Below are 57,671 nucleotides of genomic sequence, written 5' to 3'. Positions count from 1 at the left end.
GACAGACGGATTTTTCAGACGGAAGTAACCTGCCTCAGGAGCCAGTGATTTCAGAAGAGGATATGCAGGAACAGGCTCTTGTAGATGATGTCCGGGCAAAAACAGAGGCCCTGAATCAGGTGATCATGAGCCGAAATCAGGCAGTGACAACTGCAGACCGGGCAAAGCAGGATGCAGCGCTTCCGGCGCCTCAGGACAGCACAGAGGAAAATCTTCAGACACAGCTTGACAATCAGAAGGAAGAACTGGAAAAGCTGAATGTTCTGATGCAGAGTAAAGGCGAGATCACATCTCCGGCAGACGGTGTGGTAAAAACAGTTACAGCTCAGACAGGAGGGCAGACGGCTCAGGATGCTGCGGCAGTTCTCTACGAACTTACAGGGGAATTAAGCATGACAGGAGTGATAAAAAAAGACGATCTGGAATATGTTTCAGCCGGTTCACCTGTTCATCTGGAGGGAAACAGTAAAACAGTTGTGGAAAATGCAGTGGTTCAGTCAGTTCAGGAGGATCCGGCAAATCCGGGAACCTGTATCCTTACGGTGAGCGTTCCGCAGAGCGGGCTGACTGTAGGGGAAAGCGTGGATTTTACCGTGCAGAAAGATGAAGGACCGTATGCCTGCTGTGTGCCGCTTTCTGCACTTTACGGGCAGAAAGGACAGGAATATGTACTTGTTCTTGATACCAGAGATTCTGCGCTGGGAGAGGTACAGGTAGCCAGAAAGGTTCCTGTTACGGTAATAGAAAAAAATGAGACAACCGCAGCTCTTCAGGAAGGGATTCTTTCCGGTTCTCAGAAAGTTATTACAGAAACAGACAGAGAGATTACGGACGGCAGCCGGGTAAGGCTGCAGGAATCATGAGTTCAGATAAGCGGACGTTTCCGGGAGTTTTCTGGAAACGTCTGCTTCCGGGAATGCTGGCGCTGCTTTTTTACGGATGGTCTGTACTGGCATTTGGCAGTATGATGGAAGAACCTTCTGTTTCTGTATTTCTGTCAGGAGATTATCCGGAAAAAAATCGCGCAGAGGAGATTCTGAAAACACTGGAACAGACAGAAGCGGAAACTTCCGCCTGCTTTTGCTGGGACGGCGGCATGACCACACTGACAGAACCGGATTATGGACGGAGCGCTGAGGTAATGGTAGCAGGAATTTTGGGCGATGGAAGTCTTTATGATAAAAGAATCCATGGATTCTGGGAAAAGGATAAAGAGGGCTGTGTAATTGACGGAGAAACCGCCTGGAAACTTTTTGGCACCAGAGAGGCAGAGGGACGTTGGCTTGTATATGGAGGAAAAAACTATCAGGTCCGTCAGGTGCTTCCCTGGAAGCAGAGAATGATCCTGATCCGTCCGGAGAAAGAAACGGCCATGTATACCAGAGTATTTCTGAAAAATGAGAGTCTGCAGGATTCAAAAACAGCAGAGCAGTTTCTGATGGCATATGGACTGAACGGTACAGTTGTGGATTCCGGCTTTCTTATCAGCGCAGCACGGATACTTCTGCTGATATTTCCGATAATCGTGTCTGCAATCCTTTTTATGAAAGCAAACAGGGAGAGAAAACAGTGCAGGGAGGAAAAAATTGGCTGCTGGCTGTGGACCGGAGCCTGTATTCTTATGGTGGCTGCAGTCGCAGTGCTGATCTGGAAAAATATTGAGATCCCTCAGGGCTGGATCCCATCCAGATGGTCGGATTTTAAATTCTGGTCCGGTAAATACAGAGAGCTGGAGGAACAGGTGAGACTTTTTCTCATGCTTCCAAAAACTGTATTGCAGGCGGAGAATATCTCAGGGTTTGTGAAGTGTGCAGGATGCTCGGTGGGAGCAGTGGTAATGGGAATCGTACAATTGAGATAAGAGCAGAAGAGATGATAGAAAGAAGCGTCAAGACAGTAAGTCCTGCGCTTCTTTTTTCTACCCATTTTTATTATTCTAACAGATCGCTTTTAAGATTTCGTATATGCATATAAACGGTATTTTTGGAAATATTCAGGCGGTTGGCAACTTTTATTACACTGTCTTTCAGGTTAAAAATACCTTTTTTGTAAAGGGCAGTAACAATTTCTTTGTTTTTGTTATTGGTGGAGATGGACGTATCATTTAAAATCTGGTCTTTGACATCTGCAAGAGCTGTTTCGATCAGCTCATCTACATTTTCGGTAAAGGTTTCTGTTATGTGCGGATAGCCCTGCAGGGAGTTGGGATCTTCCGGGATAAATTGCTGGATCACAGTGGAAAGAGGCATATTGGTATAAAAATTAATGCAGATCATTCCAATAATACGGTTTCCTTCACCGGGAATGGGGATTGTGGTGGACTTCAGGATCACACCGTCCTGTCTTCGGTTAAAATAGGAGATGGCAGAGTGATCTTTTGAATTTTCGATCCTTGAGAGCATACCAAGGGCAAGATCTGTAATGGGAGCTCCGATTTTTCTGCCGGAATGGTGACCGTTTACGATCTGCATAACAGAGTGTTCCAGAGATTCCAGATTGTGCAGAATGATTTCGTAGCCTTCTCCCAGATATTGTCCAAGTCCCTGGACAACAGGTATGTAGGATTGCAGGATCATTCGTTCGTTTTGAGTTAAAGTAATATATTCTTTTTTCATAGTAGTTCCTTTTATTTTTTTGTTAAATAAGGTGTTTGTGTTTTTATTTGTTATAAATGGGCAAACTCTGAATATTACACAATGGAATGTGCAAGATACAGGTCAAAAAAGTGATACTCGGTCTGTGTATACCACACAGAAACAAAGGCGAGTGGTTTTGGACAACTTTTTAGATTTACTTATAAGTAATTATAATCTTCTTTCGTGCAATATGCAATAAAAACTGAAATAAAATTCAGTAAAAATGACGTATAAAAAGAAACTTGATTTCATTGACTAAAAAATAATTTAGTGATATTATCAATTTAACCAAAAAAATAATCTGGGAGGAAGAGAAAATGTTAAAAGTGGTGAACACATCAAAGGCACCGGCAGCTATTGGACCATATTCACAGGGAATTATACTGAAAAATATTTTATTCAGTTCCGGACAGATTCCTGCAAGCCCTGAGACAGGTGAGATTGTAGGAACGGATATTACCGCTCAGGCAGAGCAGGTAATGGAGAATGTGAAAGCAATTCTGGACGAGGCAGGAACCTGCTTTGAAAACGTGGTAAAAACTACCTGCTTTTTAAGTGATATGGCAGATTTTGCAGAATTTAACAAAGTATACGAAAAATATTTTGTATCCAAACCTGCAAGATCCTGTGTTGCAGTAAAAACTTTGCCGAAAAATGTTCTCTGCGAAGTGGAAGTAATTGCAGAAATCTGATAAATCTGTTTTGCAGATTACAGAATGAGTTTATTTGGAGGAATACTTTATGAGAGGGAAAACAAAAAAAGTAAGAGAGAAAAAAGAAACTACATTGTTTCTGGCAGTAATTCCGATTCTGGCAATGATTTTACTGTTGGGAGTGGGATATGCGGTTATGGGGCTGAGCCCGGAGGTTCTGATGCTGGTATCAGCAGCAATTGCAGGCGTGATCGCAATTTATCTTGGTTATACCTGGGATGATATTATGGACTCTATTGTGTCCAAACTCAGTAAAACAATGCCGGCAATTTTCATTCTGATCATTGTCGGATTTATGATCGGTTCCTGGATGATCGGCGGAACCATTCCGATGATGGTATTTTATGGACTGAAGCTGATCAGCCCGAAATATCTGGTTGTTACTTCATTTCTGGTTACTGCGTTTGTTTCTGTGTGTACAGGAACATCCTGGGGTTCTGCGGGAACCATCGGTGTAGCTCTGATGGGTGTGGCTGCAGGTATGGGCGCTCCTCTGCCGATCGTGGCAGGTGCGATTGTATCCGGCGCATATTTCGGAGATAAAATGTCACCTCTGTCTGATACTACAAACCTTGCGCCTATTGCGGCAGGCGGAAAGCTTTACGATCACATTCAGCATATGTTCTGGACAACAGGCCCCGGATTTATCATATGCTGTATTGTATACACGATCGTAGGATTTACATTTGGCGGAGATCTTGCGGCAGCAGGAACACCGGAAAAAGTTACTATTATTTTTGACACACTTTCACAGATCTTTAAATTTAATCCGTTGATCATTCTTCCGCCGCTTATTGTACTTTATGGATCTGTTGCAAAGAAACCGACCATTCCGATCATGCTGGCGTCCAGTGCGGTTGCCATGTTTAACGCAGTTGTATTTCAGAATTTCAGTCTTCAGGACTGCTTTACAGCTGCTATCAGCGGATTTAATATGGATATGATCCATGTTGCAGGATTTGCTGCAGAGGGAGTGATCGAAGATATTCCGAAGCTGCTTCAGCGAGGTGGTATGGTTTCCATGCTGAATACCGTACTGATCGCATTTTGCGCGTATGGTTTTGCAGGTACACTGGCAGTGACCGGTTCTCTGAATATTGTACTGAATAAACTTATGACTATTGTGAAGTCTACAGGCGGATTGATTGTTTCTACAATTGTTTCCTGCATCACAGCAGTGTTTGTTACTTCCAACGGTCAGCTGTCTATCCTGATCCCGGGTGAGATGTTTAAAGATACTTACCTGAAAAAAGGTCTGGAACCCAGAAACCTTTCCAGAACGCTGGAAGATTCCGCAACTGTTATAGAACCTATTACTCCATGGACAGCAGCCGGAGTTTATATGGCTACAACTCTGGGAGTTTCCACTCTGGAATATCTGCCGTGGGCAATTATCTGTTATACAGGCGTTATCTTTGCCGTAATCTGGGGATTCACCGGAATCGGTATTAAAAAGATCACAAAAGACAGTGAATATTATGATGAATATGTGGCTTTAAATAAAGCTGACGGAATTGATGTAGAATAAAAACGTGTAACACACATGACCGAATAGGAAAAGGGGATGCCGGAGAAAGACGTTTGGACGCATATTCTGTGTGTTTTTTTACAAACAACAGAATAAGCAGATCGGAATGCAGGCGGCATCCCCTGTTTTATAAAAAGAGCCTGATAAAAAGAACATGGGCCCGGAAAGGAAACGAATATGAAAATTAATTTTGATGAATGGAATGAGAGAAGAAATACCAACTGCGGAAAATGGGATACTATGGACAAAAAATATCAGAAAGAAGGAATGCTGCATCTTGGTGTTGCAGATATGGATTTCCAATCTCCCAAACAGATTATCGATGCTTTTCAGAGTATTCTTGACAAAGGTATTTTTGGCTATACAGATTTAAGCGACAGATTCTATGAAAATATCCGGGAGTGGATGAAAAAGAAGCATCAGGCTGAGGTTTCCAGAGAGGAAATTGTATTTTGTCCGCGTATCAATGTTTCTTCCAGCATTTGTGTGGAAACATTTACAGAAGAAACGGACGAAGTGATCATCAATACCCCTGCCTACGGCCCTCTGTATCAGGCTATTATAAAGAATCACCGTAAAGTAGTAGAAAGTCCGCTGATACTGGAAAACGGCAGTTATAAAATCGACTTTGAGCATCTGGAATCTGTTGTGACAGATAAAACAAAAATGTTTATTCTTTGTAGTCCGCACAATCCGGTAGGAAGAGTATGGACCAGAGAAGAACTGGAAAAAGCTGGAGCATTTTGCAAAAAGCATGATCTTCTTTTGTTTGTAGATGAGATTCACGGTGATATTGTCGCAGAAGGAGTGACCTTTACAACCGCTCTTACCTTATCAGAAACAGTGAGAGAGCGGCTGATCGTTGCCACATCCCTTACAAAGACCTTTAATGTTCCGGGAGTGATCGTTTCTTACATGATTGTTCCGAATAAGAAGATCAGAAGCCGCATTGCTCAGACCATTGACCGTATCGGTATGCACAATCCCACTATTTTTGCAGTGGCAGCTGTAGAACACGGATATATGGAATGTGAAGAATGGTACGAACAGATGCTTGCATATGTAAACGAAAATGAAAAATTCACTCGTGAGTTTTTTGCAGAACATTTTCCGGGATTTGAGATTCTTGAAAGACAGGGAACGTATCTTCTCTGGATCAGCTATGAAAAACTGGGAATCACAGAGGAAGAGCTGGAAAAATGGTTTCTGGAAAAAGCCAATGTTTCCGTCTATATGGGAAGTGTTTTTGGAAATGAGGGCAGAGGCTTTATCCGTCTGAATATTGCAAGTCCAAGAGCAATGCTGAAAGAAGCTTACGAGAGAATGTCTGCAGCTTATTCAGAATTAAAGCAAAAGATTTGAAACAGATAAATAAAAGTTTTGCAGATTTGCCGTCTGGTTTCGCAGATTAAACTGTGAACCCGGACGGCTTTTCTGTTTTTTTACATAACCTTATACAAGAACAAATTTGAAAAAGAATATAAATTTTTACGGACTTGTATGTGGAAGGAGGTATGTCCGTCCGGATAATTTTTTGTATTTCTATATTGCAGGTTTACTTGTGTAAAATTCGGGCACAAAAGATGATCAGGCTTTGCATTTGCATGATACAGAGTTATTCAGCGAGAAATTTTGTACATTTTTTATTGCTTATTTATATAAAAAGATATTGACATATGTTCAAAACAGAGGTATTGTTAGGGTGTAAAAACAGTAAAACAATACTGTAAGAGCTGTGAAACTGGCTGGGATGCAGCAACAGTATATGAATGTGCAGGCGCCGGAGAAAGGGGGAAAAATGGCAAGACCGCAAAAGTGCAGATGTATCTGTTCGAAACCAAAGGTTACTGAATTTTCCGCAAAGGGGGCTTCAGAACAGAACTGTGTAAATCTTACGCTGGACGAATATGAAGTTATGAGGCTTCTGGACTTTGTAAACCTGAACCAGGAGCAGTGTGCCGTAAAAATGGATATTTCACGTCCGACAGTAACAAGGATTTATAACAGTGCAAGACAGAAAATCGCAGATGCTCTGGTAAACGGACGAAGTATCACCATCAGTGGAGGGGATGTCACTGTGTGCGAGGCAATGCGTCCGGAGTGTATAAATGAAAAGTATTGCTGCCACAGGCAGTAGGAAGAAGAGGCTGACATAAGAGAAAGAAAGATACAATACACAAACCCATTTTAAAAACAGGAGAGATTAAAATGAAAGTATTAATCGTAGGCGGTGTTGCTGCAGGAACAAAAACAGCAGCAAAATTAAAAAGAGAAGACAGAAATGCGGAAGTTGTTGTAATCACAAAAGATAAAGATATTTCTTATGCAGGATGTGGTCTGCCCTATTATGTGGGAGGGCTGATCGAAAGTCGTGACGAACTGATTGTAAACACTCCTCAGAAATATGCAGGACTGACCGGTGTGGAAGTAAAAACAGGCAAAGAGGCTGTCGGTTTGGATGCAGACAGGAAACAGCTTACCGTACGTGACACAGAGACAGGAACAGAAGAAGTCTGTTCTTATGACAAACTGGTTCTGGCAGTAGGAGCGTCTCCGGCAGTTCTTCCTGTTCCGGGAACAGACAAACAGGGTGTATTCAAAATGCGTACACCGGATGACGCCATTGAGATCCGTTCTTATGCAGAAGAGCATCAGGTAAAAAAAGCAGTGGTGATAGGAGCTGGTTTTATTGGTCTGGAGGCAGCGGAAAATCTAAAAGCAAAGGGAATCCAGGTAACGGTTATTGATTTTGCATCTCAGATCCTTCCTAACATCCTGGATGAGGAAATGGCAGCGTATGCAAAGAAGCATCTGCTGAAAGAGGGAATCCGTGTTATTACCGGAACAAAAGCAGAAGAAATCCTGGGAGACAGCGAAGTGACAGGAGTAAAAACATCCGCAGGGGTTCTGGGATGTGAACTTCTGATCATGGCAGCAGGAATCAGACCGAATACTGATTTTCTGACAGACAGCGGAATAGAAATGTTCAAAGGAACGATTCTGGTGGATCATACCATGAAAACAAGCCTGGAGGATGTTTATGCAGCAGGAGACTGTGTTATGGTTACAAACCGCATCACAGGAAAACCGCAGTGGTCTCCGATGGGATCCTCTGCCAATATGGAAGGCAGAACACTGGCGCAGATTCTTTCCGGAAAAGAAAAAACCTATCCGGGCGTTCTGGGAACCGGAGTGATCAAGCTTCCAGGATTAAATATCGGACGTACCGGACTTACAGAGGAACAGGCAAAAGAAGCAGGCTATGATGTGGTGACAGTGCTTGCGCCAACAGATGACAAGGCTCATTATTATCCGGACTCCAGTTTCTTTATCACAAAAATGATTGCAGATAAAACAACGCATAAGCTTCTTGGAGTTCAGGTGTTTGGTCCGGGAGCAGTTGACAAAATGGTTGACATTGCAGTAATGGGAATTAATATGGGTGCAGTGCTGGAAGACTTTGAGAATGCTGATTTTGCTTATGCGCCGCCATTTTCCACAGCAATCCATCCTTTTGTCCAGGTTGTTTATATTCTGTTAAATAAGATCAACGGTATAATGGAAAGCATGACACCGGCAGAATACGCCGCAGGCAAAGCAAAGGACTATAAGATCATTGATGCAAGTCCGGCGCCGACGATCAGGGGAGCCGTGTATGTGGATCTGGCAAAAGTCAACGGAGAAGTTGAGGGACTGGATAAGGAAGAAAAGCTTCTTCTTGTTTGCGCAAAAGGAAAGAGAGGATATTTCCTCCAGAACCGTCTTCGTCATTATGGATACAAAAATACAAAAGTTCTGGAAGGCTCTCTGTTTTTTAATGACGTGAAGGTGCAGAATATACAGGCAGCGGTAACTCCGGAAGAGGAAACAAGGGTAAAAGCACTTGGATTTTTAAGAGATAAGACAACTGCAGACAAATTCAATGGCCGTGTGATCACAAGAAACGGAAAGATCACTGCAGAAGAAACCAGAACAATTGCAGAAGCGGCAGAGATGTTTGGAAGCGGAGAAGTAACCATGACTTCCAGACTGACTATGGAAATCCAGGGAGTGCCTTTTGATAATATTGAACCGCTTCGTGAATATCTGATGCAGGCAGGACTGGAAACAGGAGGAACCGGCTCAAAAGTACGTCCGGTAGTATCCTGTAAGGGAACAACCTGTCAGTATGGACTGATAGATACCTTTGCTCTGTCAGAGGAGATTCATGAAAGATTTTTCCACGGCTATGCGGACGTTAAGCTTCCTCACAAATTTAAGATCGCAGTGGGCGGATGTCCAAACAACTGTGTAAAGCCAGACCTTAATGATCTTGGTATCATCGGACAGAGAATTCCTCTGGTAGATATGGAAAAATGCCGCGGATGCAAGATCTGCCGTGTAGAAAACAACTGTCCTATCAAGGTGGCGAAGGTAGAAAACGGAAAGATCGTGATCGATGAAAATGCATGTAATCACTGTGGACGTTGCATTGGAAAATGTCCGTTCCATGCCTTTGAGAATTATACCAACGGATTCCGCGTATACATTGGCGGAAGATGGGGTAAACGAGTTGCTCAGGGACGTTATCTGGACAAAGTATTTACAGATAAAGAAGAGGTTCTGTCTATAGTAGAAAAGGCAATTCTTCTGTTCCGTGAACAGGGTATCACAGGAGAACGTTTTGCAGACACAGTAGCAAGACTGGGATTTGAAAATGTACAGGAACAGCTTCTTGCAGACGATCTTCTCAGCAGAAAAGAAGAGAATATCAAAGCTCAGAAACATCTGAAAGGCGGAGCAACCTGCTAAAAGCGGGAAATGTGCAGTACAGAGATGCTTTTTGGGAATCAGAAAATAAAATAAAAAGGGGATTTTCAGCTGGCAGCAGCCGGCTGAAAATACCCTTTTTTTATGTGGATACGGTTGGCGTAGATAAAACAAAATGTTGTTTCAGTGAGGCAGTTACACTTCTTTTTCCATATTTTTTACAGCAGTAGAAAGCATAAGCTTGATACGGTTTAGCTGATTTACCTCACTGGCGCCCGGATCGTAGTCAATAGCAACAATATTTGCTTTTGGATGTCTGCGGCGGATCTCTTTGATAACGCCCTTTCCTACAATATGGTTTGGCAGACAGCCAAAAGGCTGGATACAAACAATATTAGGAACACCGCCGTTGATCAGTTCCAGCATTTCTCCGGTCAGGAACCAGCCCTCCCCGGTCTGATTTCCCGGAGAAACAATAGGAGAAGCCATTTCTGCAAGCTGTCGGATATCCGCAGAAGAGGAAAAATGACGGCTTTGTTCAAGCGCTTCATCTGCGGCTTTGCGGAGCCAGTCAATACCTTTGATTCCCCAGTTGGCAACAGTTGCCTTTGATTTCTTAAATCCAAGATAATCGGATTTGAAATTCTGGTTAAAGAAACAGTAGCTGATAAAGTCGATCAGATCGGGACATACTGCCTCTGCGCCTTCTGCCTCCAAAAGCTCGGCAAGATGGTTGTTTGCAGCGGGCAGGAATTTTACCAGGATTTCCCCTACGATTCCAACCCGAGGCTTGCGCTCTCCGGTAATTGGGATCATATCAAATTCGTAAACCAGTTCACGACACATTTTTTTGAACTGGTTGTGGCTGATGCTTCCTCCCTGAAGGAAAGAAATTACCCGCTGCTCCCATATTTTGTGCTTCCGGTTTACAATGCCCTTTTCCTGTTCATAAGGACGCATTCGGTAAACGCATTTCATAAGAAGATCTCCGAACACGGCTCCGTAGCATATTTTTTTTACCAGAGGAAGAGTCAGCTTAAATCCCGGATTGCTTTCCAGACCGCTCAGATTCAGAGAGATGACAGGAACCTGCTCCATATCGGCTTTTTTCAGCGCACGGCGGATAAATCCGATATAGTTGGAAGCGCGGCAGCCGCCTCCCGTCTGAGTCATAATAACGGCTGTTTTGTCCAGATCATATTTGCCGGATAAAAGAGCATCCATAATCTGTCCTACAACGATTAGGGAAGGATAGCAGGCATCATTGTTTACATATTTCAGTCCAACATCCACAGCGCCTTTGTTATCGTTTGGAAGAACCTCCAGATTGTATCCGCAGGAATTAAAGGCTGCCTGAAGAATACTGAAATGAAATGGCGACATCTGCGGGCAGAGAATAGTATAGTCCTTTTTCATCTCTTTTGTAAAAACAACCTTTTCTATGGCAGAGGACCGGATATCCCGTTTTCTGTTCTGCTTTTCTTTGGCGCGGATGGCTGCCAGAAGAGAACGGATACGGATGCGGGCTGCGCCAAGATTGTTTACCTCGTCAATTTTCAGACAGGTGTAGATCTTGCCGCTTCCGTCCAGGATTTCATATACTTCATCGGTTGTAACAGCATCCAGACCGCAGCCAAAGGAATTCAGCTGGATCAGATCAAGATCCTCCCTTGTTTTTACAAAGCTGGCAGCAGCATAAAGGCGGGAATGATACATCCACTGGTCATTGACTCGGATCGGACGCTCAATGTCTGCCAGATGGGAAATGGAATCCTCTGTAAGAACAGCAAGTCCGTAGCTGTTGATAAGATCCGGGATACCGTGATGGATTTCCGGGTCAATGTGGTAGGGACGGCCTGCCAGGACAATGCCCCTGCGTCCTGTTTTTTTCAGGTATTCCAGAGTTTCTTCACCCTTTTTCTCAATATCTCTGCGGGCGGCTGCCAGTTCTTCCCAGGCAGCATGGGCAGCGTCTTTTACCTCCTGAGCGGGCAACTCTTTAAAAACCTCTACAAGACGGTCAGTAAGCACTGCCTCTGAGGTAAATGCAAGAAAAGGATTACGGAAATCAATTTCCGGATCATGAAGCTCGTCTACATTGTTTTTGATATTTTCCGCATAGGAAGTGACGATTGGGCAGTTGTAATGGTTTACAGCATCCGGGAACTCGTTGCGCTCATAGGGAATACAGGGATAAAAAATAAATTTTATGCCCTTTTTTAAAAGCCAGCTTACGTGCCCGTGAGCCATTTTTGCCGGATAACATTCGGATTCACTGGGAATGGATTCAATTCCAAGCTCATAAATCTTTCTGGTGGAAGTAGGCGAAAGAACTACTTCATAATTCAGTTTTGTAAAGAAAGTAAACCAGAAAGGATAATTCTCAAACATGTTAAGAACACGGGGAATTCCTACTTTGCCCCGGACTGCTTTGTCCGCAGAGAGGGGTTCATAGGAGAAAATTCTCTTATACTTGTACTCGTAAAGGTTTGGAATATGCTCTTTGTTTTTTTCTTTGCCGATTCCGCGTTCGCATCGGTTTCCGCTGACAAACTGACGTCCTCCGCTGAATTTGTTGATGGTAAGACGGCAGTTATTGGTGCAGCCCCGACAGTTTGCCATGGAGGTTGTGTATTTTAGGGAATTGATCTTTTCAATAGGAAGCATGGTTGTTTCTTTGCCTTCCTCATAGCGTTCCCTGGCAATCAGAGCAGCGCCGAAAGCTCCCATGATTCCTGCAATATCAGGACGGATTGCATGGCAGTCGGCAATTTTTTCGAAGCTTCTGAGAACTGCATCGTTATAAAAGGTTCCGCCCTGAACCACAATATGTTTTCCAAGCTCAGAGGCATCGGAAACCTTGATTACTTTATAAAGAGCATTTTTGATAACCGAATAGGCAAGTCCGGCAGAAATATCAGAAACCTCTGCACCTTCCTTCTGGGCCTGCTTTACCTTGGAATTCATAAATACCGTACATCTTGTTCCAAGATCAATCGGATGTTCTGCAAAAAGAGCTGCTTTTGCAAAGTCCTGTACGCTGTAGTTCAGAGATTTTGCAAAAGTTTCAATAAAGGAACCGCACCCGGAAGAGCAGGCTTCATTGAGCTGCACACTGTCCACAGTCTGATTTTTGATCTTGATACACTTCATATCCTGTCCGCCGATATCAAGGATGCAGTCTACCTGGGGGTCAAAAAAAGCGGCAGCATAATAATGGGAAACTGTTTCCACCTCTCCCTCGTCAAGCAGAAGAGCCGCTTTGATCAGAGCTTCTCCGTATCCTGTGGAACAGGCATAGGCGATATGGGCATCCTTTGGCAGCTGTGAGTAGATTTCCTGGATAGAGCGGATGGCAGTATTCAGAGGGCTTCCGTTGTTGCTGCTGTAAAAGGAGTAAAGAAGACTTCCGTCTTCGCCTACAAGAGCAGTTTTTGTGGTGGTGCTGCCGGCGTCAATGCCAAGATAGCAGTTTCCACTGTAAGTGGAAAGATCGCCGGTGGCTACCCGATAAGAGCTCTGTCGCTCTGTAAATTCCTGATAATCCTCTTCTGAAGAAAAAAGAGGTTCCATGCGTTCGACTTCAAAATCAAGCTTAATGGAATGACGGAGCCGGTCTTTCAGGTCTGTGAGAGAAACTTCTATTTCTTTTTTCGCATTGAGGGCAGAGCCAATGGCTGCAAAAAGATGAGAATTTTCCGGAACAATGGTGTGTTCCTCATCCAGCTTCAGAGTTCGGATAAAAGCAGCCTTCAGCTCTGACAAAAAGTGCAGAGGGCCTCCCAGAAATGCAACATGACCTCTGATGGGCTTGCCGCAGGCAAGACCGGAAATAGTCTGGTTGACAACTGCCTGAAAAATAGAAGCAGAAAGATCCTCTTTTGTAGCGCCCTCGTTGATCAGCGGCTGGATATCTGTTTTTGCAAAAACACCGCAGCGGGCTGCAATGGGATAAAGGGCTTTATAATTTTTTGCGAATTCATTCAGACCAGGGGCATCTGTCTGAAGCAGGGATGCCATCTGATCGATAAAGGATCCTGTACCGCCGGCACAGATCCCGTTCATACGCTGTTCGATATTTCCACCTTCAAAGTAAATGATCTTGGCATCCTCACCGCCAAGCTCAATGGCAACGTCTGTCTGTGGAGCCATTGTCTGCAGGGAGGAGGAAACAGCGATCACTTCCTGGACAAACGGGATTTCCAGATGATTGGCAAGAGTCAGACCTCCGGAACCGGTGATCACCGGCTGCAGGGTACATTCGCCAAGCTTATCATATGCTTTCTGGAGAAGATCGGCCAGAGTTTCCTGAATGTTTGCAAAATGTCTTTGATAATCGGCAAACAACAGGGTTTGATTTTCATCAAGAATCGCGATTTTTACGGTGGTAGATCCGATATCAATTCCTAATGTATATGTATTCATAAAATGTGAGTCAGCCTCCTCGTGTCGTATCTGTTGTAGATCTGTCAAATATTCTTTCTTATTATAAGTAAACAATAAGATAAAGATTCCGTAACATTATACGACAAAGTTTTTAAAATGACAATGTATAACTTTCACAATTTGTAAGGGTAAACAGGTGTGGGATTCTGAAAAACAGATAAAAATAATCTGATTTTAATATGTGAAAATATATCAGCTGTTTAGATCATGCAATCTATCACAGTATAAACAGCCGGATTTCCTCTGGCTGCGTACTTTACTTTTTATGCAATACAAGTTATACTGAAAAACAGTAAAAATTTTACCGCAGAAAGAGGAAACAGAAATATGGCAGAATATAAGTTGCTGAAAACAGAGGGGCGTGCAAAAAGGGCAGAGTTTCATACGGTCCACGGCACAATACAGACCCCTGTATTTATGAATGTAGGAACCATCGGTGCCATTAAAGGCGCAGTGTCCACAATGGATCTTCATGAGATTGGAACTCAGGTAGAGCTTTCCAATACCTATCATCTTCATGTGCGCCCTGGTGATAAGGTGGTAAAACAGCTTGGCGGACTTCACAAGTTCATGGTATGGGACAAACCGATCCTGACCGATTCCGGCGGATTCCAGGTATTTTCACTTTCCAAGCTCCGTAAGATCAAGGAGGAAGGTGTTCATTTTCAGTCTCATATTGACGGACACAAAATCTTTATGGGACCGGAGGAAAGTATGCAGATCCAGTCCAATCTTGCCTCCACCATTGCCATGGCCTTTGATGAATGTCCAAGCAGTGTTGCAGACAGAGATTATGTGCAGAAATCAGTAGAGAGAACTACTAGATGGCTTGCCAGATGTAAAACAGAAATGGCAAGGCTGAACAGCCTTCCGGATACTATCAATAAAGATCAGCTTCTTTTTGGTATCAATCAGGGCGCGATTTATGAAGATATCCGTATCGAGCATGCAAAAGAAATTGCAAAAATGGATTTGGACGGCTATGCGGTAGGCGGACTTGCAGTAGGAGAAACCCACGAAGAAATGTATCGGATCCTGGATGCGGTAGTTCCGTATCTGCCTCAGGATAAACCTACTTATCTGATGGGAGTGGGAACGCCTGCCAATATTCTTGAAGGTGTGGACAGAGGTGTGGATTTCTTTGACTGCGTATATCCAAGCAGAAACGGACGTCATGGCCATGTGTACACCAATCATGGAAAAATGAATATGTTCAATGCAAAATATGAACTGGATACAAGACCTATAGAAGAGGGATGCCAGTGTCCTGCCTGCCGTCATTACAGCAGAGCCTATATCCGTCATCTTCTGAAAGCAAAGGAAATGCTGGGAATGCGTCTTTGTGTTCTTCATAATCTGTATTTCTATAATCACATGATGGAGGAGATCAGAGAAGCCCTTGATGAGGGCAGATTTGCAGAATATAAGAAAATGCGTCTGGAGGGCTTCCTCAGGGGAGAATAAAACTGTATAAATAAAATGTAGAAATAGAAAAAAACAACAAAAACACTTGAAGAAATTTTTATTTTTGTGTATGATATGTTATAATGTTTCCGGACAGGGAAGCAGGTAAGACAGTCAGAAAACAGGAGGAAACAAAATGGAAGCAAGCGGAGCTGCAAGTATGGGTATGATGCTCATATGGATGGTGATCATTTTTGGAATCATGTATTTCCTGATGATCCGCCCTCAGAAAAAAGAGCAGAAAAGACTTCAGGCTATGCTGAACAGTATGGAAGTAGGCGACAGCGTTGTAACAACAAGCGGTTTCTACGGTGTTGTTATTGACATGACAGAAGAAGACGTTATTGTAGAGTTTGGAAACAACAAAAACTGCCGTATTCCTATGAGAAAACAGGCAATTGCAGAAGTAGAAAAAGCAGAGCAGGCAACTGCATAATGAAAAAATAAGCACCGGGTGACCGGTGCTTATTTTTTGCTGGAAATTGCTCTAAAATAAAGCGTTTTAGCAGATATAGTCTGAATGACACAAACTAAGACAGTATTTATATATAACTTTTTCGCTTTAACAGGTTGAATTCTTCTGCAAAGTGCGTTATTATAGTAACAATCCAAAAAGGAAAGGGGTCTGCAGGGTAGTTTTCTGCGGAAAAAGAAAATAAGGAAATGGAATACAGGATTGCATTGATCCCCGGAGATGGGATTGGACCGGAAATTGTAAGAGAGGCCAGGAAAGTTCTGGATGCTGTCTGCAGCAGATACGGTCATAAATTTATATACTCAGAGGTTTTGTTAGGTGGCGCATCCATTGATGCACATGGAGTTCCGCTGACAGAGGAAGCAGTAGAAACTGCAAAGGCTTCAGATGCGGTTCTGATGGGCTCTATTGGAGGAGATGCAAAGACTTCTCCCTGGTACAGACTGGAGCCGTCCAGACGCCCGGAGGCAGGACTGCTGGCAATCCGCAAGGAGCTGAATCTTTTTGCAAATCTTCGTCCTGCATACCTGTATCAGGAACTGAAGGCAGCCTGCCCACTGAAAGAAGAGGTTATAGGAGAAGGATTTGACATGATCATTGTCAGAGAGCTTACCGGAGGCCTTTATTTCGGGGAAAGAAAAACGGTTGAGGAAAATGGAATAGAAACAGCCATTGATACACTTTCCTATAACGAAAATGAAATCCGCCGTATTGCAGTAAAAGCTTTTGATATTGCAATGAAGAGAAGGAAAAAGGTGACAAGTGTAGATAAGGCAAATGTACTGGATTCTTCCCGACTTTGGAGAAAAGTTGTGGAAGAGGTGGCAAAGGATTATCCGGAGGTTACTCTGGAGCATATGCTGGTAGACAACTGCGCTATGCAGCTTGTCCATAATCCGGGACAGTTTGATGTGATCCTTACAGAGAATATGTTTGGAGATATTCTTTCTGATGAGGCGAGCATGGTAACCGGTTCTATCGGAATGCTTTCTTCAGCAAGTCTGAATGATACAAAATTCGGGCTTTATGAGCCCAGCCACGGTTCTGCGCCGGATATTGCCGGACAGAATAAGGCAAATCCTGTTGCGACTATTCTTTCCGCAGCCATGATGCTCCGATATTCTCTTGATTTGGATAAGGAAGCAGACGCAGTGGAAATGGCAGTACAGAAGGTTCTTGCAGACGGATACCGGACATGCGATATTATGTCAGAAGGATGTATGCCGGTAGGAACCGAAGAAATGGGAGATTTGATCGCGGCAGCAGTGTGACAGAATAAAACCGGAATTATCTACCGGACACTGCTTTGCAGAAAAGATCAGTTGTGATTGATTGGTTTTTGAATTTACAGTAAACATCAGGCAGAATAATCTGTCTTGTCATACAGAAGGGAGAGACATACACATGAGAAGTGATGCAGTAAAAAAAGGTTCACAGCAGGCTCCGCACAGGTCCCTGTTTAATGCTCTTGGATTTACAAAGGAAGAAATGGAACGTCCCATGGTGGGAATCGTAAGTTCTTATAATGAAATTGTTCCCGGACATATGAATCTTGATAAAATAGTGGACGCGGTAAAACAGGGAGTTGCCATGGCAGGCGGAACGCCTGTGGTATTCCCGGCTATTGCTGTCTGCGACGGTATTGCCATGGGACATACAGGAATGAAATATTCTCTGGTAACAAGAGATCTGATCGCGGATTCCACAGAGGCAATGGCAATGGCCCATCAGTTTGACGCCCTGGTAATGGTGCCAAACTGCGACAAAAATGTTCCCGGGCTTCTGATGGCAGCAGCCAGGATCAATGTACCTACTGTATTTGTCAGCGGAGGTCCCATGCTTGCAGGCCGTATCCACGGACACAAAACCAGTCTTTCCAGTATGTTTGAAGCAGTGGGCGCTTATGCGGCAGGAAATATTTCTGAGGATGAGCTGACAGAATATGAAAACAAAACCTGTCCTACCTGCGGATCCTGTTCCGGTATGTATACTGCAAACTCCATGAACTGCCTCACAGAGGTTCTGGGCATGGGACTTGGCGGAAACGGAACAATCCCCGCAGTTTATTCTGAGAGGATCCGTCTTGCCAAACGTGCAGGAATGCAGGTTATGGAAATGTACAGAAGAAATATCCGTCCGAGAGATATTATGACTGAGGAAGCCATTCTCAATGCTCTGACTGTGGATATGGCTCTCGGCTGCTCCACAAACAGTATGCTTCATCTTCCGGCTATCGCTCATGAGATCGGCATGGATTTTGATATCAGCTTTGCAAACAGCATCAGTGAAAAAACGCCGAACCTCTGTCACCTTGCTCCGGCAGGACCTACTTATATGGAAGATTTAAACGCAGCCGGCGGTGTTTATGCAGTTATGAATGAGCTGGACAAAAAAGGTCTGCTTCATACAGAGTGCATGACTGTCACAGGAAAGACAGTAGGAGAAAACATTAAAAACTGTGTGAATCTGGATCCGGAGGTAATACGTCCCATTGACAATCCATACAGTCAGACCGGAGGACTTGCGGTGCTGAAAGGCAACCTTGCTCCTGACGGCGGCGTGGTCAAACGTTCGGCGGTTGTGCAGGAAATGATGGTTCATGAGGGCCCTGCCAGAGTGTTTGACTGTGAAGAGGACGCTATCGACGCCATCAAGGGCGGAAAAATTGTACCGGGAGATGTAGTTGTGATCCGCTACGAAGGACCGAAAGGCGGACCGGGAATGAGAGAGATGCTGAATCCTACTTCTGCAATTGCAGGCATGGGTCTTGGTTCTTCTGTGGCGCTGATCACAGACGGAAGATTCAGCGGTGCATCCCGAGGAGCCTCTATCGGACATGTTTCTCCGGAGGCGGCTGTAGGAGGTCCTATTGCGCTGATCGAAGAAGGGGACATCATCAGTATTGATATTCCGGGACTGAAACTGGAAGTAAAAGTTTCCAATGAGGAAATGAAAGCAAGAAGAGAGAAATGGCAGCCCAGAGAACCAAAAGTAACAACAGGATATCTGGCAAGATATGCGTCTATGGTAACCTCCGGAAACCGCGGAGCGATCCTTGAGGTACCGAAGACTCAGAAATAATAAGCTTATTCGTCGTACAAAACAGTCCGGAGAGGACTTCACAGGCATTACGAAACAGTGACAATTTTACAGCGGATCGAAGAGATACATCATAAAATACAGAGGGAATAAGGAGGAAACATATGCAGCTGACAGGTGCGGAAATCATTATAGAATGTCTGAAGGAACAGGGCGTGGATACCGTTTTCGGATATCCGGGCGGAGCAATTCTGAACGTCTATGATGCACTTTATAAATACAGAGATGAAATTCATCATGTTCTGACCTCCCATGAGCAGGGAGCAGCTCATGCGGCAGACGGCTATGCCCGTGCAACCGGAAAAGTGGGAGTGTGTATGGCAACTTCAGGACCGGGAGCCACAAACCTGGTAACCGGGATCGCCACTGCATATATGGATTCTGTTCCGGTAGTGGCTATTACTGCAAACGTAGGGAAACCTCTTCTGGGAAAGGACTCCTTCCAGGAAGTGGACATTGCAGGAATTGTTATGCCAATCACCAAGCACAGTTACATTGTAAAGGATATCACCAAGCTTGCGGATACTATGAGAAAGGCTTTTTATATTGCAAAGAGCGGACGTCCGGGACCGGTTCTGGTGGATGTGACAAAGGATGTAACAGGAGCGTTTTATGATTATTCTCCCCGTCGCCCGGCAACTGTGAACCGTGAGACAAGCGAAATCCACAGGGAGGATGTGGAGACGGCAGTAGAAATGATCTGTGAGGCGAAGAAACCGTTTATTTTTGTTGGCGGCGGTTCCGTGATCTCCGGCGCATCAACAGAGATTGCAGAGCTTTCTCACAGGATCCAGGCTCCGGTATGTGACAGCCTTATGGGAAAGGGCGGTTTTTCAGGGGAAGATCCCTACTATACAGGAATGCTGGGAATGCATGGAACAAAAACCTCCAATCTGGGTGTCAGTCAGTGTGACCTTCTGATCGTTCTGGGAGCCCGGTTCAGTGACCGTGTAACCGGAAATGCAAAAACCTTTGCCAATAAAGCAAAGATTCTTCAGATCGACATTGATGCTGCGGAAATAAATAAAAATGTTCTGGTAGATGCTTACATAGAGGGAGATATCAGGGAAGTTTTAAGAAGACTTCTGGAGGAGGTCCCGGAGAAAAAACATCCTCAGTGGATGGAGCATATTCAGGAGATGAAAGCGAAATATCCTCTGAATTATGACCATACTCAGCTTACAGGTCCGTATATTATAGAGAAGCTTTATGAGCTGACAGATGGTGATGCGATCATCACCACAGATGTGGGACAGCATCAGATGTGGACTGCTCAGTATTATAAATACAAAGAACCGAGAACCTTTTTAAGCTCCGGCGGTCTGGGAACCATGGGCTTTGGTCTGGGAGCAGCTATCGGAGCCAAAATGGGAAGACCGGAAAAGACTGTGGTAAATATTGCAGGTGACGGCTGCTTCCGAATGAACATGAATGAGATTGCAACAGCAGTGCGCTGTGGAAAACCACTTGTGCAGATTGTACTGAACAACCATGTTCTGGGAATGGTGCGTCAGTGGCAGACTTTATTCTACGATCACAGATATTCGCATACTGTATTAAATGATGCAGTGGATTTTGTGAAGATCGCTGAGGGCATGGGAGCAAAGGCTGTCCGGGTCACAAAAATGGAGGAAGTGGAACCTGCGCTTAGAGAGGCTCTGTCTTATAACGGACCGATCGTTCTTGACTGTTGGATCGACCAGGATCTCAGCGTGTTTCCTATGGTGCCTGCCGGGGCAAACATTGATGATGTTTTTGACGAGGAGGATATGAAAAATGAGCAGAGTGTATAACTTTTCCGCCGGACCGGCCGTATTGCCGGAACAGGTATTGAAAGAGCTGGCTGAAGAAATGATGGATTACCGGGGCTGCGGTATGTCTGTAATGGAAATGAGTCACAGAAGTCCTGAATTTCAGCAGATCATTGATGAAGCAGAGCAGGATCTGAGAGATCTGATGAATATTCCGGACAACTATAAGGTCCTTTTTCTGCAGGGAGGGGCATCTCAGCAGTTTGCCATGATTCCCATGAATCTGATGAAAAATGGAGTGGCAGATTATATTGTCACCGGACAGTGGGCAAAAAAAGCTTATCAGGAAGCACAGAAGTATGGAAAAGTTAATAAAATCGCATCTTCTGAGGATAAGACCTTTTCCTATATTCCGGACTGCAGCAATCTGGATATCAGTCCTGATGCGGATTATGTGTATATCTGCGAAAACAATACGATCTATGGAACAAAATTTAAAACTCTTCCAAATACAAAAGGCAAGACTCTGGTGGCAGACGTTTCCTCCTGCTTCCTTTCAGAGCCTGTTGATGTAAGTAAATACGGAATTATTTACGGCGGAGTTCAGAAAAATATCGGGCCTGCGGGAATGGTGATCGTGATCATCCGTGAAGATCTGATCACCGGGGACGTTCTTCCCGGAACACCTACTATGCTTACCTACAAAACCCACGCAGATGCAGGCTCCCTTTACAATACTCCCAATGCTTATTGCATTTATGTGTGCGGAAAGGTATTCAAGTGGCTAAAATCCATGGGCGGACTGGAAGAGATGAAGCGGAGAAATGAGGAAAAGGCAAAAATCCTCTATGATTTCCTGGACGAAAGTAAACTCTTTAAAGGAACCGTGGAGCCGGAGTCCCGCTCTTTGATGAATGTGCCTTTTGTGACAGGAGATAAAGACCTGGATGCGAAATTTGTAACAGAAGCAAAAGCAGCAGGATTTGTAAATCTGAAAGGTCACAGAACTGTAGGCGGTATGCGGGCCAGCATTTACAATGCAATGCCGAAAGAGGGAGTGGAAGCCCTTGTTGCTTTTATGAAAAAATTTGAGGAGGAGAATGCGTAATGTTCCAGTACCATTGCCTGAATCCTGTTGCTGAGCGTGGTCTGAAGCTGTTCAGCGAGGATTACAGAAAAACAGAAAATATCAATGAAGCAGACGCTGTTCTTGTGAGAAGCGCCAGGATGCATGATATGGAGCTTGGTGATTCTGTAAAGGCCATTGCCCGTGCCGGCGCCGGTGTAAACAATATTCCTGTTGATGCCTGTGCGGAAAAAGGAATCGTTGTTTTTAACACTCCGGGAGCGAATGCCAACGGCGTAAAGGAGCTGGTCATTGCCGGAATGCTTCTCGCTTCCCGTGACATTGTGGGCGGTATCGAGTGGGTAGCCGGTCAGAAGGACAAAGAAAATATCGACAAGCTTGCAGAAAAACAGAAAAAACAGTTTGCAGGCTGTGAGATCAGTGGCAAAAAGCTTGGTATCATCGGTCTTGGAGCCATTGGAGCTATGGTTGCCAATTCTGCCACTCATCTGGGAATGGAGGTTTACGGTTATGATCCGTATATTTCCATTGATGCTGCATGGAATCTTTCCAGAACCATCAAGCACAGCAAATCTCTTGATGAGATCTACAGTCAGTGCGATTACATTACCATTCATGTGCCTCTTTTTGATAGCACACGCAAAATGATCAACAAAGAAGCTTTTGATAAAATGAAAGACGGAGTGGTTCTTTTAAACTTTGCCAGAGATCTTCTTGTTGATGAAGAAGCGCTGATCAACGCTCTGGAAAGCGGGAAAGTGAAAAAATACGTGACAGATTTTGCCAATCCTCTTGTGGCAGGCCGGGAAGGAATCCTGGTAACTCCTCATCTGGGAGCTTCTACAGAGGAATCAGAAGAAAACTGTGCGGAAATGGCAGTAAAAGAATTGAGGAATTTCCTTGAAAACGGAAATATAAAAAACTCAGTGAATTTCCCGAACTGTGATATGGGAACCTGCGTATCTGTGGGACGTATAGCCATCTGCCACAGAAATATCCCCAACATGATCAGTCAGGTTACGAAAATCCTTGGCGCAGAGGGACTGAATATTGCAGATATGACAAATAAGAGTAAAGGTGAATACGCGTATACTCTGATCGATCTGGAAAGCGCAGCCTCCCAGGAGGCCCTTGAAGAGCTTCGTGCTGTAGAGGGCGTATCCAAGGTGCGGGTGATCAAATAAAAGCTAATAAAAAGTTTTTCTGGCATAAATAAAAGGCCTCTCCTGTCTGTGTGCAGGAGAGGCTGTATCCGTAAGGGCAAATATATATTTTTTCTGAGGCATTCACTTTGGAGTGAGTGCCTTCTTTATTTGGAACCAAAACGGCAAAGCCGGTTCTCTCTCTATAGCCTGAACAGAAAAAAGAAACATTACTGTCTGGAAGCAATAAATTCCAGAACTTCTTCTTTGGATGGCATAACCCGAAGCGCGCCTTTTCTGGTGGTAATAAGAGAAGCTGCTGCGTTGGCAAAGGTCAGAAGTTCTTTTAAGTTTTCAGCAGTAAGATCTTCCAGACCATGATCCAGAACATAGTTGAGAGCGCTTGCACAGAACGTGTCTCCGGCTCCAGTAGTTTCAATGGTATTTTCCTGAAGGAAAGGAGCAACTTCTACTTTGAGATTCTTATAATAAGCGCGGCTTCCATCTTTTCCCATGGTGATCAGTACAAGAGGAATATTGTATTTTTCTCGGATCAGGGCAGCTCCCTTGTCGTAATCAGTGGTTCCGAAAAGAAATTCGACTTCATTGTCAGAAATTTTCAGTACATCGCATTTTCCCATTCCATATTCAATCTCTCTTCGGGCATTTTCAAGAGAATTCCACAGAGGAGGGCGGAGATTCGGGTCAAAAGTAATAATACAGCCAGCCTCTTTTGCCAGCTGGATGGCATGACGGGTTGCTTCTCTGACGCCTTCGTGAGTGGAAGAAAGGGTACCGAAATGGAAAATGCGGGAATCTTCAATCAGTTCTTTCTGAACCTCGTCTTTTGTGAGCATCATATCTGCTCCGGGATCACGGTAAAAAGAAAAATCGCGGTCTCCGTCAGGATAGGTGTGGACAAAAGCAAGGGTAGTATGGTGCTTTTTGTCCAGAATCAGGTTACGGGTATCGATTCCTACTTCTTCTACAGCCTTTTTTAACTGGTTTCCGAACATATCACTTCCTACTTTGCCGATAAAGGCTGTTTTTTTGCCAAGCTTCTGAAGCATGGCAAGCACATTGCAGGGAGCGCCGCCCGGATTTGCTTCCATCAGAGGATTTCCCTGAGCGCTGTCACCGTTTTCGGTAAAATCAATCAGCAGTTCGCCAAGTGCAGTTACATCGTATTTTCTGGTTTCCATAATAAACCTCCCATATTAATTTTTTCTTGTCAATCTGCTTTTTCTCACGTATTCCTTTTTAGACTGGCTTTCTAAGTCGCCTGAATATTCTGTGAGAAATACAATCTCCGTATCTTAAAAAAACAGACAGGAAAATTTCATTTTTTTTGTTATTATCAATTTAGCGTAGAGGAGCAATTTTGTCAAACAAAATTCTGCTGAATCTTTATTTTTTGCAGTAAAAATGGTAAAATAATCATATTACAGATTCTTTTGCAGTGGGAAATCTGATTGTTTTAGATAACGGATATCCTTTTTGGCACAGGAATCGGTCAGGAGGTTGGAGAAAATGAATGGAAAAGCGTATGATTATATGGACTGGCCTGGAATTGAAGCAATCATATATGGAGAGGAAGTATCCCCAAAAGATATTATGGCGCCAAGACTTACTCCGGACGGAGTGCTGCTTCAGGGATTTTTTCCGGATGCGGAAAAGGCGGAGGCAGTGACAGAGAAAAAAGTATACCCTATGGAAAGGGAAGATGAGGCAGGATATTTTGCAGTACTGATCCCGGGCAGAAAGATTCCCTCATATTTGTATCGGGTAACAAAAAACGGAGAGACAAAGGAGTTTGCAGATCCTTATGCCTTTGCAGGACAGCTGACAGAAGAAGAGGAACGGGCTTTTTGTGCAGGCGTTTATTATCACGCCTATAAAAAACTGGGCGCCCATGTGATGAACATAGACGGAACCGAGGGAACCGGCTTTGCCGTTTGGGCTCCAAATGCAGTAAGTGTAAGCGTTGTGGGAGATTTTAACGGCTGGGACGGCAGAGGGCATCTGATGCACAGACGGCCAATGTCAGGTATTTTTGAACTTTTTGTTCCCGGAGTAAAAAAAGGAGATCTTTATAAATATGAGATTAAAATCAGAGGCGGGCAGACAATTCTGAAGGCAGATCCTTATGGAGCCTGCACAGAGATTTTTCCTGCCACAGCATCCATAGTGGCAGAAGCAGGCGGAGGCATTACCTGGACAGATGATTTCTGGATGGCGGAACGAAAAAAATATGCGGACAGAAATCAGCCGATATCTGTTTATGAGACAGATCTTGCCCTTTGGAATGACAGCCGGGAACTTGTTTCTTATGTAAAAAAACTGGGATATACCCATGTGGAACTTCATCCGGTTATGGGATATCTGGATGAGGAGACAGGACCTTATTCCACATTTTCTTACTATGCCCCTGACCGGAGACATGGAATGCCGGAGGACTTTGCCCGTCTGGTCAATGAGCTTCACAGAGAAAATATCGGTGTGATACTGGACTGGACTCCGGCTCATTTTCCACGCCACGGAGAGGGACTGGAATGCTTTGACGGAACGCCTCTTTATGAAGTGCAGGACCCTGCAATGGCAGTTCACCCTATGTGGGACACACTTCTTTATAATTATGAGAGCCCAATGGTGAAAGACTTCCTGATCGCCAATGCTTTTTACTGGACAGAGGTATATCATGTGGACGGCTTCCGTGTGGATGATGTAGATTCTATGCTCTATCTGGATTATGGAAGAGAGGGAGAAAACTGGAAGCCAAATCTTTATGGAACCAATGAGAATCTGGCGGCAGTGGAGTTTCTGAAGCATCTGAATTCCATAATGAAGAAAAAGCATCCGGGTGTGTTGATGATCGCACAGGAGGATGGGCTCTGGCCGGAGCTTACAGATCATGTAGAAAATGATCATATTGGCTTTGACTATAAATGGAATAATAACTGGACCAGTGATTTTATCCATTATCTGGAACTTGATCCTGCTCAGCGCCAGTATGACCATGATCAGCTTACTTTGTCCATGCTTTATGCCTACTGTGAACATTATGTACTGACACTGGGAACAAGAGATGTTGGAGAGATCAGTGGATTTATGGAAAAGCTACCGGGCAACGAGAGTCAGAAGCTTGCCCAGATAAGGGCTGCCTACACCTATCAGATGCTTCATCCGGGAATTAAGATGACTTCTCCGGGCAAAGAACTTTCCCGGGAAATGGAAGCTTTTTTCCATGATCTGAATGAACTGTACTGTTCTCATCCTGCACTGTGGCAGAAGGATCATGAATATGAAGGCTTTGAGTGGATCCAGCTGATGAAATATGAAGAAAATGTACTGGCCTTCATGCGTAAAACAGAAAATCCTCAGGAAACCCTTCTGGCAGTTGTGAACTTTGCGGCAGTGCCTTATGAAAACTACCAGATCGGAGTTCCCTTTAAGGGAAAATACAAAGAAATCTTTAACAGCGACCGTAAAGAGTACGGAGGTCAGGGAATAGGAAATCCAAGAGCAAAATCCAGCAGGCCGGAAGAATGCGATGAGAGAGAAAATTCTCTGAAGCTCCGGATTCCAGCGTTTGGAGCCGTTGTATTATCCTGTACTCTCACAGAAAAAGCGGAAAAGAAACCTCTGAAAAAGCCTGCATCCCGCAAAAGATCAACAGGAACAACAGAAAAGAAATCCTCAAAAAAGCCGGCAGCCTAAAAGAAAAAGTTCTTGCTTTTTTCTGAAAATCTAGTATAATATCATGTGTGTCATGCACAGGCTGGAATAGCTCAGTCGGTAGAGCACTTCACTCGTAATGAAGGGGTCGTGAGTTCGAGTCTCATTTCCAGCTTTTATTATACAGATATCAGTAAGAGATACATATTATTTAAATAAAAAACTGTTCTTTCAGAATATGAGAGAACAGTTTTTTATTTTTAAAAGGAAGCGTCCGGGGCAGAAGTGTTGTTCAGGAAAACGGAAATATTCCGCTTTTGCGGATGGATTTTGGTTTTGCTGCCACTTGCAATAGGCAGAGATTATGGTATGATTAAATATCAGTAAGGTATCTCAGATCATCTGTAAATCTATAGAAAGCGCAAATTTACTATTTTTACCGACTATACATTTATTATACGAGGAGAACTATTATGGATGAAACAGAACAGAGGATCATTGATCTTATAGAAGAGCACAGACAGGAAATCCTGGATTTTGCCCGGGATATCGAAGCACATCCGGAACCTGGGTTTCAGGAAGTCCGCACAGCGAAAAAAACAGCTGAACTTCTGAAAAAATATGGATATGATGTCCGGGAGGAAATTGCTCTGACCGGAGTTCGGGGAGACTGGAGCAGTGAAGAGTGCGCTTCTGATCGGATGTGTGGAACAGGAGAAAACGCTGCGGGAAAAGGTACAGGAAAGTACCCGAATATTTCAGTGATCGGAGAGATGGATGCCATTGGATGCAGGCTTCACCCAAAGGCAGATACAAAAAACGGAACGGCCCATGCCTGTGGCCACCACGCGCAGATGGCTGTTATGGCCGGAGCGGCAATGGTTTTTGCAGATGCTGAGATTCGGAAACAGCTTACAGGTTCTCTGACTTTTTTTGCTGTGCCGGCAGAGGAATATATTGATGCAGATAAAAGGACAGTCCTTCGAAAACAGGGGATCCGTTTTGGTTCCGGAAAAAGCGAAATGATCCGGATGGGGGAATTTGACAACACGGATCTTGTAATGACCACTCATGTGCATATGGTTCCGGTTGAGGAGGATTTTTATCTGGGAAATCCGGCCTGTAACGGTTTTACAGCAGAGAGAGTGACTGTCCGGGGAAAAGCAGCTCATGCAGCCATTGATCCCTGGAACGGAGTCAATGCTTTGAGCATTACTTCAAGCGCCATTCAGATGATGGGTCTGATGCGGGAAACTTTCCGGGAGGAGGATCATGTGCGGCTTCACAATGTGATCAGGAAAGCCGGAGATGTGGTAAACAGTGTACCCGATGAGGCGGTTGTGGAAACGAAGATCAGAGCTTCTTCTCTGGAACGGATTCAGGAAGTACAGGAAATGATCGACCGGGCTTATGATGGAGCCGCCTATGCTTTTGGCGGAAAAATTGAAAGGGAAAGGATTCCCGGGTATATGCCTGTCCGCCAGAGGGCGGCAGATCCGGCGCTGATTCAGGCAGCAGAGGAGCTGGGTGTTTCGTTTCGGACTGTGAAGTCGGGAGATTTTAACAATGCATGTACGGACATGGGAGATCTTACCCAGCTGTTTCCGGTAGTGAACTTTACGTTCCGGGGCTTTGAGGGGCGTCTTCACGGAGAGGATTTCCGGATTACAGACGAAGATAAGGCGTATATCCTTCCGACAAAGCTTATGGCGCTTACCATTTACCGGCTTTTGAGAAATGATGCCCGGGAGGCAAAAAAGATTGCGGATGATTTTACTCCGGTTTTTGACAAAAAACAATATATAGAGTATATTGAAAAGCAAATGTAATGATACAGAGATATGACAGAATATTATGGGGTACAGTGATATGCAAACAGTAACAATATACATAAAAGTACCCCGTATAGAAAATGTGTGGGACAGAAACCGTAAGGAGGCAGTATAAAAAACAGAGATGACAGAAAATTGTTTGGAATTAAAAAATATCAGAAAAGGATTTTCAGATGAGGAGGAAGTTTTAAAGGGTATCAGCCTTGCGATTGGAAAAGGCGAGTTTATTACTCTTCTGGGCTCTTCCGGATGCGGAAAAACAACAACACTCCGTATTATTGCAGGGCTTGAAATGCCGGATGCCGGACAGGTGTTTCTGGATGGAAAGGATGTGACAGCCCTTAATCCGGAGGATCGTGATGTAAATACGGTATTTCAGAATTATGCGCTTTTTCCTCATATGAACGTCGCAGATAACATCGGTTACGGGCTGAAACTGAAAAAAGTTCCCAGGACTGAAATCCGCAGAAGGGTAAAGGAAATGCTGGAGCTGGTGCAGCTTCCGGGCTATGAAAAAAGAAAGCCTTCTGAGCTTTCCGGAGGTCAGAAACAGAGAGTTGCCATTGCCAGAGCGCTGATTAATAATCCCAGTGTGCTTCTTCTGGATGAACCCTTGGGCGCCCTTGACCTTCAGCTGAGACGGGCCATGCAGGCTGAACTGAAAAGGCTTCAGAAAAAGCTTGGGATTACGTTTATTTATATTACTCATGATCAGGAAGAGGCCATTAATATGTCTGATCGGATCGCAGTGATGAATCACGGGACTTTTGAGCAGATCGGAACTCCGGATGAAATCTACAATCACCCCCGTACAAGCTATGTGGCAACCTTTGTGGGAAATGCCAATATCCTGAAAGGGGAAGCAAAGGGTATGGAAAACGGAAATGTGAAAGTCGGCATATCAGGAGGCTGTATTCAGGTTGCTTCTGCGGAAGAAATCCATCCGGGAGAAAAAGTAACTGTGGCAGTTCGGAGCGAAAACATAAGAATTGATGAGGAATGTTCCTGCGGTCTTTCGGCGGTGGTAACGGAAAAAAATTTTGCAGGCGGACTTCTTCGAGTGGTTCTGGAGCTTACAGACGGCACAGAGCTTGTGGCAAGCCGTTATGGAATTGATGCCAGAGTGCAGCAGGGACAAACCGTCAGTGTGTGCTTTGCGCCGGAGGATGCGGTTTTTGTGGACCGTGATACTTTCCGGGAAGGCGGGGAGGCCTGAGGATGAAAGGGACAAAACAAAAAAAGAAAACCACCTCTGTATGGATGATCCTGCCTCTGTATTTTTTTACTCTGGTGTTTGTGGCAGGCCCTCTTATCTATATGGTTGCTCTGAGCTTTGCTCAGCCGGGAAGCGGAACCTCTGTGGAGTGGAACCTGACTTTTGAAAATTACAGAAAGATTCTGGATCCGGTTTATCTTCAGACTTTCCGGGAATCTTTTCAGCTTGCTCTGACCAGTACGGTGATCATATGTCTGGTGGGATATCCTTTCGGGTATTTTATGGCAAAAATGTCTGAAACCTGGAAAAAAAGAGCCATGCTTCTTCTGATGCTGCCGTTCTGGATCAATTCTCTGATCCGCCTTTACGGATGGATCATTATCCTTCAGAATAAGGGTGTACTGAATTACATATTAAAGGGACTGGGCATTATCGACAGGCCTTTAAAGATTCTGTACAGTTATCCGGCTATTGTAGTGGGTATGGTCTATGTACTTCTTCCGTTTATGATCCTTTCCGTATATTCCAGTGCGGAAAAGCTGGACTGGTCTCTTGTGGAGGCAGCCCGTGATCTTGGAGCGGGAAAAATCAAAGCATTCTGGACCGTTTCTTTTAAGCTGACTCTTCCGGGACTTCTGTCAGGAGTGATCCTTACTTTTATTCCGTCTATGGGACTATTCTTTATTGCGGATATTCTGGGAGGAAATAAGATCGTTCTGGTAGGAAGTCTGATCCAGGAGCAGATGACAAGAGGAAACAACTGGCCCTTTGCAGCAGCTCTTGCAGTGGTGCTTATGATCCTCACCTCACTGATGATCGGTCTTTACCGTAAAATAACAAATGTAAAAGAATTGGAGGGAATCGGATGAAAAAAAATACGAAGCTCTCCGGACTGTATCTTGGGATTGTGTTTTTTCTGATGTATCTGCCGGTAGCGGTGGTGATCATTTTTTCTTTTAATGAGTCCAGGCTTCCTGTGCGGTTTACCGGATTTTCCCTGAAGTGGTACCAGGAGCTTTTAAATGACAGAGCCATGATCGAAGCGCTGGGGAACAGTCTGATACTGGGCGTATCAAGCTGTCTTGTTTCCGCAGTGATCGGAACGCTGGGAGCAGTGGGGCTTTCCAGGATACACTGGAAAACAAAGGGAGCGCTGGAGTATATTTCCATTCTGCCTCTGATGATCCCGGAGATTATTCTTGGAATGGTGCTCATGGCATTTTTTTATCTTCTGGATATGCCGTTTGGAATGCTGACCCTTCTTCTGGGACACACGGTTTTTTGTGTACCTTATATTTTAATGCAGGTAAAAGCAAGACTGGCAGGAATGGATCCTTCTCTGGAGGAAGCGGCCCGTGATCTTGGTGCAGGAAGCTTCCGGGCTTTCTGGGACATTACGCTGCCTCTTATTATGCCGGCAGTTATGTCGGGATCGCTTCTGGCATTTGCCATGTCCATGGATGATGTGGTAATCAGTATTTTTGTAAACGGTCCTCGTATCTCAACTCTTCCGGTAAAGGTTTATACGCAGCTGAAAACAGGAGTGACACCGGAGATCAATGCACTTTGTACTCTGATGCTTGCTGCTACTCTGGGAGTTCTGCTTATTTATACATTGGTTGCCAGATTGATAAAAGGAAAAAACAGAACTGCCTGTAAACGGAATGAGCAATAACAAAACAGGCTCTTTTCAACCACATAAAAATAGATTATACTAAAACAGTACAGATTAAAGCTATATATAGGAGGAAAACATGAAAAAATTACTTGTAATGGCATTATGTTCAGCTTTGACAGTAACTTCAGCAGCGGTTCCGGTCAGTGCAGATTCTGATAAGGAATTAGTACTGTTTACCTGGGAAAATATGTTCCCTCAGGAGGTATTGGACGGATTTGAAAAAGAAACAGGCATAAAGGTCATCTATTCCAATTTTGACACAGATGAAACCATGCTGGAAAAGCTTTCCATGGCAAAGGGCGGAGATTACGATATTGTAATTGCAGACGATTACATTCTGGAAAATGTGATTCAGGAAGGACTGGCAGAAAAGCTGGATAAATCAAAACTGTCTGGTTTTGAAAATATCAATCCTCTTTATCAGGGACAGTTCTATGATCCGGAGAATGAATATACAGTTCCCTACGGGGCAGGAATCCCCCTGATCGTTTATGACCCGGAAATGGTTGATATTGATATTAAGGGATATGCAGATCTCTGGGATCCTTCTCTGGAAGACAGCATTGCTCTGGTTGCCAACTACCGTGTGATCAATGGAATCACCAATCTGATGCTTGGAAAGAGCATGAATGAAGAGGATGTAGATTCCATAAAGGAAACAGGCGAAAAGCTTCTGGAGCTTGCTCCCAATGTGCGTCTGATCCAGGACGACAACACACAGAATGCGCTTCTGAACGGAGAGGCAAGCGTTGGCTTCCTTTATACCTCACAGGTAACAGCTGCTCTTGCAGAATATCCGGAGCTTAAAGTGGTTTATCCGGAAGAAGGTCTGGGATTTGGGATAATGGGAATGTTCATTCCAAGTCAGGCCCCTGACAAAGAGGCTGCATACCAGTTTATGGATTACATCCTTCAGCCGGAGATCGCTGCGCAGTGTACAGATTTTATTGGATACTACAGCACAAATAAAGCGGCGGATGAGCTGGTAAATCCGGATCTGGTAGTGCCGGATTCTGTAAAAAAAGGTGATATCGTACAAAACGTAAGCGCAGAAGCAGAAGAGCAGTACAGCAAAAACTGGACAGAATTTAAGGCAGCCTGCGACTGACGGAAATAAGGGGGTTACAGGATGGAAATTTATAAAGGAACAGCAACTTTTTCCGGAATTGCCATCGGTAAAATACTGTATTACAACAGAGGCGAATACCAGATACGGCAGTGCCTGGTAAGCAACATAAAAAAAGAACTGCAGGAATTTTATGCAGCCAGGGCGCAGGCAGTGAAAGAGCTGGAAGAACTTTATGAAAAAAACAGAAGTGTGAATGAACAGGAGGCAAAGGTTCTTCTGGGACAGATCAGGCTTCTGGAATCAGAAAGTTATCAGAAGGCCATTGAAAGCTGTATTTCTCTGGAGAAGGTAAATGCGGCATACGCGATCATGACAAACAGGGATGAGCTTACAGAAACTTTCCGGAATCTGGAGGAACCTGTGGTGCGCCGGCGCATCCAGGATATCCAGGAAATTTCCGCACGGCTGATCCGGCTTCTCGGAGGCTCCTGTACCCGGATCAGTCTGGGAGACGAACCGGTGATCATTGTGGCAGAATCCCTGGCACCTACAGAAATCATGGAGATGGATAAGGAAAAGCTTCTGGCGGTTGTCATGCACCATGGTTCCGCGGTTTCTCATACTTCTATTATGACAAAGACGATGGAGATCCCTACCCTTGTGGACATAGAAGCAGATGCTGAGTGGGACGGTCAGACAGCCATTGTGGACGGTTATACAGGAACCCTGTATCTGAATCCGGATGCAGAGATCAAGAGAGAGTACAGGATCCGTCTGGAAGCGGATAAAAAAGAAAAAGAAGAACTTCTGAAGCTGAAGAACCAGACAGATGAAACAGCAGACGGAAAAAAGATCGGACTTTATGCAAACATTGGGAACATGAGCGATCTGAACAATGTTCTTTTTTACGGAGCAGCGGGGATCGGTCTTCTGCGCAGTGAGTTTCAGTATCTGGGAAGAGAAAATTATCCCAGAGAAAATGAACTTTTCCGTGCATATAAACAGCTTGCAGAAACTATGGGAGATCGGCTCACCGTAATACGTACCTCGGATCTGGGCGCAGATAAACAGGCTTCCTATCTGGATATTCCGGAAGAAACAAATCCCATTATGGGAAATCGGGGAATTCGGCTTTGTCTGGATCGCAGACGTATGTTTAAGGCGCAGCTTCGTGCCATTTACCGGGCCAGCGCCTATGGAAACCTTGCTATCATGTACCCTATGGTTTCTTCAGAAGCTGAAATGGATGAAATTGAAAAAATCATCGGTGAAGTAAAGAACGGGCTGAAAGAAAAAGAAATCCCTTTCAGTGACATACAGACAAGTATTATGATCGAAACCCCGGCTGCGGTGATGATCAGCCGTGAGCTTGCAAAAAGAGTGGATTTTTTAAGTATTGGCACAAATGATCTGACCCAGTACACTCTGGCTATGGACAGACAGAATCCTCTTTTGAAAAATAAATATGACGATCATCATCCTGCCATTCTGCGCATGATACGTATGGTGGTGGACGCTGCTCATGCGGAAGGGAAAAAAGCAGGGATCTGCGGTGAGATTGCAGCGGATACAGAGCTGACAGAAACTTTTCTCCGAATGGGAGTGGATTTTCTGTCTGTTGTTCCGGCCTGTATCCTTCCGGTAAGAAAGGCTCTGAGAGACACGGATCTGAGCGTCGGTGAAAGGTCGGAGGCTGAACCCGGTATTTAAGTAAGAAAGGCAGATCATGAAAAATAAAAGTAAAGTAATTCTTCTTCCCTGTAACTCCTACAGGGAAGAACTTGTTTATGACAATTTAAAAAAGGGATTAAGGCTTCTTGGCGGGCTGGAGTCTCTTGTGAGAAAAAATGAGAAAATCCTTTTAAAGCCAAATCTTCTGAAGAGGGCAGAGGTAGAAAAGGCAGTGATCACTCACCCGGCAGTGGTGGGAATGTTTGGGAAACTTTTAAGGGAAGAAGGCTATGAAAAGGTGATCCTGGCAGATTCCTGCGGACATGGAAATACCACAAAAGTCATTGCCGGAACCGGAATGGACACATATCTTCAGAAGCTTGATATCCCGGCTGTTGATTTTTCGGAGGGTATTCGCACTCCGTATGAGCAAGGTGTTCAGGCAAAAGAATTTATTCTTGGAAAAGAACTTCTGGAAAGTGACTGTGTAATCTCTCTGTGCAAAATGAAAACCCATGCGCTGGAGCGGATCACAGGCGCAGTGAAGAACAGCTATGGATTTATTTATGGTTTACACAAAGCAAAAGGACATACTCTTTTTCCAAGCGCGGACAGTTTTGCGAGAATGCTGATCGATCTGAATCAGTGCGTAAACCCCAGACTTTATATTATGGACGGCATTACAGCCATGGAGGGAAACGGACCGGGATCAGGAGACCCTGTTGATATGAAGGTCATGCTGATGTCCGCAGATCCGGTAGCGCTGGACAGTGTATTCTGCCGTCTGGTGCATCTGAAGCCACAAATGGTTCCGACCTGCTATCATGGAGAAAAAATGGGACTTGGAACCTGGAAGGAAGAGGAAATAGAGCTTCTGACACCGGAAGGTCAGATTTCCATAACAGAGGCTGTGAAAAAATATGGAAATCCGGAATTTAACGTAGACAGAAGAGTAATAAAAGCAGGGATCTGGGAAAAAATGGCAAAAGCGTTGAATCTTTTCCAGAAAAAACCGTACATTGAGGAATCCAGGTGTATCTGCTGCGGAATCTGTGTGAAAAGCTGTCCAGTGCCGGAAAAGGCAGTGGACTTTAAAAACGGAAAAGACTATCCTCCGGTTTATGATTACAAAAAATGCATCCGATGTTTTTGTTGTCAGGAAATGTGCCCGGAAAAGGCAATTAAAGTAAAGTGATATGTATAAGGGGGCGGCCGTCAGGCCGCCCCCTTATACATATATGGAATAAAATTATCCCAGAAGTTTTTTCATTTCCCGTATAAAATTCGGGGTGGTTCCGCAGCAGCCTCCGATGATTCCTGCGCCGTTTTCCACAAGGATCTTCATATGCTTTGCGAAGTCTACGGGGTTCATGCTGTATACGGCATTGCCCTGATCGTCAATAACAGGCATTCCGGCGTTTGGCTTTGCAATGACCGGGATAGAAACTGACTCACGGATATTACGGACAATAGATACAAGCTGATCCGGTCCTACAGAACAGTTGATTCCGACAGCTGCGGCTCCTGCGCTCTCAAAGGCAACAGCAGCTTCTATAGCATTTCCGCCGCTGAAGATACTTCCGTCAGCTTCTACTGTAACGGTACACATAACAGGAAGATCGCAGACAGAATTGGCGGCATCCACTGCGGCCAGAGTTTCTTCAATACTAATCATGGTTTCTGCTACGATCAGATCCACTCCTGCATTTTTCAGGATCGTAATCTGTTCTTTATACATTTCAAAGGCATCTTCGTAGGTATATTCACCGTCAGCAGTGACAAACTGTCCGGAAGTGGTAATGTCACCTGCCACAAGAGCTTTGTTTCCGGCAATTTCTCTGGAGTAACCAACCAGGGTACTGTTGATCTCCTGAATTTTATTTTCCAGTCCGTGCTGTTTCAGATTCAGCCGGTTTCCTCCGAAAGTGGGGGCGTAAATAATCTGGCTTCCTGCTTCGATATAAGATTTCTGGAGATTCTGTATCACATCTTTGTGTTCGATTACCCAACGCTCTGTGCAGATGCCTCGGGGCATTCCCTGAGCCATAAGATTGGAACCGGTGGCTCCGTCAAGAAAAAGAATATTTTCTGTTAATTTCTGAAATTCCTGTTTTGTCATAATAGCTGCCTCCTCTGTGATTTTGATTATAAGCAGCCCGTATGCAAGCTCCGCATATCCTGCGAAAAGGTGCTTATGTTTTAATGACATAACTGTAATTGTATTTCTGTGTCATTATAGCATTTTCCGGCGTCTGTGACTACAAAAATATAGAAAAATGTTCTGTCCGGAAAAATTCCAAATACAATATAATAAAGCCTTTTTACACAGAAAAATACCAGGGGGTGGGAGAGTGCTATGAATTTATTTGATTTTACCTATTGTGGGAATTATAACAGGCATATTCAGAATCTTTCCAGAATGGTTCCTGAAAAGTGGAGTTTTGGCGAGAATGAAGACAGAGGGATCCTGAAAGGTTATCTGGAGCATACGTTTCAAAGAGTGTATGAGGAGGGGAAGGTACTGGAAGAAGACTGCTATGCGATTTTTAACACAGGTCTTTTTAATTATTATTATCAGCCGGTGTATGCGTTTTTTGTGAAAAATCTGGTTCCGGACCGTCAGAAGTGGTTTCTGGAAGGGTTTTACACAGAATATTATTTATTAAAATCAGGAATCGTCAGTCTTCCGGAGAGGGCGGAATATGTAAAAAATCCTGCGGATCTTGTGTTTGATTCACGTTTGGAGATCATCCCTCAGTATGAGCATATTTTTGGAGATGAGGAAAATATTCAGAGACTTCCGGAAAATGTCAGGACAAGCAGGATGAAAGTACAGCTTTTTGACGGAGCTTTGCGTCAGGCCCGGCATATGCTGGAGGCTGATTACCGGACAGCAGTGCCCCAATATTACGATCACGGGATCCAGCTTTTGATTCCTGTCTGCCTTCAGAATCCGGGAAAGGCGGATCTGGCTCTTGCCTGTGTAAAAACATCAGATGGAAAAAAGTATCTGGGCAGGACGTGTCTGACAATTAAGATGGCTTATCATAATGCAAGACTTCTCGCCAGACTTGACAGCAGCTGGCTGCATCCCTGATATATGGAAGAAATGAAATTCTGCTAATTTTAAAAATCGTGTAAAAGCTATTGAAATCCCCCTGTTTTTGTGATATACAGGTAGAGTTGCCCTGTATTATGGAAACAGGGGGATTTTTTAGGGAGGAAAGGTCATGAGCAATAAATTGATTGATTTTATGAATATCTCAAAGACGTATGGGATGCAGACCGTTCTGGATGATTTTAACCTTTACATAAGAGAAAATGAATTCCTGACACTTCTGGGACCCAGCGGCTGTGGAAAAACAACCACTCTCCGTATTCTGGGAGGGTTTGAAACACCCGATGCAGGACGTGTGATCTTTGACGGAAAGGACATTACGGATCTGCCGCCAAATAAGAGACAGCTGAATACAGTATTCCAGAAATATGCGCTTTTTACCCATATGACTATTGCGGATAACATTGCTTTTGGACTGAAGATCAAAAATAAAAGCAAACAGTATATTCATGATAAAATAAAATATGCATTAAAGCTGGTGAATCTGGACGGATTTGAAAACCGTATGCCGGATTCTTTAAGCGGTGGGCAGCAGCAGAGGATCGCCATTGCCCGTGCCATTGTAAATGAACCAAAGGTTCTTCTTCTGGACGAGCCGCTGGGGGCCCTTGATCTAAAACTGCGCCAGGATATGCAGTATGAGCTGATCCGTCTGAAAAATGAGCTGGGTATTACCTTTTTGTATGTAACGCATGATCAGGAGGAGGCTCTTACCATGTCTGACACGATTGTGGTAATGAATCAGGGTTATATTCAGCAGATCGGAACGCCGGAAAAAATATATAATGAGCCGGAAAATGCGTTTGTTGCGGACTTTATCGGGGAAAGCAATATTATTCCGGCTACTATGGTGGAAGACCGTCTGGTTAAGATCCTGGGTGTAAATTTTGCCTGTGTGGACGAGGGGTTCGGACAGAACAAGCCGGTTGATGTTGTGATACGTCCTGAGGATATTGACCTGCTGAAGCCGGGGCAGGGAAGTATGGACGGTGTTGTGACGCACCTGATCTTCAAGGGTGTTCATTACGAGATGGAAGTCATGGCAAATAATTATGAATGGCTGGTCCACAGTACAGATATGTTTCCTGTGGGAACAGAGGTCAGCATTCATGTAGATCCTTTTGATATCCAGATAATGAAAAAACCGGAATCTGAGGATGAGGAGGCGGTAAACATTGAAGAATAAGCGTCTTCTGGCAGGTCCATATCTTTTCTGGTCCGTGTCCTTTGTTGTGATCCCCCTTCTGGTGATTGTCTATTATGCGTTTACCACAGATAAGGGTGGATTTACCTTTGCCAATCTGGCGCAGATCACCACGCCGGAAAATCTGAAGGCACTGGGGATTTCTGTGCTTTTGTCTCTGGTAAGCACTCTGATCTGTCTGGTGCTGGCTTACCCTCTGGCAATGATATTAAGCCAGAAGCAGGTCAGTCAGACAAGTTTTATCGTATTGATTTTTATTCTGCCCATGTGGATGAATTTCCTTTTAAGAACCATGGCATGGCAGACGCTTCTGGAAAAGAACGGTGTTATAAACAGTATCCTGAGTTTTTTTCATCTGCCGGCTTTGGAGATTATCAATACACCTTATGCCATTGTTCTTGGAATGGTATACAATTTCCTGCCTTTTATGGTACTGCCGATTTACAATGTGCTGATTAAAATTGATTCCAATGTGCTGAATGCGGCAAGGGATCTGGGGGCAAATCCCGTACAGACTTTTGTAAAAGTAACGTTTCCTTTAAGTATTCCAGGTGTGATCAGCGGAATTACCATGGTGTTTGTGCCTGCGCTTACAACCTTTGTGATTTCTGACCTTCTGGGAGGCGGAAAGATTCTTCTCATCGGAAATGTGATCGAGCAGTCCTTTAAGCAGAACAGCAACTGGCATGTGGGAAGTGGACTTTCTCTTGTACTGATGGTATTTATTATTGCCAGCATGGCTCTTGTTGCAAAATATGACAAAGGAGAAGGAGGTACGGCATTTTGATAAAAAAATCTTTGCAGAAGCTGTATCTGGCTCTGATTTTTATAATACTTTACGCTCCTATTGTCACCTTGATCGTTTTGTCTTTTAATCAGTCAAAAACAAGGTCAAAATGGGGCGGATTCACCCTGAAATGGTATAAGGAGCTGTTTCAGAATGAACAGATCATGAGTGCATTTTACACTACACTGGTCATTGCCTTTCTTTCTGCGGCAGTAGCAACCGTTATAGGAACCGCCGCAGCCATTGCCATCCAGGGAATGAAAAACAGATGGCGTACTCTTTATATGGGAGTAACAAATATTCCGATGATGAATGCGGAAATTGTAATGGGCGTGTCTTTGATGCTGCTTTTTATCGCCTGTCGTATGACTTTAGGATTTGGAACGATCCTGATCGCTCATATTACTTTTAATATTCCGTATGTGATACTCAGTGTGGCGCCCAAGCTGAAGCAGACAAATCGTCATGTATATGAGGCGGCTCTGGATCTGGGAGCCTCTCCTCTGAATGCTTTTTTTAAGGTGGTATTCCCGGACATTATACCTGGGGTGCTGTCCGGATTTATGCTGGCATTTACCATGTCTCTGGATGATTTTGTAATCACCCACTTTACAAAAGGACCGGGAATAGATACCCTTTCCACAAAAATCTACACAGAAGTGCGAAAGGGGATCAAACCGGAAATTTATGCATTGTCCACCATTATGTTTGTGACAGTCCTTGTGCTTCTGATTCTGATCAATTATTCTCCGGAAGAAAAAGAGGAGAGCAGAAAAAAACGGGTGAAAAAGCCGTCAAAAGTAAAGAAAGTTCTTTTTCGCCGTGTGATCCCGGCAGTGATCTGCGCAGTTTTTGTGTTTGGAGGCTTTTATTATGCCCGGGAAACCAATATGATGAATTCCGAAAAAGTGGTTGTTTACAACTGGGGAGAATACCTTGATCCAGAGGTTCTTACCATGTTTGAGGAAGAAACGGGAATTGATGTTGTGTATGAGGAATTTGAAACAAACGAGATTCTTTATCCCAAGATCAGCTCCGGTGCCATTGCCTATGATGTGATCTGTCCAAGTGATTACATGATCCAGAGGATGATAGAAAATGATCTCCTTGCGGAAATCAATTTTGACAACATTCCCAATATTAAAAATATTGGAAAAGATTATATGGAACAGTCCAGACAGTTTGATCCGGAAAATAAATATTCCGTTCCATACTGCTGGGGAACCGTAGGCATTCTTTACAACAAAACTATGGTAGAGGAACCGATAACAAGCTGGTCTGTTTTGTGGGATGAAAAATACAAAGATAATATCCTTATGCAGGACTCTGTAAGGGATGCTTTTGGGGTGACCTTGAAGTATCTGGGGTATTCTCTGAATTCCACAGATCTTGATGAACTGACTGAGGCAAGAGATCTTCTGATCAAACAGAAACCTCTGGTACAGGCCTATGTGATCGACCAGGTTCGCGATAAGATGATCGGAAATGAGGCTGCTATCGGTGTGATTTATTCCGGAGAGGCCATTTACACTCAAAAGGAAAATCCTGATCTGGAATATGTGATTCCGGAAGAGGGAAGCAATATCTGGATCGATTCCTGGGTGATTCCGAAAAATGCAGAAAACAAGGAGAATGCAGAAAAATTCATTAATTTCCTTTGCAGACCGGAGATTGCCCTGATGAATTTTGAGTATATTACATATTCCACACCGAATACAGAAGCCAGGAAGATGATCGAGGATGAAGCAATCCGAAACAGTGAGATTGCGTTCCCGAACCTTTCAAAATATGACAATCTGGAAACTTTCCAGTATCTTGGAACTGAGGCAGACCAGACCTATGGCGAGCTGTGGAACCAGGTAAAATCCCATTGATGTAAGAAAAACTGTACACTCAGAGCAAAGCGGACTTATTCGCTTTGAAATCACTAAGTCCCTGAGGGACATGCTCCGCGTTATGCGCCAGATGGCAGACTGCTGCAGGCAGTCATATTCCTAATGCATCTGGCTGCATCCTTGCGGAGCCTTTTTTGTTACCAGGATAGGAGCTTGCTATCTTTGTTTCATATATCGTTTTTCAATCAGATTCAGGATGCTGTAAAGCCCCATTGCAATGATGCATAGTACAAGGATTGCCATCAGAACCGTAGTCAGCTTAAAGGTCTGGCTGGAATAAATGATCAGATAGCCAAGTCCCTGTCTGGCTCCGATAAATTCTCCGATGATGACGCCTACAAGACAAAGTCCGATGTTGACTTTCATAACACTCAGGATCAGAGGAACGGAGGAGGGCAGGACAATCTTTATCAGTTCATCCTTTTTTGTCCCTCCAAGGGTGGCGATCAGCTTTCGTTTATCCGGATCTACGTCCTGAAATCCTGTATAGAGATTAATTACGGAGCCAAAAATTGCCACAGACATACCTGCCACGATAATGGTTCTGACATTTGCGCCAAGCCATACGATCAAAAGAGGCGCAAGGGCAGACTTTGGCAGACTGTTCAGCACCACAAGGTAGGGTTCCAGAATTTTTGCAAGTTTCGGAAACAGCCATAGAAGGATGGCAATTCCAATTCCAAGGATCACCACAAAAAAGAAACTTACCAGAGTTTCCGTAAGAGTGATCCCGATATGAGTAAAAAGAGACTGGCTTCTGCACATATCCAGGAAATTTAATGCTATGGCAGAGGGACTGCTGAAAATAAAAGAGTCGATCCACCCGACACGGGCAGAGATTTCCCACAGAACAAGAAAACCTGCAAAAAGAGCCAGTCTGGAAATATTAACAAAATACTTTTCCCGCTTCAGTCGGGACAGATATTTTGTCTGGGCAGAGGAAAGGTCAGGCATATTGATTCAGCTCCTTCCAGATCAGATTAAAATAAGATTTGAAATCCGGTGCATTTCGCGAGGAAAGAGGCGTGCGGTTTTCAATATCAAGGTCAATGGAAATAATTTTTGCTACCGATGCAGGGCGTTTTGTCAGTATGATCACCCGGTCTGCCATGCTGATCGCTTCTGAAATATCGTGAGTGACCAGTATGGCAGGCTTGTTTTCTTTTTTCAGGATTTTCCCTATGTCGTCACTGACATTCAGCCGCGTCTGGTAATCCAGGGCAGAAAACGGCTCGTCAAGAAGGAGAAGCTCAGGTTTCAGAGCGAGGGTTCGGATCAGAGCCGCTCGCTGACGCATTCCCCCGGATAACTGAGAGGGACGGGCGGAGCGGAATTTGTCCAAACCATAGGTGCGGAGCATTTTTTCGATACAGGACAGCTTATCCGGGGTAAGTTCCCGGCGTACTTCCAGTCCCAGAAGTATATTTTTGTAAATCGTTCGCCATTCCAGAAGGTGATCTTTCTGAAGCATGTATCCCATCCGGGGGTCACCACGGGAAACAGATGTGCCGTTCATGAGAACAGAGCCCTGCTCAGGTTCCAGAAGTCCGCAGATAATATTGAGCAGTGTGGATTTTCCGCAGCCGGAAGGCCCCACAACAGCGAGAAATTCTCCTGGCATCAGATCAAAGGATATATGAGAAAGGGCGGCAGTTTCCCCGGAAGGCGTATGGTAGGAAAGAGAAATATCTCTTACTTCCAGAAGTGGTTTCATGAAAATACCTCCATATTTATAGATACAGCAGTTCAGATGAAATCTGAAAATGCTATATGTTATGATATGCGTGCCGGGAATCTTGTGTACAGAGATATTCCGGAAGTAGCTCTTTATGTTGACGCTGACGGCAAAAAGGGCTAAAATATGACCCATGAGCAAGTGGAAGATAAACGGAAAAACAGAAATTCTTTAACGGCGGGCAATAGGATTGTCTGCGGAAAATCTGACTGATATATAAGGAGTAAAGAAGCTTACATGAACAATAGAAATTATCAGAGAGAGCTGGATGCTCTGATCACCGGTTTTGAAAAAGAAAACAAAGTGCCACGACTGTTTCTTCACAGCTGCTGCGCACCCTGTTCCAGCTATGTACTGGAATATCTTTCCAAATATTTTGAAATTACAGTGTTTTTTTACAATCCAAATATTTCACCTAAAGAAGAATACGAAAAAAGGGTGGAGGAGATACGTCGTATGATCGGGGAGATGCAGTTTATCCACCCGGTGAAGCTGGTTGAGGGAATCTATGATCCACAGAGCTTTTTTCAGATGGCAAAGGGGCTGGAGCAGATTCCAGAGGGCGGCGAGCGATGCTTTCGCTGTTATCGTCTCCGCATGGAGGAGGCGGCGAAGCTGGCAAAGGAAGGCGGATATGATTATTTTACAACTACTCTGTCCATTAGCCCTCTGAAAAATGCGCCTAAAATAAATGAAATCGGTGAAGAGCTGGCAGATATTTATGGAGTGGAGCATCTTCCTTCGGATTTTAAGAAAAAAAACGGTTATAAACGTTCTGTTGAACTGTCCGTAGAGCATCATCTGTACCGTCAGGATTACTGTGGCTGCGTTTTTTCAAAAAGAGATAGAAATGAATAAATATACAAAAAATATTCTTTTTGTTTGATTTTTGGAAAAAGTGTGATATACTGGTAATAATCAGCCAGAAACACTTGAAATACAGAGCGGTATTTTATGTAAAAAAACAGTTGCTGCATGATTAATTATTAATATTATACAAAGGTGAGGAGTAATTATTATGGCACAGTTATGGGGAGGACGTTTTACAAAAGAAACGGATCAGCTTGTTTATAACTTCAATGCTTCGATTTCTTTTGATCAGAAGTTTTATGAGCAGGATATCAGAGGAAGCAAAGCTCATGTAAAAATGCTGGCAAAGCAGGGGATTCTCACGGAAAACGAGCGTGATCAGATTCTGGAAGGACTGGAAGGTATCCTTGAAGATGTAAAGTCAGGGAAGCTTGAAATCACTTCCGAGTACGAGGATATCCACAGCTTTGTGGAAGCAAATCTGATTGACAGGATCGGTGATCCGGGCAAAAAGCTTCATACAGGAAGAAGCCGCAACGATCAAGTGGCATTGGATATGAAGCTGTATACGAGAGATGAAGTGGATGCCATTGACGGTCTTTTAAAAGAGCTCCTTGTGGCACTTCAGAAGATTATGGAAGAAAATATCCATACTTATATGCCGGGCTTTACCCACCTTCAGAAAGCCCAGCCGGTCACTCTGGCTCACCATGTAGGGGCATATTTCGAGATGTTCCGGAGAGACAGAAGCCGTATGGCAGATATCCGAAAAAGAATGAATACCTGTCCTCTTGGCGCAGGGGCGCTGGCAGGCACCACCTATCCTCTTGACAGGGGATATACGGCAGAACTTCTGGGTTTTGATGAGCCCACAAGAAACAGTATGGATTCTGTATCGGACAGAGATTATGTGATCGAGCTTCTGTCTGCCCTGTCTACTGTGATGATGCATCTCAGCCGTTTTTCCGAGGAGATCATCCTGTGGAATTCCAATGAGTACCGTTTTGTGGAAATTGACGACGCATACAGCACAGGCAGCAGTATTATGCCTCAGAAAAAGAACCCTGACATTGCGGAGCTTCTTCGCGGAAAAACAGGCCGCGTGTACGGGGCATTGATGTCTATTCTCACAACTATGAAGGGAATTCCTCTGGCATACAACAAAGATATGCAGGAAGACAAGGAACTTACCTTTGATGCTATTGACACGGTAAAAGGCTGTCTTGCCCTGTTTACAGGCATGGTTTCTACCATGGAATTTCGCAAGGATGTAATGGAAGCAAGTGCAAAGAACGGCTTTACAAATGCCACAGATGCGGCAGATTATCTGGTAAACCACGGTGTTCCTTTCCGTGATGCTCACGGTATTGTAGGACGGTTGGTACTGACCTGTATTGACAGGGGGATTTCTCTGGATGAACTGCCCCTTGAAGATTATCAGGAGATCAGCCCTGTATTTGAAAAAGATATTTATGAGGCAATTAGCATGAAAACCTGCGTGGAAAAACGCTGTACCTACGGAGCGCCCGGTTCAGAGGTGATGGAACAGGTGATCAAAGCCAATCAGGAATATCTTCAAAATCACTGATACATAAGAAAAAATACTTGCATTTTTCCAGAAAATGTTATAGTATGTACAAGAACGACAAATGTATGCAACACAAAGACATAAAGTGAGGAGAGCGATTATTATGAGCGAGAAACTGAGAGTTGGTATTTTGGGAGCTACCGGAATGGTAGGACAGAGATTTATTTCTCTTCTGGAAAATCATCCATGGTTTCAGGTGGTTACACTTGCGGCCAGCCCGAGAAGTGCAGGAAAAACTTATGAAGAGGCTGTAGGCGGAAGATGGAAAATGGATACTCCGATGCCGGAAGCAGTAAAAAATATTGTTGTAATGAATGTAAATGAGGTAGAGAAGGTTGCTGCAACGGTTGACTTTGTTTTCTCTGCTGTAGATATGTCTAAGGACGAGATCAAGGCTATTGAGGAAGAATATGCAAAAACTGAAACTCCGGTTGTTTCCAACAACAGCGCCCACCGCTGGACACCGGATGTTCCTATGGTAGTCCCGGAAATCAATCCGGAGCATTTTGATGTAATTGAATTCCAGAAGAAACGTCTTGGAACAACAAGAGGATTTATCGCAGTAAAACCAAACTGCTCTATTCAGAGCTATGCGCCGGTACTTACTGCATGGAAAGAATTTGAGCCATATGAAGTAGTGGCTACTACATATCAGGCGATTTCCGGTGCCGGAAAGACTTTTAAAGACTGGCCGGAAATGGAACACAACATCATTCCGTACATTGGCGGAGAGGAAGAGAAAAGCGAAAAAGAGCCTCTGAGACTGTGGGGTAAGATCGAGGACGGCGTGATCATTCCGGCTCAGGAGCCAGTGATCACCTGCCAGTGTATCCGTGTACCGGTACTGAACGGCCACACAGCAGCTGTTTTTGTAAAATTCCGTAAGAAACCTACCAAAGAACAGCTGATCGAAGCGCTTCGCAACTTCAGCGGTGTTCCGCAGGAGCTTGAACTTCCAAGTGCGCCGAAGCACTTTATCCAGTATCTTGAGGAAGATAACCGCCCTCAGGTAACAGAGGATGTAAACTATGAAAACGGAATGGGCGTTTCTATTGGACGTCTCCGTGAGGATACGGTATACGATTATAAATTCGTAGGACTGTCCCATAACACAGTAAGAGGCGCTGCAGGCGGAGCTGTTCTCTGCGCAGAAACTCTGAAGGCAAAAGGATTTATCACAAAGAAATAAAATATTTACAAGATATATCAAAAAGCAGGCTGTCTGCTCTGGTTCACAGAGATAAGGCAGTCTGTTTTTTGTTGGCGGTATTTATTCTGTATGCCCTGGGACTTGTACATATAAATATCTGGCGGAAAAATGCCTTGGAAACCGCTTTTACTATTAGTTAGGTTGAAAATAATCTGGAAAATAGGTGATGACAGATAAAATTTTGGATGATATAATTATACTAATCAAAAAATCAGAAAAATAAGGTGGATTAAAATTTGGAAAGGAAGCAGATAAAAAAACAAACAGTTTATCTGTGTATTACTTTGCTAGTTCTGTTGGCAGGGCTTCTGGCATTGCGGCTCTGGTATGATAGCAAATGTATAAAGTTCCAGGACAAAAATATGGAAATACAGACACTGTATCTTCTGGATACTGGGAAAGGAAGTGTGCTGAAGGAAGAAGCAGACAAGGTCAGAAGTTTTTATGTAACAGACACCTCGGGGCGTTTTGAAACGCTGGAAGACCTGAAACTGTTTCCCAATCTGGAAGAATTGCATCTGACATATGATACAGGCGGTATGACAGATGAGGAAAAGGAAGAATTTCAGAAGCAGAGAGTCGGAATTATAAATATGCTGGAGGAAACCCTTCCAGATCTGAAAAAGCTGAAAAAATTAGACCTTACATATTTTGACTATTTTGAAGATTTGGATTTTCTTTCAGAATGCAGTCAGATAGAAGAACTGGATATTAACTATAATACGATCCGGAATATTCAGGGGCTCAGCAATATGAAAAATCTGCGGATTTTGAATCTGGCTTATAATCCCTTTACAGATATTTCACCTTTGTGTGAGCTGAAAAACCTGGAAGCAGTAAACCTGTATCAGGTTTCTGTGGACAATTTGGAGGTTTTAGCAGAGATTCCCTTGCTGAAATTAGTTGTTTATGAGCCGAAAAATAAAAAACAGGAAGAGATTTTACGGAAATTAGAGGACAGCGGCGTTATGGTACACAGAAAATATAAAAAAGGGTTTGAATATCTGATCAGAGAAATGGAAGAAGAGAGATGAACAGTGAGCATACAAAAACGATAAAGTTCGGGAGGGAAGACTATGAGTAAAAGCAGAGGCGCTGTAATTGCTGTAACCGCAACCATATTACTGGGTGCACTTTCCAGAGTAACCGTGCGTATTCCTTACATGGTCTGGGGATATTTTGATGCGTCATTTTTTATTTCATTTGTCTGGTGGCTTATTTATACAGGAAGTCTTTATGTGGCAATAAGAGAATATATGGAAAATATTGACAGTTATTTTAAGGTGATTCTTCAGGCAGTTCTGTTTGGAGGGGTAGCAGCTTTGGTAAAAACAGGAATCGATGTTCTTACAGAGCGGATAATAGTCAATATGAACAGCGGAAATGCTGTGATCTCAGTGTTTGTTATGGAACTGGAACTACTGATCTTTGGCAGTGGTGTGATCGTGTTTTTATATTATGTTGTAGCAAAAAAGAGAGTTTTTTCCTGGAAGAAATCTTTAAATGTATATGCGGGGATTATAGCGGGCGATCTTGCAGTTTATCTGGGAATGATCTATTATTATCTTTTGAAAACAGACTGGGCGCTGGAACGGTATTCAGGCGCAGTTCATCAGGTCGGAGAAGAACAGGCGAAGCTGAATCTGACAATAAAATTTGGTCAGGAATCCACTGGCGTGGGGATGTTGGTATTTGTAGTATTTTTTATCACATTGTGGCTGGGACTTCGCAAAAATGCAGAAGACAGGAAAAAGTGAAGAATCTTTAGGAAGGCTCCGATAAAAGAAACAATCTTTTTACAGAGGACTAAAATCAGGAGGGACGGAAATAAAAATAAACCAGATTAAAAATATGTCCATGACACTGCAATTATGGTAAACTATAATTGAATGACGATTCTATTTTTCCAAAGGAAAGAGGTGCCCTCTCATGTACGAAAATATTCGCTTAGAAACAAGTCGCCTGCTTCTCCGTCCAGTCAGTCCGGATGATCTGTTTACTGTCTATGCTTACTCTTCCGATGTAGAGCATGTAAAATATATGAAATACTATCCAGACGAATCTATCGAAGTGTGCCGGGATTTTCTTATGCAGTCATGTAAGGAATGGAAAAAAACATTCCCCCGCTATTATGTATTTGCTGTCATACAAAATAGCAAACACATTGGAGAGGTTTCTGTTTACGCTGAAGATGAGGCTTTTACAATCGGAGAACTTGGATGGATCATTCACAGAGATTACTGTAAAAAAGGATATGCCTCAGAAGCTACACAGGCACTTTTCAGCTTTTGCCAAGATATTCTTCATCTTAACAAAATCACTGCCTGCTGTGACAGCAGGAATTCTGCATCCATCAAAATCATAAAAACTCTTGGTATGACCTTAAAAGAAAAAGACATCCCCAGAAAATATCTAAAACGTCACGAAACCGCTTTTGAAATAAGAGCAGAAAAAATATTACGATAAGCTCTCAGCAGAAGACTGACAGGGCAAATGTATCTATCGAAAACTTCTTCGATAGAAGAAAAGTAATGACTAGTAAATTTTCTAATGATATACTATAGTAAAGGCGATATATTATAATTTGAATTTAGGAGGGTGGATATGCAAAGCCCTAAGGTAAAACTTATATATAAAAATTTGGATTTATTTGTTAAGTTAAGCGTATTGATTAAAAAGATAGTTCGTATCTCGCCATATATATGCTGTTTTTCAGTTGCTATAGGGGTTATTGATATTTTATTAAAGGAGAATATACCAGGTTATTTATTAAAGGAGAATATAGTGAATTATGTTAGACTTATTTATTTAGTAACATTTGGGGTAAGTTTTTTAATGTTTTTCATATCTTTTTTTCTTGAATATATTTTTATGTTTCTATGGAAATGTCCTAAATGTAAAGGTAAATTTCCATGGTATAAGACAACTTTAGGATATTTAGGTGAAGAAGGCGGTAGTCTTATAAATAAATCGGTCAAGGATATTTGTGATCGTAGAGATAAGAAAATAACTTTAATTCAATATGAAAACAGCAATTTACTTATTCCCAAAAAGTGTCCGCATTGTAAGGAAGCTATATGGGAAAATAAGTAAACTATAATTTTTTATAGGACGATACTTTACCCACCGAGAAATTTAAAATAAGCTGATAACAATATATGAAACTGGGGCAGGTTTTCCTCTCCGGTTTTTGCAAGGGTTAATCTCATGAAATATGGAATTATAGGAACAGCAGGTCATGTGGATCACGGAAAGACCTGTCTGATCCGTGCGCTGACGGGAATCGATACAGACCGTTTGAAAGAAGAGAAAAAGCGGGGCATTACCATTGAGCTTGGTTTTGCCTGGATGGATTTCCCGAAAGGGGAGCGGGTAGGAATTGTGGATGTGCCCGGTCATGAAAAATTTGTAAAAAATATGCTTGCAGGCGTGGCAGGAATGGACATGGTAATGCTGATGGTTGCTGCAGATGAGGGAATTATGCCTCAGACAGTGGAGCATCTGGATATTCTGTCTGTTTTGGGTGTTCGCCGCGGTGTGATCGTGATCACAAAAACAGACGCAGCAGATCCAGAGCTTATTGAACTGGTGGAGGAGGATGTACGGGAACTGGTTAGGGGAACTTTTCTGGAGGATGCGCCTGTGGTTCCGGTTTCTGTGTACAGAAATCAGGGAATAGACAGGCTTCGGGATACGTTGTACCAGATGTACAGAGAGATTCCGGAGCATAAGGAAACATGCGCCTTCCGTCTGCCTGTTGACCGTGTATTTACGATGAAAGGATTTGGAACAGTTGTTACAGGAACGCTTTCCGGCGGAAAGATTAAGAAGGAACAGGAAGCCTGTCTTTATCCGGGAAATATTTCTGTAAAGATCCGCAGCATTCAGGTACATGAGATAAATGTGGAAGAAGCCCACCCAGGGCAGAGGGTGGCGCTGAATCTTCCGGACAGGAAAAAACAGGAGATCCGAAGAGGGGATGTGGTTGCCCTTAAAAACAGTATGTATCCGACTATGATGGCAGATGTGTCTCTGACTGTGCTGAAACATACGGAGCGTAGTGTCAAGAACGGAAGCAGGGTACATGTATACCACGGTACAGAGGAGCTTCTGGGAAAAGTGATCCTGCTTGACAGAGATGTGCTAAAAGCAGGGGAAACCTGTTATGCTCAGCTCCGGCTGGAAAAAGAAACGGTTATGGAAAAGGGAGAGAGGTTTGTGATTCGGTTTTATTCCCCGGCGGAAACCATTGGAGGCGGAATCGTTCTGGACGGTTGTCCAAGGAAGCATAAAAGAAATGACATAAAGGTTTTGGAAACCTGCCGGATCAAGGAAAACGGAAGCAGAGAGGAAATGCTGGAACTTTCTGTCCTGGAGCATTGGGGAAATTTTTTTTCTTTGGAGGAACTTGCAGGACGAAGCTCTCTTGATAAATCCGGATTGAAAAGTATTGCAGAGAAACTTTCAGAGAAAAAAATCCTGGTGCGCCTTAATGAAGATCTTTATATCCACAGGAAAGAAATGGATTTTTACCGAAAAAGGGCAGAAACAGTTCTGGATGGATTTCATAAGGAAAATCCCCTAAAAGAAGGCATGGGTATTGAAGAAATGCGAAGCAGGATGAAAATTTCAGAGGGGAAACTTGTAGATACTATCCTTGCTGTTTTAAAGGATGAAAAGGTGATCAAGGAAGAGCATGGATTGATCAGTAAAAAGGGATTCCGGGTTGTTCTGAAGGAAGATGAGGATGCTATGGCAAAAGAAATCCTCGCCCATTATCTGAATCAGGGCTTTGCTCCTGTTGCTACAGAGGTTTATCTGAAAGAGCATCAGGAACAGAAGAAATTTCCAGCCGTGTTTAAGTCGCTTTTGAACAAAAAAATACTGATCCGACTGGATGGTCAGTACTGTGTTCACCATGATTATTACGAGAAGGCCAGAAGCGCTTTCCGGGAAATGGCAGAAAAAAAACCGGAGATTGCCCTTGGAGAATACCGGGATTATCTGGGTTGCTCCCGGAAAGTTGCAATGGCGCTTCTGGAGCATTTTGACAAAAATGGTTTTACTAGAAAAACAGAAGGTGGAAGGATTCTGAAATCTTCTGATAAATAAAAGATTGCTGAAAATGAATAAAGCTTTAAAAGAAAATGGAAAACATGGAAGGGAGGTGAGTGATATGGCAAATACAGAAATTCGTTTGACACAGATGTCGACGACCTCCGGCTGAGCGGCGAAAAAAGGTCCTGAGACCCTTGCCCAAGTTTTGGGTAAGCTGCCAAAATTTAATGATCCCATGCTTTTGGTGGGAACAGAAACTGCGGATGATGCTGCAGTATACCGGATCAGTGAGGAACTGGCAATGATCCAGACAGTTGACTTTTTTACTCCTGTGGTGGATGATCCTTATCTGTTTGGGCAGATCGCAGCTGCAAATGCCCTAAGCGACGTATATGCCATGGGCGGAGAGCCTAAGGTGGCGCTGAATCTGGCTGCTTTTCCGGACTGCCTGGATATTGAGATCCTGGGAGAAATCCTTCAGGGCGGCGCGGATAAGGTGATGGAAGCAGGGGCTGTACTTGCAGGAGGTCATACCATTTCTGACAATGAGCCCAAGTACGGACTTTGCGTCAGCGGGTTTGTGAATCCGAAATCCATGTGGAAAAATTATGGGGCGCAGCCGGGGGATATTCTGGTTCTTACCAAACCTCTGGGCACAGGTATTATTTCCACTGCCATTAAAGGAGAACTTGCCTCCGAACAGGAGATAGATACTGCTGTAAAAACAATGGCTGCTTTAAATAAATATGCCAGGGACATTGCTGCGGGATTTGAAATCCACAGCTGCACAGATATCACAGGCTTTGGCCTGGCAGGACACGCCATGGAAATGGCAAAGGGCAGCGAAATGACACTGATCCTTCACACCGGGAAACTTCCGGTTTTGCCCGGGGTTCAGGAATATGCTCAGATGGGGCTGATTCCTGCGGGAGCCTACAGAAACCGGGAATATCTGGAAGCGGACGTTTTGAGTGAAATTGCAGGAACCTGGCAGGAAGATCTGGTGTACGATCCTCAGACGTCAGGAGGACTTATGCTTGCAGTAAAAAAAGAAGAGGCAGTTCAGCTTCTGGAACGTCTGGCTGAGTTTGATCTTCCAGGTACGGCTATTGGAGAGGTAACTTCAAAGCAGGAAAAATATCTGATACTAAAATAAACGGATAGAATATGAACAAAAATGAAATTTTAAGACAGCTTCCGAAGGTGGATCATCTCCTTCAGAAGCCGGAAACAGAAGAACTGTGCAGACTATATGGAAAAGACAGGATTCTTGGTATTCTCCGGGAAGAGCTGGACAATCTGAGAAATGAGCTTCTGGCAGGAAAAACAGCTGAACATACACAGCAAACAGAGGTTTTTATTTCCCGGCTGCTCCGACAGACAGTAGAGAGGACAAAGGCGCTGGAAGAGCCATCTTACCGCAGGGTTTTTAATGCAACGGGGATCCTTCTTCATACGAATCTGGGACGGGCGCCTCTTGGGAAACATCAGATGGAAGCGGCCATTCAGTCCATGCGCGGATTTTCCAATCTGGAATACAGCCTTTCGGAAGGGAAAAGAGGAAAAAGACAGGCTCATTATGCAGATGTGATCTGTCAGATCACGGGTGCGGAAGCTGCAGTGGCGGTGAACAATAACGCTGCGGCAGTGACCTTGATCCTTGCGGCTATGGCGCACAAAAAAGAAGTGATTGTTTCCAGGGGAGAGCTGATTGAGATCGGAGGACATTTCCGCATACCGGAGGTTATGGAGCAGAGCGGGGCTGTCCTTCGGGAAACCGGATGTACCAACCGGACCAGGATTTCAGATTATGAACATGCAGCGACAGAAGAAACTGCCGCATTTCTGAAGGTTCATACAAGCAATTATAAGATTGTGGGATTTACAGAGGAAACCTCAGTAGATGAGCTTTCTGCTCTGGGAAAAAGATATGGGATTCCTGTGATCGTTGATCTGGGAAGCGGTGTTCTGGTCAATCTTGAAAAATACAGACTTGTCCATGAGCCTACGGTAGGAGAAATCCTCCAAAAAGGGGCGGATGTAGTGTGCTTTTCCGGGGATAAGCTTCTGGGCGGTCCGCAGGCCGGGATTATTGTCGGAAAAAAGGAATACATACAAAAAATAGAACAGCATCCTCTGATGCGGGCGCTGCGTCTTGACAAATGTACAACTGCGGTTCTGGAAGCAACCTTCCGGGAGTATTTTCATGAGGAACAGGCATGGGAAAATATTCCTGTTCTTAAAATGATCGCAAGAACAAAAGAAGAGCTTCTTGATCAGGCAGAGGAAATTTCCCGGGAACTGAATTCATGTTCCTGTTCCGGAAAGATAGAAGTTACAGAAAGCAGCGCTGTGATCGGAGGAGGTTCTCTTCCTGGCGAAATAATGCCGGATTATGCAATAGAAATTTCGCCGGAAAAAGAAACTGCTCAACAGCTGGCGGACCGCCTCCGTCTGTGTTCTGTTCCCATTGTTTCCCATATAAAAAATGACAGGGTTTTACTTCAAATGCGTACGGTTTCAGAGGGAGAGAAGCGGGAGTTTGCAGAAGTGCTGAGAGAAGCGCTTTGTAAAAAATAAAAAAGTATTTATAAGGCGGTTTTGTAAAAAATGGCTGTGGAAATTGGTTCCACAGCCTCATTATATACTGGCGGATGCCTGTGAGAATCGAACTCACCCAGGGCGCTTTTAACGTCCAGCACAGGTTTTGAAGACCAGGGGGCACACCAGTTACCCAACGACACCCAAAATTTTTTTAATTATAGCAGTGTGGGAGAAATTTTTCAAGATGTTACTGTCTGAGTTACTATTGAGCGAATCCCAAAATAATGATATAATATGAACACTTAATGAATCCAAGCCGAAGGCACAGGATGAATTTAGTGAGAATTTATACCTGGACACTTAGCGAGGTCAAGAGATGCGCCGACCGAGATTAGTGACCATGGTATTTCCGAAACACTTAATGAATCCAAGCCAAAGGCGCAGGATGAATTTAGTGAGAATTTATACCTGGACACTTAGCGAGGTCAAGAGATGCGTCGACCGAGATTAGTGACCATGGTATTTCCGAAACACTTAATCGGGATACCAGTGATAACTGAATCCGGGCAGGCGGTGGTCTGACTTATGTAAAAAGCAGGAAAGGACAAGGGTGGTAAGAGATGAACTATGAAGATGTACAAAAAGTATCAAACGCGGCAGCTGCAAAAGCGCGGCTTGTAAACACCAGCTTCGGCAAATACTTTACAAGGGCTGTGATGGCAGGATTTTTTATTGTTCTTGCCATGATTTTTTCAAATGTAGTGGGAAATGTATTTTCCGGGGCAGAGCTTCCTGCCTGGGGCAAGTTTCTCAGCGCAGTGGTATTTTCCATTGCGGTTCTTCTGATTTCTATGATAGGTGGTGAGCTGTTTACCGGAAACAATTTTGTTATGGCTTTTGGCGCTTTTGACAAAAAAGTAACCTGGAAAGAAACCGGCAGGGTGTGGCTGATAAGCTATATCGGCAATTTTGTAGGCTGTGTGATCATGACTATGATTTTTATATGGGCAGGAGCAGCAGGGACCGAAGACTATTTTGCCGGATTTATTAACAACAAGCTTTCAATTCCAATGGGGGAAATGTTCTTCCGGGCTGTTCTCTGTAATTTCTTCGTATGTCTTGGCGTTCTTTGCGGCATCAAGATGAAAAGCGAGGCGGCTAAAATCCTGATGATCATCTTGTGTATTTCAGGATTCGTGATCAGCGGATTTGAACATAGTATTGCGAATATGAGTACCTTTATGGCTGCATACTGCCTGGTTCCGGGACTTTCCTTAACCGCTATGCTGAAAAGTATGCTGATAGTTACAATTGGAAATATGGTAGGCGGCGCGCTTCTTCTTGCCTGGCCGCTGAGAAAGATGAGTGCAGATCAGTAATGGGAAAAGCTTTATACATAGCGGAAAAACCAAGCGTGGCTCAGGAGTTTGCAAAAGCTCTTAAGATCAACGGTCAGAGAAGGGATGGCTATCTGGAATCCGAGGATTCTGTAGTGACCTGGTGCGTAGGGCATCTGGTCACTATGAGCTATCCGGAAAAATATGATATCAAGTACAAAAGGTGGAGTTTCGATACCCTGCCTTTTTTACCGCGCGATTTTAAGTATGAAGTCATTCCGGGAGTGCAGAAGCAGTTTCAGATAGTCAAAGGTCTTTTGAACCGACCGGATGTGGACACCATTTATGTATGTACAGACTCCGGACGTGAGGGAGAGTATATCTATCGTTTGGTGGCTCAGATGGCAGGCGTTCACGATAAGACTCAGAAGCGCGTGTGGATTGATTCCCAGACAGAAGAAGAGATTTTGAGGGGAATCCGGGAGGCAAAAGACATTTCTGAGTATGATAACCTTTCTGCGTCCGCCTATCTCCGGGCAAAAGAGGATTATCTTATGGGAATTAATTTTTCCCGTGTGCTGACCCTGAGATACGGGAACAGTGTGTCCAATTATCTGAAGACAAAATATCAGGCAATTTCTGTGGGCCGTGTTATGACCTGCGTTCTGGGAATGGTTGTGAGAAGAGAAAGGGAGATTCGCTCCTTTGTAAAAACACCATTTTACCGGGTTCTTGGCAGTATTTCTCTGGAGGGAGAAAATTTTGACGGCGAATGGCGGGCTGTGGAAGGCAGCAGATATTTTCAGTCCCCGTATCTTTACAAAGAAAATGGATTTAAAGAGAAAAAATATGCAGAACAGCTGATCGGAGAACTTAGCCAGAATCCTCCTCTTACCTGTCAGGTAGAAAAAGTCGAGCGAAAAAAAGAAAACAAGAATCCGCCTCTTCTTTTTAACCTGGCGGAGCTTCAGAATGTCTGTTCCAAGCTTTTTAAGATCAGCCCGGATGAGACTTTGAGGATCGTTCAGGAGCTTTATGAGAAAAAACTGGTTACTTATCCCAGAACAGATGCCCGTGTGCTTTCTACTGCAGTTGCAAAAGAAATTTACAAAAATATTTCCGGGCTTCGCAGATACCTGCAGATCAATGGGGCGGCAGACCAGGTTCTGGAAATGGGAACCTATAAAAGCATTGCAAAAACAAGGTATGTCAATGACAAACAGATCACAGACCATTATGCCATTATTCCCACAGGTCAGGGATTGAACGCTCTGAATTCTCTTTCTCTCACATCTCAGAGAGTGTATGAGACGATTGTGCGGCGATTTTTATGCATTTTTTATTCGCCAGCAGTTTATCAGAAGGTGAACCTGGTAACAGTTATGGAAAAAGAACGTCTTTTTTCATCTTTCCGTGTTCTTCAGAGCGAGGGATATCTGAAGATTGCAGCCAATTCTTTTGCGGCAAAAAAAGCCCCGGAAAAGTCTCAGGATTCAGAGGAAGAGGAAAATACATCCTGTAATGAGGTGCTTCTGGCAGCATTGCAGAAGCTGAAAAAGAATGATATACTTTCCGTGGATTCTCTGAGCATCAAGGAGGGAGAAATTTCTCCGCCCAAGCGGTACAATTCCGGTTCTATGATTCTTGCTATGGAAAATGCAGGCCAGCTGATCGAGGATGAAGAACTGAGAGCGCAGATTCGGGGAAGTGGTATCGGAACCAGCGCTACCAGAGCGGAAATCCTGAAAAAACTGTTTTCCATTAAATATCTTTCCCTGAATAAAAAGACTCAGGTGATCACACCTACACTACTGGGAGAAATGATTTTTGATGTGGTGAACTGTTCCATACGGCAGCTTCTCAACCCTGAGCTTACAGCAAGCTGGGAAAAAGGACTTACCTATGTGGCAGAGGGAAGTATCACACCTCAGGAGTATATGGACAAGCTGGAGCATTTTGTGCGGGTGCGGACGAATCAGGTGGAACAGAGCAATTATCAGTATGCGCTGAGACAGTTTTTTGATGCGGCGGCAGAAAATTATAAAAAGAAACCATCGGCTTCTAAACGAGGAGGAAAAAGTTTGAAACAAAGAGGTAGTGGGTAGAAAAAAATAAATTGCATAGCAAACAAGCCATCTTTCGGTGGCTTTTCAA

General features: G+C 43.9%; 44 protein-coding genes and 2 tRNA genes (1 of these 46 running past the window's edge). 39 read left to right on the top strand and 7 right to left on the bottom strand.

Annotated features, from left to right (window positions below; genetic code table 11):
- Both LU279_RS11440 and LU279_RS11435 read left to right on the top strand, forming a co-directional pair.
- Window positions 1-863 carry the 3' portion of a hypothetical protein gene (locus tag LU279_RS11440; RefSeq protein ID WP_274422635.1) on the top strand. It extends 583 nt beyond the left edge of the window, so 863 of the gene's 1,446 nt are visible here — the last part of the coding sequence; its start codon lies off the left edge, out of view; the stop codon is at window positions 861-863.
- Window positions 860-1,861: a hypothetical protein gene (locus LU279_RS11435; protein ID WP_274422634.1), complete on the top strand. Its 1,002-nt coding sequence runs from the start codon at window positions 860-862 to the stop codon at window positions 1,859-1,861. The genes LU279_RS11440 and LU279_RS11435 overlap by 4 nt, the downstream gene beginning before the upstream one ends.
- 70 nt (window positions 1,862-1,931) lie before the next feature.
- On the opposite strand, the gene LU279_RS11430 is transcribed toward LU279_RS11435, so the two are convergent.
- On the bottom strand, window positions 1,932-2,615 hold the full coding sequence (locus LU279_RS11430; protein WP_274422633.1) for a helix-turn-helix transcriptional regulator: 684 nt from the start codon (window positions 2,613-2,615) through the stop codon (window positions 1,932-1,934).
- Window positions 2,616-2,953: 338 nt separating this feature from the next.
- On the opposite strand from LU279_RS11430, the gene LU279_RS11425 reads away from it, so the two are divergent.
- The 5 genes from LU279_RS11425 (at window position 2,954) to LU279_RS11405 (ending at window position 9,668) form a co-directional block, all read left to right on the top strand.
- A complete protein-coding gene (locus tag LU279_RS11425; RefSeq protein WP_274422632.1) occupies window positions 2,954-3,328 on the top strand; it encodes a RidA family protein in 375 nt (124 codons plus the stop codon).
- 49 nt (window positions 3,329-3,377) lie between these two features.
- Window positions 3,378-4,877, top strand: a complete 1,500-nt coding sequence (gene nhaC / locus LU279_RS11420; protein WP_274422631.1) for a Na+/H+ antiporter NhaC — start codon at window positions 3,378-3,380, stop codon at window positions 4,875-4,877.
- A 177-nt stretch (window positions 4,878-5,054) separates the two neighbouring features.
- On the top strand, window positions 5,055-6,239 hold the full coding sequence (locus tag LU279_RS11415; protein ID WP_274422630.1) for a MalY/PatB family protein: 1,185 nt from the start codon (window positions 5,055-5,057) through the stop codon (window positions 6,237-6,239).
- Between the two features lie 436 nt (window positions 6,240-6,675).
- Window positions 6,676-7,014 (top strand): DUF134 domain-containing protein, encoded by a 339-nt coding sequence (locus tag LU279_RS11410; RefSeq protein ID WP_274422629.1) that lies wholly within the window; start codon window positions 6,676-6,678, stop codon window positions 7,012-7,014.
- Window positions 7,015-7,085: 71 nt separating this feature from the next.
- Window positions 7,086-9,668 carry an FAD-dependent oxidoreductase gene (locus tag LU279_RS11405; RefSeq protein ID WP_274422628.1) on the top strand — a complete coding sequence of 861 codons (2,583 nt, stop codon included), beginning with the start codon at window positions 7,086-7,088 and terminating at the stop codon, window positions 9,666-9,668.
- A gap of 153 nt (window positions 9,669-9,821) precedes the next feature.
- On the opposite strand, the gene LU279_RS11400 is transcribed toward LU279_RS11405, so the two are convergent.
- On the bottom strand, window positions 9,822-14,051 hold the full coding sequence (locus LU279_RS11400) for a 2-hydroxyacyl-CoA dehydratase (RefSeq protein WP_274422627.1): 4,230 nt from the start codon (window positions 14,049-14,051) through the stop codon (window positions 9,822-9,824).
- A gap of 348 nt (window positions 14,052-14,399) precedes the next feature.
- On the opposite strand from LU279_RS11400, the gene tgt reads away from it, so the two are divergent.
- The 7 genes from tgt (at window position 14,400) to LU279_RS11365 (ending at window position 23,132) form a co-directional block, all read left to right on the top strand.
- Window positions 14,400-15,536 (top strand): tRNA guanosine(34) transglycosylase Tgt, encoded by a 1,137-nt coding sequence (gene tgt, locus LU279_RS11395; protein WP_274422626.1) that lies wholly within the window; start codon window positions 14,400-14,402, stop codon window positions 15,534-15,536.
- 136 nt (window positions 15,537-15,672) lie between these two features.
- Window positions 15,673-15,972, top strand: coding sequence for a preprotein translocase subunit YajC (gene yajC / locus LU279_RS11390; protein WP_274422625.1), 300 nt, complete (start codon window positions 15,673-15,675; stop codon window positions 15,970-15,972).
- A 227-nt stretch (window positions 15,973-16,199) separates the two neighbouring features.
- Entirely contained in the window at window positions 16,200-17,282 is a 1,083-nt protein-coding gene (gene leuB / locus LU279_RS11385; RefSeq protein WP_274422623.1) for a 3-isopropylmalate dehydrogenase, read from the top strand.
- A 133-nt stretch (window positions 17,283-17,415) separates the two neighbouring features.
- Window positions 17,416-19,092 (top strand): dihydroxy-acid dehydratase, encoded by a 1,677-nt coding sequence (ilvD, locus tag LU279_RS11380; RefSeq protein WP_274422622.1) that lies wholly within the window; start codon window positions 17,416-17,418, stop codon window positions 19,090-19,092.
- Window positions 19,093-19,214: 122 nt separating this feature from the next.
- Window positions 19,215-20,903 (top strand): biosynthetic-type acetolactate synthase large subunit, encoded by a 1,689-nt coding sequence (gene ilvB, locus LU279_RS11375; RefSeq protein ID WP_274422621.1) that lies wholly within the window; start codon window positions 19,215-19,217, stop codon window positions 20,901-20,903.
- Window positions 20,887-21,969: a 3-phosphoserine/phosphohydroxythreonine transaminase gene (serC, locus tag LU279_RS11370; protein ID WP_274422620.1), complete on the top strand. Its 1,083-nt coding sequence runs from the start codon at window positions 20,887-20,889 to the stop codon at window positions 21,967-21,969. The genes ilvB and serC overlap by 17 nt, the downstream gene beginning before the upstream one ends.
- Window positions 21,969-23,132 (top strand): phosphoglycerate dehydrogenase, encoded by a 1,164-nt coding sequence (locus LU279_RS11365; protein WP_274422619.1) that lies wholly within the window; start codon window positions 21,969-21,971, stop codon window positions 23,130-23,132. Before serC ends, LU279_RS11365 begins: the two co-directional genes overlap by 1 nt.
- A 188-nt stretch (window positions 23,133-23,320) precedes the next feature.
- Here the strand turns inward: LU279_RS11365 and LU279_RS11360 are convergent, their stop codons facing one another.
- Window positions 23,321-24,292 (bottom strand): carbohydrate kinase family protein, encoded by a 972-nt coding sequence (locus tag LU279_RS11360; RefSeq protein ID WP_274422618.1) that lies wholly within the window; start codon window positions 24,290-24,292, stop codon window positions 23,321-23,323.
- A 328-nt stretch (window positions 24,293-24,620) separates the two neighbouring features.
- Here LU279_RS11360 and glgB point away from each other — a divergent pair, with 328 nt between their 5' ends.
- From glgB to LU279_RS11315, 9 genes are all read left to right on the top strand, one after another.
- Window positions 24,621-26,807, top strand: a complete 2,187-nt coding sequence (gene glgB / locus LU279_RS11355; protein WP_274422617.1) for a 1,4-alpha-glucan branching enzyme — start codon at window positions 24,621-24,623, stop codon at window positions 26,805-26,807.
- Window positions 26,808-26,867: 60 nt separating this feature from the next.
- Window positions 26,868-26,940 (top strand) — tRNA-Thr (locus LU279_RS11350).
- 298 nt (window positions 26,941-27,238) lie between these two features.
- The gene (locus tag LU279_RS11345) at window positions 27,239-28,594 is read left to right on the top strand and encodes an amidohydrolase (protein ID WP_274422616.1); all 1,356 of its coding nucleotides are present in this window, start codon (window positions 27,239-27,241) and stop codon (window positions 28,592-28,594) included.
- 127 nt (window positions 28,595-28,721) lie between these two features.
- Complete coding sequence (locus LU279_RS11340; protein ID WP_274422615.1) at window positions 28,722-29,813, top strand: ABC transporter ATP-binding protein; 1,092 nt, start codon at window positions 28,722-28,724, stop codon at window positions 29,811-29,813.
- A gap of 2 nt (window positions 29,814-29,815) precedes the next feature.
- On the top strand, window positions 29,816-30,682 hold the full coding sequence (locus tag LU279_RS11335) for an ABC transporter permease (RefSeq protein WP_274422614.1): 867 nt from the start codon (window positions 29,816-29,818) through the stop codon (window positions 30,680-30,682).
- Complete coding sequence (locus tag LU279_RS11330; RefSeq protein WP_274422613.1) at window positions 30,679-31,488, top strand: ABC transporter permease; 810 nt, start codon at window positions 30,679-30,681, stop codon at window positions 31,486-31,488. Before LU279_RS11335 ends, LU279_RS11330 begins: the two co-directional genes overlap by 4 nt.
- A gap of 79 nt (window positions 31,489-31,567) precedes the next feature.
- Window positions 31,568-32,599: a polyamine ABC transporter substrate-binding protein gene (locus LU279_RS11325; protein ID WP_274422612.1), complete on the top strand. Its 1,032-nt coding sequence runs from the start codon at window positions 31,568-31,570 to the stop codon at window positions 32,597-32,599.
- A gap of 21 nt (window positions 32,600-32,620) precedes the next feature.
- Window positions 32,621-34,270: a phosphoenolpyruvate--protein phosphotransferase gene (ptsP, locus tag LU279_RS11320; protein ID WP_274422611.1), complete on the top strand. Its 1,650-nt coding sequence runs from the start codon at window positions 32,621-32,623 to the stop codon at window positions 34,268-34,270.
- A gap of 16 nt (window positions 34,271-34,286) precedes the next feature.
- Complete coding sequence (locus LU279_RS11315) at window positions 34,287-35,426, top strand: DUF362 domain-containing protein (protein ID WP_274422610.1); 1,140 nt, start codon at window positions 34,287-34,289, stop codon at window positions 35,424-35,426.
- 54 nt (window positions 35,427-35,480) lie between these two features.
- On the opposite strand, the gene LU279_RS11310 is transcribed toward LU279_RS11315, so the two are convergent.
- Window positions 35,481-36,350, bottom strand: coding sequence for a homocysteine S-methyltransferase family protein (locus tag LU279_RS11310; RefSeq protein WP_274422609.1), 870 nt, complete (start codon window positions 36,348-36,350; stop codon window positions 35,481-35,483).
- A 237-nt stretch (window positions 36,351-36,587) separates the two neighbouring features.
- Between LU279_RS11310 and LU279_RS11305 the strand changes: the two genes are divergently transcribed.
- From LU279_RS11305 to LU279_RS11290, 4 genes are all read left to right on the top strand, one after another.
- Window positions 36,588-37,328 carry a DUF3825 domain-containing protein gene (locus LU279_RS11305; RefSeq protein WP_274422608.1) on the top strand — a complete coding sequence of 247 codons (741 nt, stop codon included), beginning with the start codon at window positions 36,588-36,590 and terminating at the stop codon, window positions 37,326-37,328.
- A 133-nt stretch (window positions 37,329-37,461) separates the two neighbouring features.
- Window positions 37,462-38,535 (top strand): ABC transporter ATP-binding protein, encoded by a 1,074-nt coding sequence (locus tag LU279_RS11300; RefSeq protein ID WP_274422606.1) that lies wholly within the window; start codon window positions 37,462-37,464, stop codon window positions 38,533-38,535.
- Window positions 38,525-39,340 carry an ABC transporter permease gene (locus tag LU279_RS11295; RefSeq protein WP_274422605.1) on the top strand — a complete coding sequence of 272 codons (816 nt, stop codon included), beginning with the start codon at window positions 38,525-38,527 and terminating at the stop codon, window positions 39,338-39,340. The genes LU279_RS11300 and LU279_RS11295 overlap by 11 nt, the downstream gene beginning before the upstream one ends.
- On the top strand, window positions 39,337-41,214 hold the full coding sequence (locus LU279_RS11290) for an extracellular solute-binding protein (RefSeq protein ID WP_274422604.1): 1,878 nt from the start codon (window positions 39,337-39,339) through the stop codon (window positions 41,212-41,214). Before LU279_RS11295 ends, LU279_RS11290 begins: the two co-directional genes overlap by 4 nt.
- A 177-nt stretch (window positions 41,215-41,391) precedes the next feature.
- Here LU279_RS11290 and LU279_RS11285 read toward each other — a convergent pair whose 3' ends face one another.
- Together LU279_RS11285 and LU279_RS11280 are read right to left on the bottom strand one after the other, a co-directional pair.
- Window positions 41,392-42,189 (bottom strand): ABC transporter permease, encoded by a 798-nt coding sequence (locus LU279_RS11285; RefSeq protein ID WP_274422602.1) that lies wholly within the window; start codon window positions 42,187-42,189, stop codon window positions 41,392-41,394.
- Complete coding sequence (locus LU279_RS11280; RefSeq protein WP_274422601.1) at window positions 42,182-42,949, bottom strand: ABC transporter ATP-binding protein; 768 nt, start codon at window positions 42,947-42,949, stop codon at window positions 42,182-42,184. The genes LU279_RS11285 and LU279_RS11280 overlap by 8 nt, the downstream gene beginning before the upstream one ends.
- Window positions 42,950-43,207: 258 nt before the next feature.
- On the opposite strand from LU279_RS11280, the gene LU279_RS11275 reads away from it, so the two are divergent.
- The 10 genes from LU279_RS11275 (at window position 43,208) to selA (ending at window position 54,216) form a co-directional block, all read left to right on the top strand.
- On the top strand, window positions 43,208-43,828 hold the full coding sequence (locus LU279_RS11275; RefSeq protein ID WP_274422600.1) for an epoxyqueuosine reductase QueH: 621 nt from the start codon (window positions 43,208-43,210) through the stop codon (window positions 43,826-43,828).
- A gap of 160 nt (window positions 43,829-43,988) precedes the next feature.
- Window positions 43,989-45,368, top strand: a complete 1,380-nt coding sequence (gene argH / locus LU279_RS11270) for an argininosuccinate lyase (protein ID WP_274422599.1) — start codon at window positions 43,989-43,991, stop codon at window positions 45,366-45,368.
- Between the two features lie 103 nt (window positions 45,369-45,471).
- Window positions 45,472-46,557 (top strand): aspartate-semialdehyde dehydrogenase, encoded by a 1,086-nt coding sequence (gene asd / locus LU279_RS11265; RefSeq protein WP_274422598.1) that lies wholly within the window; start codon window positions 45,472-45,474, stop codon window positions 46,555-46,557.
- 383 nt (window positions 46,558-46,940) lie between these two features.
- The gene (locus tag LU279_RS11260; protein WP_274422597.1) at window positions 46,941-47,612 is read left to right on the top strand and encodes a leucine-rich repeat domain-containing protein; all 672 of its coding nucleotides are present in this window, start codon (window positions 46,941-46,943) and stop codon (window positions 47,610-47,612) included.
- A gap of 42 nt (window positions 47,613-47,654) precedes the next feature.
- Window positions 47,655-48,335, top strand: coding sequence for a hypothetical protein (locus LU279_RS11255; RefSeq protein WP_274422596.1), 681 nt, complete (start codon window positions 47,655-47,657; stop codon window positions 48,333-48,335).
- Window positions 48,336-48,507: 172 nt separating this feature from the next.
- Window positions 48,508-49,044 carry a GNAT family N-acetyltransferase gene (locus LU279_RS11250; RefSeq protein WP_274422595.1) on the top strand — a complete coding sequence of 179 codons (537 nt, stop codon included), beginning with the start codon at window positions 48,508-48,510 and terminating at the stop codon, window positions 49,042-49,044.
- 138 nt (window positions 49,045-49,182) lie between these two features.
- Window positions 49,183-49,671 (top strand): hypothetical protein, encoded by a 489-nt coding sequence (locus LU279_RS11245; RefSeq protein ID WP_274422594.1) that lies wholly within the window; start codon window positions 49,183-49,185, stop codon window positions 49,669-49,671.
- 114 nt (window positions 49,672-49,785) lie between these two features.
- A complete protein-coding gene (selB, locus tag LU279_RS11240; protein WP_274422592.1) occupies window positions 49,786-51,690 on the top strand; it encodes a selenocysteine-specific translation elongation factor in 1,905 nt (634 codons plus the stop codon).
- Window positions 51,691-51,754: 64 nt separating this feature from the next.
- A complete protein-coding gene (gene selD, locus LU279_RS11235; protein WP_274422591.1) occupies window positions 51,755-52,792 on the top strand; it encodes a selenide, water dikinase SelD in 1,038 nt (345 codons plus the stop codon).
- 11 nt (window positions 52,793-52,803) lie between these two features.
- A complete protein-coding gene (gene selA, locus LU279_RS11230) occupies window positions 52,804-54,216 on the top strand; it encodes an L-seryl-tRNA(Sec) selenium transferase (RefSeq protein WP_274422590.1) in 1,413 nt (470 codons plus the stop codon).
- Window positions 54,217-54,284: 68 nt separating this feature from the next.
- Here selA and LU279_RS11225 read toward each other — a convergent pair.
- Window positions 54,285-54,382, bottom strand: a tRNA-Sec gene (locus LU279_RS11225).
- Window positions 54,383-54,800: 418 nt separating this feature from the next.
- On the opposite strand from LU279_RS11225, the gene LU279_RS11220 reads away from it, so the two are divergent.
- Together LU279_RS11220 and LU279_RS11215 are read left to right on the top strand one after the other, a co-directional pair.
- Window positions 54,801-55,559, top strand: a complete 759-nt coding sequence (locus LU279_RS11220) for a formate/nitrite transporter family protein (RefSeq protein ID WP_274422589.1) — start codon at window positions 54,801-54,803, stop codon at window positions 55,557-55,559.
- The gene (locus tag LU279_RS11215; protein ID WP_274422588.1) at window positions 55,559-57,622 is read left to right on the top strand and encodes a DNA topoisomerase; all 2,064 of its coding nucleotides are present in this window, start codon (window positions 55,559-55,561) and stop codon (window positions 57,620-57,622) included. The genes LU279_RS11220 and LU279_RS11215 overlap by 1 nt, the downstream gene beginning before the upstream one ends.
- Window positions 57,623-57,671 lie beyond the last annotated feature (49 nt).

Source organism: Blautia sp. XA-2221 (assembly GCF_028767025.1).
GTDB lineage: Bacteria > Bacillota > Clostridia > Lachnospirales > Lachnospiraceae > Blautia_A.
This window is presented reverse-complemented; position numbering and strand designations above follow the sequence as displayed.

Bases quoted from the DNA above. Each gene is read 5' to 3' on its own strand.
- tgt (WP_274422626.1), top strand. From the start codon at position 14,400: ATGGCAGAATATAAGTTGCTGAAAACAGAGGGGCGTGCAAAAAGGGCA.
- selA (WP_274422590.1), top strand. From the start codon at position 52,804: ATGAACAAAAATGAAATTTTAAGACAGCTTCCGAAGGTGGATCATCTC.
- LU279_RS11325 (WP_274422612.1), top strand. From the start codon at position 31,568: ATGAAAAAATTACTTGTAATGGCATTATGTTCAGCTTTGACAGTAACT.
- LU279_RS11365 (WP_274422619.1), top strand. From the start codon at position 21,969: ATGTTCCAGTACCATTGCCTGAATCCTGTTGCTGAGCGTGGTCTGAAG.
- glgB (WP_274422617.1), top strand. From the start codon at position 24,621: ATGAATGGAAAAGCGTATGATTATATGGACTGGCCTGGAATTGAAGCA.
- LU279_RS11220 (WP_274422589.1), top strand. From the start codon at position 54,801: ATGAACTATGAAGATGTACAAAAAGTATCAAACGCGGCAGCTGCAAAA.
- ilvD (WP_274422622.1), top strand. From the start codon at position 17,416: ATGAGAAGTGATGCAGTAAAAAAAGGTTCACAGCAGGCTCCGCACAGG.
- LU279_RS11255 (WP_274422596.1), top strand. From the start codon at position 47,655: ATGAGTAAAAGCAGAGGCGCTGTAATTGCTGTAACCGCAACCATATTA.
- LU279_RS11285 (WP_274422602.1), bottom strand. From the start codon at position 42,189: ATGCCTGACCTTTCCTCTGCCCAGACAAAATATCTGTCCCGACTGAAG.
- LU279_RS11360 (WP_274422618.1), bottom strand. From the start codon at position 24,292: ATGGAAACCAGAAAATACGATGTAACTGCACTTGGCGAACTGCTGATT.
- LU279_RS11340 (WP_274422615.1), top strand. From the start codon at position 28,722: ATGACAGAAAATTGTTTGGAATTAAAAAATATCAGAAAAGGATTTTCA.
- LU279_RS11305 (WP_274422608.1), top strand. From the start codon at position 36,588: ATGAATTTATTTGATTTTACCTATTGTGGGAATTATAACAGGCATATT.
- LU279_RS11300 (WP_274422606.1), top strand. From the start codon at position 37,462: ATGAGCAATAAATTGATTGATTTTATGAATATCTCAAAGACGTATGGG.
- LU279_RS11405 (WP_274422628.1), top strand. From the start codon at position 7,086: ATGAAAGTATTAATCGTAGGCGGTGTTGCTGCAGGAACAAAAACAGCA.
- LU279_RS11310 (WP_274422609.1), bottom strand. From the start codon at position 36,350: ATGACAAAACAGGAATTTCAGAAATTAACAGAAAATATTCTTTTTCTT.
- LU279_RS11400 (WP_274422627.1), bottom strand. From the start codon at position 14,051: ATGAATACATATACATTAGGAATTGATATCGGATCTACCACCGTAAAA.
- LU279_RS11425 (WP_274422632.1), top strand. From the start codon at position 2,954: ATGTTAAAAGTGGTGAACACATCAAAGGCACCGGCAGCTATTGGACCA.
- LU279_RS11345 (WP_274422616.1), top strand. From the start codon at position 27,239: ATGGATGAAACAGAACAGAGGATCATTGATCTTATAGAAGAGCACAGA.
- LU279_RS11275 (WP_274422600.1), top strand. From the start codon at position 43,208: ATGAACAATAGAAATTATCAGAGAGAGCTGGATGCTCTGATCACCGGT.
- LU279_RS11430 (WP_274422633.1), bottom strand. From the start codon at position 2,615: ATGAAAAAAGAATATATTACTTTAACTCAAAACGAACGAATGATCCTG.
- ilvB (WP_274422621.1), top strand. From the start codon at position 19,215: ATGCAGCTGACAGGTGCGGAAATCATTATAGAATGTCTGAAGGAACAG.
- nhaC (WP_274422631.1), top strand. From the start codon at position 3,378: ATGAGAGGGAAAACAAAAAAAGTAAGAGAGAAAAAAGAAACTACATTG.
- serC (WP_274422620.1), top strand. From the start codon at position 20,887: ATGAGCAGAGTGTATAACTTTTCCGCCGGACCGGCCGTATTGCCGGAA.
- yajC (WP_274422625.1), top strand. From the start codon at position 15,673: ATGGAAGCAAGCGGAGCTGCAAGTATGGGTATGATGCTCATATGGATG.
- LU279_RS11330 (WP_274422613.1), top strand. From the start codon at position 30,679: ATGAAAAAAAATACGAAGCTCTCCGGACTGTATCTTGGGATTGTGTTT.
- LU279_RS11335 (WP_274422614.1), top strand. From the start codon at position 29,816: ATGAAAGGGACAAAACAAAAAAAGAAAACCACCTCTGTATGGATGATC.
- LU279_RS11410 (WP_274422629.1), top strand. From the start codon at position 6,676: ATGGCAAGACCGCAAAAGTGCAGATGTATCTGTTCGAAACCAAAGGTT.
- LU279_RS11435 (WP_274422634.1), top strand. From the start codon at position 860: ATGAGTTCAGATAAGCGGACGTTTCCGGGAGTTTTCTGGAAACGTCTG.
- asd (WP_274422598.1), top strand. From the start codon at position 45,472: ATGAGCGAGAAACTGAGAGTTGGTATTTTGGGAGCTACCGGAATGGTA.
- LU279_RS11245 (WP_274422594.1), top strand. From the start codon at position 49,183: ATGCAAAGCCCTAAGGTAAAACTTATATATAAAAATTTGGATTTATTT.
- LU279_RS11215 (WP_274422588.1), top strand. From the start codon at position 55,559: ATGGGAAAAGCTTTATACATAGCGGAAAAACCAAGCGTGGCTCAGGAG.
- leuB (WP_274422623.1), top strand. From the start codon at position 16,200: ATGGAATACAGGATTGCATTGATCCCCGGAGATGGGATTGGACCGGAA.
- LU279_RS11260 (WP_274422597.1), top strand. From the start codon at position 46,941: ATGGAAATACAGACACTGTATCTTCTGGATACTGGGAAAGGAAGTGTG.
- LU279_RS11250 (WP_274422595.1), top strand. From the start codon at position 48,508: ATGTACGAAAATATTCGCTTAGAAACAAGTCGCCTGCTTCTCCGTCCA.
- LU279_RS11415 (WP_274422630.1), top strand. From the start codon at position 5,055: ATGAAAATTAATTTTGATGAATGGAATGAGAGAAGAAATACCAACTGC.
- selB (WP_274422592.1), top strand. From the start codon at position 49,786: ATGAAATATGGAATTATAGGAACAGCAGGTCATGTGGATCACGGAAAG.
- argH (WP_274422599.1), top strand. From the start codon at position 43,989: ATGGCACAGTTATGGGGAGGACGTTTTACAAAAGAAACGGATCAGCTT.
- LU279_RS11280 (WP_274422601.1), bottom strand. From the start codon at position 42,949: ATGAAACCACTTCTGGAAGTAAGAGATATTTCTCTTTCCTACCATACG.
- ptsP (WP_274422611.1), top strand. From the start codon at position 32,621: ATGGAAATTTATAAAGGAACAGCAACTTTTTCCGGAATTGCCATCGGT.
- LU279_RS11315 (WP_274422610.1), top strand. From the start codon at position 34,287: ATGAAAAATAAAAGTAAAGTAATTCTTCTTCCCTGTAACTCCTACAGG.